The organism is Rhizobium sp. Root1204 (genome assembly GCF_001424965.1).
Lineage (GTDB): Bacteria > Pseudomonadota > Alphaproteobacteria > Rhizobiales > Rhizobiaceae > Pararhizobium.
In genome coordinates, this window is sequence record NZ_LMCZ01000040.1 from 170,603 (window position 1) to 227,791 (window position 57,189).

General features: G+C 59.5%; 53 protein-coding genes, 1 tRNA gene and 5 pseudogenes (2 of these 59 only partly in view). 32 read left to right on the forward strand and 27 right to left on the reverse strand.

Translation table 11 applies throughout. The features are described 5' to 3' along the window. The 3 genes from ASC96_RS25190 to guaD form a co-directional block, all read left to right on the forward strand. Positions 1-648 carry the 3' portion of a LysR substrate-binding domain-containing protein gene (locus ASC96_RS25190; protein WP_060505809.1) on the forward strand. It extends 261 nt beyond the left edge of the window, so the window shows 648 of its 909 coding nt (coding positions 262-909); its start codon lies beyond the left edge, outside the window; its stop codon occupies positions 646-648. Between the two features lie 80 nt (positions 649-728). Continuing rightward, entirely contained in the window at positions 729-1,967 is a 1,239-nt protein-coding gene (gene puuD / locus ASC96_RS25195) for a urate hydroxylase PuuD (protein ID WP_060505810.1), read from the forward strand. Beyond that, a complete protein-coding gene (gene guaD / locus ASC96_RS25200; protein WP_060505811.1) occupies positions 1,964-3,277 on the forward strand; it encodes a guanine deaminase in 1,314 nt (437 codons plus the stop codon). The genes puuD and guaD overlap by 4 nt, the downstream gene beginning before the upstream one ends. Here the strand turns inward: guaD and ASC96_RS25205 are convergent. From ASC96_RS25205 to ASC96_RS25230, 6 genes are all read right to left on the reverse strand, one after another. Further along, positions 3,274-3,492 (reverse strand): DUF6500 family protein, encoded by a 219-nt coding sequence (locus ASC96_RS25205; protein WP_060505812.1) that lies wholly within the window; start codon positions 3,490-3,492, stop codon positions 3,274-3,276. The two genes, guaD and ASC96_RS25205, sit on opposite strands and share 4 nt — an antisense overlap. A 75-nt stretch (positions 3,493-3,567) precedes the next feature. Then, positions 3,568-5,499 carry a beta-galactosidase gene (locus ASC96_RS25210; protein WP_060505813.1) on the reverse strand — a complete coding sequence of 644 codons (1,932 nt, stop codon included), beginning with the start codon at positions 5,497-5,499 and terminating at the stop codon, positions 3,568-3,570. Further along, on the reverse strand, positions 5,499-6,596 hold the full coding sequence (gene ugpC, locus ASC96_RS25215; protein WP_060505814.1) for a sn-glycerol-3-phosphate ABC transporter ATP-binding protein UgpC: 1,098 nt from the start codon (positions 6,594-6,596) through the stop codon (positions 5,499-5,501). Before ugpC ends, ASC96_RS25210 begins: the two co-directional genes overlap by 1 nt. Positions 6,597-6,647: 51 nt before the next feature. After that, positions 6,648-7,499: a carbohydrate ABC transporter permease gene (locus tag ASC96_RS25220; RefSeq protein WP_060505815.1), complete on the reverse strand. Its 852-nt coding sequence runs from the start codon at positions 7,497-7,499 to the stop codon at positions 6,648-6,650. Beyond that, positions 7,499-8,407: a sugar ABC transporter permease gene (locus ASC96_RS25225; RefSeq protein ID WP_060505816.1), complete on the reverse strand. Its 909-nt coding sequence runs from the start codon at positions 8,405-8,407 to the stop codon at positions 7,499-7,501. Before ASC96_RS25225 ends, ASC96_RS25220 begins: the two co-directional genes overlap by 1 nt. Before the next feature lie 178 nt (positions 8,408-8,585). Further along, positions 8,586-9,812, reverse strand: a complete 1,227-nt coding sequence (locus ASC96_RS25230) for an extracellular solute-binding protein (protein ID WP_060505817.1) — start codon at positions 9,810-9,812, stop codon at positions 8,586-8,588. 159 nt (positions 9,813-9,971) lie between these two features. On the opposite strand from ASC96_RS25230, the gene ASC96_RS25235 reads away from it, so the two are divergent. Next, complete coding sequence (locus ASC96_RS25235; protein WP_060505818.1) at positions 9,972-10,937, forward strand: helix-turn-helix domain-containing protein; 966 nt, start codon at positions 9,972-9,974, stop codon at positions 10,935-10,937. Between the two features lie 110 nt (positions 10,938-11,047). Continuing rightward, the gene (locus ASC96_RS25240) at positions 11,048-12,184 is read left to right on the forward strand and encodes an alpha-hydroxy acid oxidase (RefSeq protein ID WP_060505819.1); all 1,137 of its coding nucleotides are present in this window, start codon (positions 11,048-11,050) and stop codon (positions 12,182-12,184) included. Positions 12,185-12,186: 2 nt separating this feature from the next. Here the strand turns inward: ASC96_RS25240 and uraH are convergent, their stop codons facing one another. The 5 genes from uraH to ASC96_RS25265 form a co-directional block, all read right to left on the reverse strand. Then, a complete protein-coding gene (gene uraH, locus ASC96_RS25245; protein WP_060506064.1) occupies positions 12,187-12,543 on the reverse strand; it encodes a hydroxyisourate hydrolase in 357 nt (118 codons plus the stop codon). Positions 12,544-12,563: 20 nt separating this feature from the next. Further along, a complete protein-coding gene (locus tag ASC96_RS25250; protein ID WP_060506065.1) occupies positions 12,564-13,061 on the reverse strand; it encodes an ureidoglycolate lyase in 498 nt (165 codons plus the stop codon). 42 nt (positions 13,062-13,103) lie between these two features. Beyond that, entirely contained in the window at positions 13,104-13,607 is a 504-nt protein-coding gene (gene uraD, locus ASC96_RS25255) for a 2-oxo-4-hydroxy-4-carboxy-5-ureidoimidazoline decarboxylase (protein ID WP_060505820.1), read from the reverse strand. Continuing rightward, positions 13,607-14,536, reverse strand: coding sequence for an allantoinase PuuE (gene puuE / locus ASC96_RS25260; RefSeq protein ID WP_060505821.1), 930 nt, complete (start codon positions 14,534-14,536; stop codon positions 13,607-13,609). Before puuE ends, uraD begins: the two co-directional genes overlap by 1 nt. Positions 14,537-14,668: 132 nt before the next feature. Beyond that, positions 14,669-15,475, reverse strand: a complete 807-nt coding sequence (locus tag ASC96_RS25265; protein ID WP_060505822.1) for a DUF1045 domain-containing protein — start codon at positions 15,473-15,475, stop codon at positions 14,669-14,671. A 201-nt stretch (positions 15,476-15,676) separates the two neighbouring features. Here ASC96_RS25265 and ASC96_RS25270 point away from each other — a divergent pair, with 201 nt between their 5' ends. Continuing rightward, positions 15,677-16,066 (forward strand): PRC-barrel domain-containing protein, encoded by a 390-nt coding sequence (locus ASC96_RS25270; protein ID WP_060506066.1) that lies wholly within the window; start codon positions 15,677-15,679, stop codon positions 16,064-16,066. An 87-nt stretch (positions 16,067-16,153) separates the two neighbouring features. Here the strand turns inward: ASC96_RS25270 and ASC96_RS25275 are convergent, their stop codons facing one another. After that, positions 16,154-17,296 (reverse strand): FAD-dependent oxidoreductase, encoded by a 1,143-nt coding sequence (locus ASC96_RS25275; RefSeq protein WP_060505823.1) that lies wholly within the window; start codon positions 17,294-17,296, stop codon positions 16,154-16,156. Positions 17,297-17,334: 38 nt separating this feature from the next. On the opposite strand from ASC96_RS25275, the gene mnmD reads away from it, so the two are divergent. The 3 genes from mnmD (at position 17,335) to ASC96_RS25290 (ending at position 20,203) form a co-directional block, all read left to right on the forward strand. After that, positions 17,335-18,087: a tRNA (5-methylaminomethyl-2-thiouridine)(34)-methyltransferase MnmD gene (gene mnmD, locus ASC96_RS25280; RefSeq protein WP_060505824.1), complete on the forward strand. Its 753-nt coding sequence runs from the start codon at positions 17,335-17,337 to the stop codon at positions 18,085-18,087. A gap of 112 nt (positions 18,088-18,199) precedes the next feature. Further along, positions 18,200-19,786: a trimethylamine methyltransferase family protein gene (locus ASC96_RS25285; RefSeq protein WP_060505825.1), complete on the forward strand. Its 1,587-nt coding sequence runs from the start codon at positions 18,200-18,202 to the stop codon at positions 19,784-19,786. 114 nt (positions 19,787-19,900) lie between these two features. Then, on the forward strand, positions 19,901-20,203 hold the full coding sequence (locus tag ASC96_RS25290; RefSeq protein WP_060505826.1) for a hypothetical protein: 303 nt from the start codon (positions 19,901-19,903) through the stop codon (positions 20,201-20,203). A gap of 44 nt (positions 20,204-20,247) precedes the next feature. Here ASC96_RS25290 and ASC96_RS25295 read toward each other — a convergent pair whose 3' ends face one another. Further along, the gene (locus ASC96_RS25295) at positions 20,248-20,694 is read right to left on the reverse strand and encodes a host attachment protein (protein ID WP_060505827.1); all 447 of its coding nucleotides are present in this window, start codon (positions 20,692-20,694) and stop codon (positions 20,248-20,250) included. Between the two features lie 231 nt (positions 20,695-20,925). Here ASC96_RS25295 and ASC96_RS25300 point away from each other — a divergent pair, with 231 nt between their 5' ends. Next, the gene (locus tag ASC96_RS25300; protein WP_060505828.1) at positions 20,926-22,026 is read left to right on the forward strand and encodes a DNA alkylation repair protein; all 1,101 of its coding nucleotides are present in this window, start codon (positions 20,926-20,928) and stop codon (positions 22,024-22,026) included. Positions 22,027-22,325: 299 nt separating this feature from the next. Then, positions 22,326-23,882 (forward strand): DEAD/DEAH box helicase, encoded by a 1,557-nt coding sequence (locus tag ASC96_RS25305; protein WP_060505829.1) that lies wholly within the window; start codon positions 22,326-22,328, stop codon positions 23,880-23,882. A gap of 56 nt (positions 23,883-23,938) precedes the next feature. Here the strand turns inward: ASC96_RS25305 and ASC96_RS25310 are convergent, their stop codons facing one another. After that, positions 23,939-24,829 carry a DMT family transporter gene (locus ASC96_RS25310; RefSeq protein ID WP_060506067.1) on the reverse strand — a complete coding sequence of 297 codons (891 nt, stop codon included), beginning with the start codon at positions 24,827-24,829 and terminating at the stop codon, positions 23,939-23,941. Between the two features lie 357 nt (positions 24,830-25,186). Between ASC96_RS25310 and ASC96_RS25315 the strand changes: the two genes are divergently transcribed. Genes ASC96_RS25315 through ASC96_RS25325 form a run of 3 tightly spaced genes read left to right on the forward strand, consistent with a single transcriptional unit; the run spans position 25,187 to position 28,369 of the window. Continuing rightward, positions 25,187-26,581: a circularly permuted type 2 ATP-grasp protein gene (locus ASC96_RS25315; RefSeq protein ID WP_037099483.1), complete on the forward strand. Its 1,395-nt coding sequence runs from the start codon at positions 25,187-25,189 to the stop codon at positions 26,579-26,581. 6 nt (positions 26,582-26,587) lie between these two features. Then, positions 26,588-27,526 (forward strand): alpha-E domain-containing protein, encoded by a 939-nt coding sequence (locus ASC96_RS25320; RefSeq protein ID WP_060505830.1) that lies wholly within the window; start codon positions 26,588-26,590, stop codon positions 27,524-27,526. Between the two features lie 21 nt (positions 27,527-27,547). Then, the gene (locus tag ASC96_RS25325) at positions 27,548-28,369 is read left to right on the forward strand and encodes a transglutaminase family protein (protein WP_060505831.1); all 822 of its coding nucleotides are present in this window, start codon (positions 27,548-27,550) and stop codon (positions 28,367-28,369) included. Positions 28,370-28,436: 67 nt separating this feature from the next. Here the strand turns inward: ASC96_RS25325 and ASC96_RS25330 are convergent, their stop codons facing one another. After that, positions 28,437-29,129: a hypothetical protein gene (locus ASC96_RS25330; protein WP_060505832.1), complete on the reverse strand. Its 693-nt coding sequence runs from the start codon at positions 29,127-29,129 to the stop codon at positions 28,437-28,439. Between the two features lie 263 nt (positions 29,130-29,392). On the opposite strand from ASC96_RS25330, the gene ASC96_RS25335 reads away from it, so the two are divergent. Continuing rightward, the gene (locus ASC96_RS25335; RefSeq protein WP_060505833.1) at positions 29,393-30,271 is read left to right on the forward strand and encodes a DMT family transporter; all 879 of its coding nucleotides are present in this window, start codon (positions 29,393-29,395) and stop codon (positions 30,269-30,271) included. A 67-nt stretch (positions 30,272-30,338) separates the two neighbouring features. Here the strand turns inward: ASC96_RS25335 and araD are convergent, their stop codons facing one another. The 8 genes and pseudogenes from araD to chvE all read right to left on the reverse strand — a co-directional run bounded on the left by araD (position 30,339) and on the right by chvE (position 39,020). Beyond that, positions 30,339-32,078, reverse strand: coding sequence for an L-arabinonate dehydratase (gene araD / locus ASC96_RS25340; protein ID WP_060505834.1), 1,740 nt, complete (start codon positions 32,076-32,078; stop codon positions 30,339-30,341). A gap of 53 nt (positions 32,079-32,131) precedes the next feature. After that, the coding region (locus tag ASC96_RS25345) for an aldehyde dehydrogenase family protein (RefSeq protein ID WP_156397725.1) at positions 32,132-32,613 on the reverse strand (482 nt) is incomplete at its 5' end. 1 nt (position 32,614) lies between these two features. Next, positions 32,615-33,202 (reverse strand): annotated as a pseudogene (locus tag ASC96_RS34130) (aldehyde dehydrogenase family protein); the annotation flags it as partial. A 1-nt stretch (position 33,203) separates the two neighbouring features. Continuing rightward, positions 33,204-33,802 (reverse strand): annotated as a pseudogene (locus ASC96_RS34135) (aldehyde dehydrogenase family protein); the annotation flags it as partial. Between the two features lie 67 nt (positions 33,803-33,869). Continuing rightward, positions 33,870-34,862, reverse strand: a complete 993-nt coding sequence (gene araD1 / locus ASC96_RS25355; protein WP_060505835.1) for an AraD1 family protein — start codon at positions 34,860-34,862, stop codon at positions 33,870-33,872. Between the two features lie 228 nt (positions 34,863-35,090). After that, entirely contained in the window at positions 35,091-36,299 is a 1,209-nt protein-coding gene (gene mmsB, locus ASC96_RS25360) for a multiple monosaccharide ABC transporter permease (protein WP_060505836.1), read from the reverse strand. After that, complete coding sequence (mmsA, locus tag ASC96_RS25365; protein WP_060505837.1) at positions 36,299-37,834, reverse strand: multiple monosaccharide ABC transporter ATP-binding protein; 1,536 nt, start codon at positions 37,832-37,834, stop codon at positions 36,299-36,301. The genes mmsB and mmsA overlap by 1 nt, the downstream gene beginning before the upstream one ends. Positions 37,835-37,952: 118 nt before the next feature. Next, the gene (chvE, locus tag ASC96_RS25370) at positions 37,953-39,020 is read right to left on the reverse strand and encodes a multiple monosaccharide ABC transporter substrate-binding protein (RefSeq protein ID WP_060505838.1); all 1,068 of its coding nucleotides are present in this window, start codon (positions 39,018-39,020) and stop codon (positions 37,953-37,955) included. Positions 39,021-39,316: 296 nt separating this feature from the next. Here chvE and ASC96_RS25375 point away from each other — a divergent pair, with 296 nt between their 5' ends. Continuing rightward, positions 39,317-40,294: a LysR family transcriptional regulator gene (locus tag ASC96_RS25375; protein WP_060505839.1), complete on the forward strand. Its 978-nt coding sequence runs from the start codon at positions 39,317-39,319 to the stop codon at positions 40,292-40,294. 53 nt (positions 40,295-40,347) lie between these two features. After that, positions 40,348-40,815 carry a hypothetical protein gene (locus ASC96_RS25380; RefSeq protein WP_060505840.1) on the forward strand — a complete coding sequence of 156 codons (468 nt, stop codon included), beginning with the start codon at positions 40,348-40,350 and terminating at the stop codon, positions 40,813-40,815. Between the two features lie 3 nt (positions 40,816-40,818). Here the strand turns inward: ASC96_RS25380 and ASC96_RS25385 are convergent, their stop codons facing one another. Next, the gene (locus ASC96_RS25385; RefSeq protein WP_082512264.1) at positions 40,819-41,046 is read right to left on the reverse strand and encodes a hypothetical protein; all 228 of its coding nucleotides are present in this window, start codon (positions 41,044-41,046) and stop codon (positions 40,819-40,821) included. Positions 41,047-41,431: 385 nt separating this feature from the next. On the opposite strand from ASC96_RS25385, the gene iolG reads away from it, so the two are divergent. Then, positions 41,432-42,427 (forward strand): inositol 2-dehydrogenase, encoded by a 996-nt coding sequence (gene iolG, locus ASC96_RS25390; RefSeq protein WP_060506069.1) that lies wholly within the window; start codon positions 41,432-41,434, stop codon positions 42,425-42,427. A 48-nt stretch (positions 42,428-42,475) separates the two neighbouring features. Here the strand turns inward: iolG and ASC96_RS25395 are convergent, their stop codons facing one another. Next, positions 42,476-43,711 (reverse strand): ROK family protein, encoded by a 1,236-nt coding sequence (locus tag ASC96_RS25395; RefSeq protein WP_060505841.1) that lies wholly within the window; start codon positions 43,709-43,711, stop codon positions 42,476-42,478. Between the two features lie 230 nt (positions 43,712-43,941). Between ASC96_RS25395 and xylF the strand changes: the two genes are divergently transcribed. The 4 genes from xylF to ASC96_RS25415 all read left to right on the forward strand — a co-directional run bounded on the left by xylF (position 43,942) and on the right by ASC96_RS25415 (position 47,514). Further along, positions 43,942-44,982, forward strand: a complete 1,041-nt coding sequence (gene xylF, locus ASC96_RS25400) for a D-xylose ABC transporter substrate-binding protein (protein ID WP_060505842.1) — start codon at positions 43,942-43,944, stop codon at positions 44,980-44,982. Between the two features lie 115 nt (positions 44,983-45,097). Further along, positions 45,098-46,411 carry a sugar ABC transporter permease gene (locus ASC96_RS25405; protein WP_060505843.1) on the forward strand — a complete coding sequence of 438 codons (1,314 nt, stop codon included), beginning with the start codon at positions 45,098-45,100 and terminating at the stop codon, positions 46,409-46,411. 12 nt (positions 46,412-46,423) lie between these two features. Continuing rightward, positions 46,424-47,209, forward strand: coding sequence for an ATP-binding cassette domain-containing protein (locus tag ASC96_RS25410; RefSeq protein ID WP_037098954.1), 786 nt, complete (start codon positions 46,424-46,426; stop codon positions 47,207-47,209). Between the two features lie 228 nt (positions 47,210-47,437). Beyond that, positions 47,438-47,514 (forward strand) — tRNA-Arg (locus tag ASC96_RS25415). Between the two features lie 838 nt (positions 47,515-48,352). Here the strand turns inward: ASC96_RS25415 and ASC96_RS25420 are convergent. Continuing rightward, entirely contained in the window at positions 48,353-48,949 is a 597-nt protein-coding gene (locus ASC96_RS25420) for an amino acid transporter (RefSeq protein ID WP_082512275.1), read from the reverse strand. A gap of 185 nt (positions 48,950-49,134) precedes the next feature. Beyond that, positions 49,135-49,296 (reverse strand): annotated as a pseudogene (locus tag ASC96_RS34140) (LysR family transcriptional regulator); the annotation flags it as partial. 3 nt (positions 49,297-49,299) lie between these two features. Between ASC96_RS34140 and ASC96_RS25425 the strand changes: the two are divergent. The 10 genes and pseudogenes from ASC96_RS25425 to ASC96_RS25475 form a co-directional block, all read left to right on the forward strand. Beyond that, a pseudogene (locus ASC96_RS25425) lies at positions 49,300-49,956 on the forward strand (aldo/keto reductase); the annotation flags it as partial. 13 nt (positions 49,957-49,969) lie between these two features. Then, the gene (locus ASC96_RS25430; protein WP_244482312.1) at positions 49,970-50,851 is read left to right on the forward strand and encodes an FAD:protein FMN transferase; all 882 of its coding nucleotides are present in this window, start codon (positions 49,970-49,972) and stop codon (positions 50,849-50,851) included. Positions 50,852-50,864: 13 nt separating this feature from the next. Continuing rightward, the gene (locus ASC96_RS25435) at positions 50,865-51,248 is read left to right on the forward strand and encodes a hypothetical protein (protein WP_200954914.1); all 384 of its coding nucleotides are present in this window, start codon (positions 50,865-50,867) and stop codon (positions 51,246-51,248) included. Positions 51,249-51,284: 36 nt separating this feature from the next. After that, positions 51,285-52,133, forward strand: coding sequence for a hypothetical protein (locus ASC96_RS25440; RefSeq protein WP_060505846.1), 849 nt, complete (start codon positions 51,285-51,287; stop codon positions 52,131-52,133). Then, positions 52,126-52,911, forward strand: coding sequence for a hypothetical protein (locus tag ASC96_RS25445; protein WP_060511736.1), 786 nt, complete (start codon positions 52,126-52,128; stop codon positions 52,909-52,911). The genes ASC96_RS25440 and ASC96_RS25445 overlap by 8 nt, the downstream gene beginning before the upstream one ends. 999 nt (positions 52,912-53,910) lie before the next feature. After that, a complete protein-coding gene (locus ASC96_RS25450; RefSeq protein WP_060505848.1) occupies positions 53,911-54,768 on the forward strand; it encodes an AraC family transcriptional regulator in 858 nt (285 codons plus the stop codon). Positions 54,769-55,701: 933 nt separating this feature from the next. Then, a pseudogene (locus tag ASC96_RS32265) lies at positions 55,702-56,039 on the forward strand (transposase); the annotation flags it as partial. A gap of 68 nt (positions 56,040-56,107) precedes the next feature. After that, complete coding sequence (locus ASC96_RS25465) at positions 56,108-56,470, forward strand: metalloregulator ArsR/SmtB family transcription factor (RefSeq protein ID WP_060505851.1); 363 nt, start codon at positions 56,108-56,110, stop codon at positions 56,468-56,470. Next, a complete protein-coding gene (gene arsN2 / locus ASC96_RS25470; protein ID WP_060505852.1) occupies positions 56,458-56,898 on the forward strand; it encodes an arsenic resistance N-acetyltransferase ArsN2 in 441 nt (146 codons plus the stop codon). Before ASC96_RS25465 ends, arsN2 begins: the two co-directional genes overlap by 13 nt. 15 nt (positions 56,899-56,913) lie before the next feature. Then, positions 56,914-57,189, forward strand: the 5' portion of a protein-coding gene (locus ASC96_RS25475) for an arsenate reductase ArsC (RefSeq protein ID WP_060505853.1). 249 nt of this gene lie beyond the right edge of the window; the window shows 276 of its 525 coding nt (coding positions 1-276); the start codon lies at positions 56,914-56,916; its stop codon lies off the right edge, out of view.

Sequence of the window (57,189 nt, forward strand, 5' to 3'; positions counted from 1 at the left end):
GCGCGCGGTGATGTCAACAGCGCCCTGTTGATCAACTCGACGCCAACCTTTGCCTCGCAATGGCTCGCCCGCAACATCGGCAGCTTTCAGCTCGCCCATCCGAACATCGCCGTACGGCTGACCACCACCGACAAGGTGATCGACCTCATCGCGGAATCCACCGACCTTGCCATCCGCGCAGGAACCGGCGTCTGGCCGGGCCTCGACAGCCATCCCCTGATGCCCATCGAGTTCACACCGATGCTGAGCCCGGCGCTTGCCGAAACGGTCGGCGGCATCCAGGAGCCGCGTGACCTTCTGAAACTGCGGATCATCGATGCTGGCGATCCGTGGTGGCGGCTGTGGTTTGCTGCAGCAGGTGTTGACGATCCGGATCTGGAGGGACGGCCGACCAGCCGGCTTGGAGCCCAGAGTTTCGAAGCGCGCGCGGCGATCGCCGGCCAGGGTGTTGCCATCCTGACGCCGGATTTCTACCCGGACGACATCGCGCTCGGCAGGCTCTACCAGCCGTTCGAACTGGTCGGCAACGATGGCCACAACTACTGGGTCGTCTATCCGCATGCACGACGCAACACGCCGAAAATCCGCATGTTTCGCGACTGGATTCTCGGCGAACTCAACCCGCAAGCCAACAGCTTCACCAAATAGCGTCTGACGACCGCATCGCCCTCTTCCCCCGCCGGGCATTTTTGCGCAAGGTGCGCAGAGGAAGCATAAAGGGAACATCAATGTATGAATTTGCCATCGCCTGGGAATGGCTAGCTTTTGCCGTTCGCTGGCTGCATGTGATCACGGCAATCGCCTGGATCGGCTCGTCCTTCTACTTCATCGCGCTTGATCTCGGCCTGGTGAAGCGTGACCATCTGCCCGTTGGTGCTTATGGCGAGGAGTGGCAGGTGCATGGCGGTGGCTTCTATCATATCCAGAAATACCTGGTCGCGCCCGCCACCATGCCGGAGCACTTGACCTGGTTCAAATGGGAAAGCTATGCGACCTGGCTCTCCGGCTTCGCCATGCTCTGTCTGGTCTATTATGGCGGCGCCGATCTCTTCCTGATCGACCGCCATGTGCTGGATATCTCCGCGACCACGGCTATTGCGATCTCGATCGGTTCGCTCGCGATCGGCTGGATTTTCTACGATCTCCTGTGCAAATCGCCGCTCGGCAAGAACACCTGGACGCTGATGGGCATCCTCTATGTGGCGCTCGTCATCATGGCATGGGGATACACGCAGGTGTTCACCGGCCGCGCCGCTTTCCTGCATCTCGGCGCTTTCACCGCGACGATCATGTCGGCCAACGTCTTTTTCATCATCATGCCGAACCAGCGCGTCGTCGTCGCCGACCTGATTGCCGGCCGCACGCCCGATCCGAAATATGGCGTCATCGCCAAGCAGCGTTCGCTGCACAACAATTACCTGACCCTGCCCGTCGTCTTTTTCATGCTGTCGAACCACTATCCGCTGGCCTTTGCCACCGCCTATAATTGGGTAATCGCGGCTCTGGTCTTCCTGATGGGCGTCACCATCCGGCACTGGTTCAATACCACCCATGCCAGAAAGGGACGTCCGACCTGGACATGGATCGTCACGCTGATCATCTTCATCGTCATCATGTGGCTCTCGACAGTGCCAAAAGTGCTGACCGGCGAAGAGAAGGCCGAAGTCTCGCCCGCCTTCCAGCAATTCGCCGCCAATGCCCATTTCCCCGCCGTGAAGGACGCCATTTCGACGCGCTGTTCCATGTGCCACTCGGCCGAACCCGTCTATGAAGGCATCAATCGGGCACCGAAGGGCGTGATGCTCGAAAACGACGCTGAGATTGCCGCCCACGCCCGCGAAATCTATATCCAGGCCGGACGCAGCCATGCGATGCCGCCCGGCAATATCACCGACATGACCAATGACGAACGCAAGCTTGTGACCGCATGGTTTGAAAGCTCGGTTTCGGAAGGCAAGACAGAATGACCGCTACCCTCATCCGTGGACGCACCCTGAGTTTCACCCGCGCTCCTTCGAGCCTGGACGATAGCGCTTCCTATATCTACGAAGCCGATGGCGCTCTGCTAGTCGAGAACGGACTGATCCTTGCCAGCGGCGGCTATGACGCCGTCAAGACGCAGGCGCCCGGCGACGTCACCGAAATCGACCATTGCCCGCATCTGATCATGCCCGGCTTTATCGATACCCACCTGCACTTCCCGCAGATGCAGGTGATCGGCTCCTATGCCGCCAATCTATTGGAATGGCTGAACACCTATACGTTTCCCGAGGAATGCCGCTTCGTCGAGACGGCGCATGCTCAGCGTATTGCCGGAAAATTCTTTGATGAAATGGTCCGCCACGGCACGACGACCGCCGCTGCCTACTGCTCCGTGCACAAGGCTTCCGCCGATGCTTTCTTCGCCGAAGCGCTGAACCGTAACATGCGCATGATCGCGGGCAAGGTGATGATGGACCGCAACGCCCCGCAAGGTCTGCTCGACACGCCCGAAATGGGCTACGACGAAACTCGCGCCGTGATCGAACAATGGCACGGCAAGGGCCGCAACCACGTGGCCATCACGCCGCGTTTCGCCATCACCTCGACACCGGAACAGATGTCGGCCGCGGCAGCCCTAGTGCGCGAATTTCCCGACCTCCACGTCCAGACGCATCTCTCCGAAAACCGCGACGAGATCGATTTCACCTGCGCACTTTATCCGGAGGCCATCGACTATACCGATGTCTATGCCCGCTACGGCTTGCTAGGGCCGAAAACCCTGTTTGGTCACGCCATCCACCTGTCCGAGCGCGAAATGGATGCGATGAGCGAGACCGGCTCGATTGCGGTTCACTGCCCGACCTCGAACCTTTTCCTCGGCTCCGGCTTGTTTCCGCTGAGAAGGCTGATGAACCGGGAGAAGCCCGTGCGCGTCTCCTTCGCCACCGATATCGGCGGCGGTACCAGCTATTCAATGCTGCGCACCATGGACGAGGCCTACAAGATCCAGCAATTGCAGGGCGAGCGGCTGAACCCGCTGGAAAGCGCCTATTTCATGACGCTTGGCAATGCACGGGCGCTGTCGCTGGAAGACAAGATCGGAACGCTGGAGCCTGGAACGGATGCCGACTTCATCGTCCTCAACATGGCGGCAACACCGGCCATGGCGCTGAAGGCGGAGATGGTCAATTCGTTGTCCGACGAATTGTTCCTGCTGCAGACCATGGGTGACGACCGGGCAATCGTCGAGACCTATGTGGCGGGCCTTGCGGCCAAGGCGGATTTGGCCGCTTAGGCCATCTCCTCCACCATCGCCTTGATCTTCACGGCCTTTTCGAAATGGTCGAGCCTGTGCGTCCGGATCCACCATTCGGCCGCTTCCATCAGCAGCTCAGGATCATCATTGCGGTTTGCAAAGAACGCGTAGAAGGACAGCCCGACACCGGGTCCTTTTTCCGCGATCTTGCGATCGCAGACCTCGATGATTTTCTGTCTCAGGCTGGCTCTCATTCAAAAAATCCAATGCGAAAAACGATCTCCTTTTGTGGAGGAGATCGTTTTTTACGCAAGGGCAAAACGCCAGTTTTATTTCCGCCAGGCCGCTACCGTCTGCGGCTTCACGTCGATGTCGCCGAGAATGACGGTACCCGTGGCCGGGCTTGCCCAGGATTCGGTGCCGTAATTGAATGCAAACGTCATGCCGCCACGCTTGCGCAGACGGATGTGGTCGGGCAGCGCCACCGTTTCGAGGCCAGCTTTTGCCGCCAGTTGGGTGAGCGTCTGTTGTAGCAGAGACTGATCAGGCCAGCAGGCAAGATAGTGGTGCCGGCCCTTCACCGACAATGCCGGATCGCCGTTGGTGAAATGCGCAAGAACCTCGCCGTCGGTCTCGATATATTCCCGCCAGCGGATGGCAGCGCCCGAGACGGCCCCGGAGACGGCATCCTCAAGACCGGGACGCAGCGACGAGACCTGCGTAACGCGAATACCCGTCAGCGCGGCAAGCGGACCCGGCGGCAGATTGTCGGGGATGGAAAACTGGCGCGTGCGCGAGCCGGAGCGTGGACCGTAGAGAACGATGCCCTCCGCCGCGGCAAATGCCTGAAATGCTGCCTCCGAGACAATCATCAGCGATGGCACGAGGACCAGCTTGTAGCCGTCGAGCGCCGCACCCGGGGGAACGAAATCGACGTTGAGCCCGAGCTTGCGCACGGCCTCATACCAGCGGAAAGCAAGGTCGTGATACTGGAAGTCCCTGCCCTGCGGCTGAATGACGGTGCTCCAGTAGGTTTCGTAATCATAGACGATCGCGACCGGCGCTTGTTCCGTTGTCGGCAGTTCGCCCATCTCGATGATCTCGCGGCCGGTGACCTCCGCCTCGCGGCCGCCGGCCGACAGTTCGTCCGATCCCGGCAGATTGAGGCCCGCGTGCATCTGTTCCTGCGCAAACGGCGCCTGCCGCCAGCGGAAGTAGCTGACGACTTCGGCACCATGCGCCAACGCCTCCCAGGTCCAGAGCCGCACCATGCCCGGCTTCGGCACCGGGTTCCACGGCGCCCAGTTTACCGGACCCGGCTGCTGCTCCATCACCCAGAAACGGCCACGGCCGACGCCGCGATAAAGGTCGTGATGAAATGGTGCGATGTCGGGATGCGACGTCTCCGCCCAGCGGTTCTTTTCGTCCTGGCTGAACGGAAATTTTTCGACAAAGCCGATCGGATAACTATCCCAGGAGGCGATATCGAGGTTCTCGCCGACCTTCCAATGGTCGAAATCATTGACGAAGCCCATGAAGTTATGGGTGATCCAACGGCCCGGAGAATGCTTGCGGATGATCTCGCACTGCATCGTGTCATAGGCTGCCACCTGCCCCGACTGGAAACGCCAGAAATCGAGCCGCGCCGCCGGATTGGTCTCGGTGACCGTCAGGTTCGGCAGCACGACATCGTCGAAACTGTTGACCTCCATCGACCAGAAGACATTGCCCCAGGCTTCGTTGAGCTGGTCGGTCGACTGGTAACGCAGCCTCAGCCAGCGGCGAAATGCCTTCAGGTCTTCCTGCCCCCAGGATTGCGTCGTGTCGTGGCAGCCGTACTCGTTGTCGGTCTGCCAGCCATCGAGTGCCGGATGCTCGCCGTAGCGTTTGGCGATGATCTCGACGATGCGGGCGCTCTCGCGCCACCAGACTTCCGAGGAAAATGTATAATGCCGGCGCGAACCGAAGCCGCGGACATGACCCTGCTGGTCAACCGGGGCGATCTCCGGATATTCGTCCATCAGCCATTTCGGCGGAGTCGCCGTCGGCGTGCCGAGCACGACTTTCAGACCGGCGGCACCCAGCGTATCCATGGCCCGGTCGAGCCAGTCAAAATCGAACGTGCCGCGCTTTGGCTCCAGCCGCGACCACGCGAATTCGCCAATGCGAACGAAAGAGATACCAAGCTCGCGCATGCGGCGGGCATCCTTTGCCCACCATGCCTCTGGCCAATGTTCCGGATAATAGCAAACGCCCAGCATTACTTCGTCAGATCCCTATTGATGATGGCGACGCCCTCGGCGTCGAAGAGGTGGCAGGCTTTCGGCGGAATGCCGATGCGGAAATCCGTGCCCGGTTTGGCCGTGGCCAGCCCATCGGCCTTGACGGCGATATCGCTGCCATCGGCAAGGCTGACATAGAACATCGTCTCGGAGCCGAGATATTCGGCGAGCCTGAGCTTGGCTGACAGGATGGCGCCGTCCCTGGCATCAGCATCGATATGTTCGGGACGAATACCGAGCGTCACCGGCTGGCCTTCGCTCACCTTTGCATTACCGGCAGGCAACAGAATATCGATGGCACCCGGCAACGTCACCCGGATCTGGTCGCCTGCAGGCGCGGCTGTGGCCCGCAAAAAATTCATCTTCGGCGAGCCGATGAAGCCGGCAACAAAGAGATTCTTCGGTCTATGATACAGTTCGAGCGGCGAGCCGATCTGCTCGATCGATCCGGCACTCAAGACGACGATCTTGTCGGCCATGGTCATGGCCTCCACCTGATCGTGGGTGACGTAGATCATCGTCGCCTTCAGGTCCTGATGCAGCGTGCTGATCTCGGTGCGCATCTGCACGCGCAGTGCCGCGTCGAGGTTCGACAGCGGCTCGTCGAACAGGAAGACTTCCGGGTTGCGGACGATGGCGCGGCCAATGGCGACGCGCTGGCGCTGGCCGCCGGAAAGCTGCGAGGGCTTGCGGGTCAAAAGCGGTTCGAGCTGCAGCATCTTTGCCGCATGCTTGGTGCGTTTTTCGATTTCGCCCTTGTCGTGACCGGTCATGCGTAGGCCGAAACCGATATTGTCGGCAACAGTCATGTGCGGATAGAGCGCATAGGACTGGAAGACCATGGCAACGCCGCGCTCGGACGGGCCGACATGGGTCATGTCCTTGCCGCCGATCTTCAGGTCACCGGCGGAGATGTCTTCCAACCCGGCAATCATACGCAGCAGCGTGGACTTGCCGCAGCCGGACGGGCCGACGAAGACGCAGAACTCGCCATCGGCGATGGTGAGATCCACGCCCTTGATGACGCTGACGGCGCCGAACTGTTTCTTGACATTGTGGAGTGTGACATCAGCCATTGGCCTTGCCTCCCGAAGTACGTTGAAATGTGGAAAAGCAGGACATGGCGATCATCCCTTGGTCGCTCCGAGCGTCAGCCCGGCGATGAAGTGTTTCTGCATCAGGAAGAACATCAGCACCGGCGGCATGGCGGCGACGATCGAGCCGGCCGAGACCAGATGCCAGGCGGCGATCCATTGGCCGTTCAGCGAATAGAGCCCGGCCGTCACCGGCATGGCGTGCTGGCCCTGCACCAGGACCGTCGCCCAAAAATAGTCGTTCCAGATGAAAGTGAACACCAGCACCGAAAGGGCTGCGATGGCCGGTCGCATCAAGGGCAGGACGATATAGCGGAAGATCCGCCACTCGCTGACACCTTCGACACGGGCGGATTCGATCAGCGCGAATGGCAGCGACTTGATGAAGTTGCGCATGAACAGCGTGCAGAAGCCGGTCTGGAAGGCGATGTGGAAAAGCACCAGACCGGAAATGCTGTCGTAGAGCCCCGCTTTCAGCGTCATGTCGCGCACCGGCACCATGAGAATCTGAAATGGAATGAAGTTGCCCGCGACGAACAGGAAGAACAGGATCAGGTTGGCGCGGAACTTGTAGACCGCCAAAGCGAACCCAGAGAGGCAGGCAAGCCCGACCGCGCCGATCACCGTCGGGATCGTCACCTTGAAGGAATTGAGGATGTACCAGCCGATCGGCGAATCCCGGAAGACGGCGGTGTAGTTCTCGATACCGGCAAAGCGCGAGGGTATGCCGAAATAGTTGCCGGCGGCGAGATCGCCGGACGGACGAATCGAGGTGATGGCGACGCCGATCAGCGGCAAGAGCCAGACGATCAGCGCGACCGGCAGGATGATCGTATAGGCGTGGCGCACCCAGGGGGAAGCCTTCTGGACAGGCGTTGGAAACATCAGGCGTTCCTTTCCTGCATCAGCATGCGCACGATAAACATCGTGATGAAGACCATCATGATCATGAACAGAACGACCGCGATCGCCGCGCCGTAACCCATGCGGTAGCCGTATTCGGACAGCGCCTGCTCATACATGTAAAAGGACAACACGCGGCTCGATCCATAGGGGCCGCCATCGGTCATGATCGACACCAGGTCGAAGGAGCGCAGCGCCCCAATGACAGTGACGACGATGGCGATGAAGGTGGCGGGACCAAGTTGCGGCAGGACGATGTTCCAGAGCAGCGACCAGCCCTTGGCGCCGTCCATGCGGGCGGCTTCCACCTGCTCGGGATTGATGTTGTTGAGGCCCGTCAAATAGAGGATCATGCAATAGGCGATCTGTGGCCAGAGGCCAGCGGCGATGATGCCGAGCGTCACGTAACGCTCGTCGGCAAGGATGGCGATGCTTTCGCCGGTCACCGTCTTGATCAGCGCCGAAAGCAGTCCGAAATCCGGGGCATAGAACCAGGTGAAGATCAGGCCGACGACCACCTGGCTGATGACGAACGGAAAGAAGAACAGCGACTTATAGAGCCGGATGCCGGTGACCGTCTGGTTGAGAAACAACGCCACGGCAAGACCGGCCGGAACCGCCAGCAGATAAAGCACCAGCCAGAGGATGTTGTTCTTCAGCGAGGTGTAGAACGCCTCGTCATCGAGAAGCTCGACATAATTGGCAACGCCGATCCAGGTCTTTGCCCCAAGGCCATCCCAGTCGTAGAAACTGATCCAGATGGATTCAAAGATCGGGATGATCACATAGATCGAAAACATGATCATGCCGGGCGCCAGAAACAGCCAGGGCGCGAGGCGCTGCTGGTTGCGTTTCCAGTAACTCGTTGTCGCGGGAACGGTGCTGCTCATCGCGGCCCCTTTTGTTAAAAAAATTTGAGATTAATGAAGGCGCGGCATGCTCGGAGTACTCCCTCACCCTTGTGGGGAGGGGTGGGGCGGGGTTTTCTTCTGTTTAAGAAAAAGAACCCCTCCCCTTCGCTTCGCTCCGACCCTCCCCACAAGGGGGAGGGTTATTCCGAGACCGCCGCTACTTGTAAATCCGCCCGCGTGCCTTTTCGAGGCGTGCAAGGATCGCATCGACACTGTCAGGCTTGACCATGAACTGCTGGAAACCTTCCATACCGGCCTTGGCCATTTCAGCCGGTGCATCACGATCGTAGAACTGGGCCAAGGCGTAGGCGTTGGCCAGCATCTCGAAGCCTGCCTTGAGGAACGGATCGTTCGACTTGGCCGACTGGTTGTTGACCGGAAGCTGGCCGAGAACCTCGTTCATCTTGGTCTGAGCCTCCGGCGTTGCCAGATAGGCGAGGAACTTGCGGGCATCTTCCTTGTTCTTCGCACCCGACGGGATGTGGAAGGATTCGGTCGGTGCATCCTCGGCCATCGGGATGCCGGCGGTGATTTCCGGGAACTGCAGGAAGCCGATCTGGTCTTCCTTCAGCCCGCCATCGACCATCGCAGCAACGGCGAAATTGCCCATCAGATACATCGGCGCCTTGCCCTGGACGAATTGCGGGATGGCATCCTGCCAGTCGATCGCGGCGTGGTTTTCAATGAAATAGCCGGGCTTGACCAGTTCGCCCCACTTTTCGAACACGGCCTTCACCTTCGGATCGGTGTAGGGAACCTTGCCCGCCGTCAGGTCCATGTGGAATTCGTAGCCATTGACGCGCAGGTCGAGATAGTCGAACCAGCCGCCCGTCGGCCAAAGGGCCTTGGTGCCGATTGCAAACGGCGTCATGCCGGCTGCCTTGATCTTTTCGCAAGCGGCTATCAGTTCGGCCCAGGTCTTTGGCGGAGTGATACCCTGCTCGGCGAAGATGTCTTTGCGGTAGTAGATGCCCCACTGATAGTAGGAATAGGGAATGCCCCATTTCTTGCCGTCGATTTCCATTGACTTCACAGCCGATTTCAGCTGGTCGTCCAGCTTGTTTTCGGTCCACAGATCAGTGACATCCTCGAACAGGCCGGCCTTGACGAAGGGGGCCATGCGGTTGCCGGAATACCAGGACACCACGTCGGGCGCGTCCGCCGTCAGGAAGTTGCGGATCGCCGACTTGTAGCCTTCATGGTCGAAATTGTTCCACTTGACCGTGACGTCCGGATGGGCAGCCTTGAACCCTTCGATCAAGGTTTCCATTGCCTTTTTCGGCGCCGGATCGGTCTGGTCGGAATTGACGACGAGTTCGCCTGCGAACGCGGTCGAGACGGTCAGTGCATAGCCGAGCGCGAGCGCGGCTTTAAAAGAATTCATGATATCCTCCCAAGGATCAGCGTGTGGTGCCGTTGCGTCCCGCAGGTCGTCTTGTTCCTCTCTCCCGCATGAACGCCTTGACCTTGCGGCCGAAACCCGCAATCTACTTCCGACATTTCGGCATAGACTTCCGGTTTCCTAACATCAGCAGGATATGAAATGACCCGCCGTCCGAAACTCGTGAACAGGCTCGGAGCGACACCGGTTCATCCGGAACGCGATCCGGCCCATCCGCTGGTGGTGTTTGGCGATCACCGTTTCTGCGCCGGCGACAACATCAATGTGCGGCGCATGGCAGGCCCGCACATGCACAGTCAGATCGAGCTCAATTTCGTGCTGGAAGGCGAGATGACCTACTGGTTCGACGGGCGCGAGCTCAGCGTTTCGGAAGGACGGCTCTGCCTGTTCTGGGGGATGATCCCGCATCAGGTGACGGATATCAAAGACCCGACGCGGTTCATCTGCCTCTATGTGCCGATGTCGGTCTTTCTGGCGCTTCCAAGCCTCAGCCGTTTTCGCGATGCCGTCTTTCGCGGCGCAATGATCGAAGCGCTCGATATCAGGCCCTATGACCGCGACGTCTTCATGCGCTGGCGCGAGGAACTGCTCTCCGGTGACGCGGAGTTGGAGCAGATCGTACGCGAGGAACTCGGCGCGCGCGTGCGCCGTCTCGACCGCGAGGGCTGGCGCGATCTGCGCGAACAGGGCTCGGCCATCGCCTCGTTCGAACATCACGACGCCGACCGGATGTTCCATGTCGAGCGGATGATGCGCTTCATTACCGAACATGCGCTGGAAAACATATCGGCCGAGGATGTCGGAAGGGATGTCGGCCTTCACCCAAATTATGCAATGGGCATCTTCAAGCGCACCGTTGGCGTGACCATCAATCAATCGATCGTCCGCCACCGCCTCGACACGGCGCAATCGCTGCTGATTTCCACCGACCTGCCGATCACCTCGATTGCCTTCGAGGCGGGTTTCGGCTCCCTCTCCCGTTTCTACGAAGCCTTCCATGACCGGTTCGGCACCAAGCCCGGCACATTTCGGCGCCGGCTTGCCAAGCCGCCCAAGGCGCGTGAGGTACATGCGACGGTGAACGGGCAAATTGCTGGCGGCGATTGAGCATCGAGAAAGAGGTAAAATATTTTTACCTCTTCTCGATTCGGCTCTTAACAAGCATTCGCGAAACATGGTATGGCCGGGCAACATCTGTTGAGCTGGAAACCCGCGCCATGGCCAAAATCCTCGAAATCAGTGACCTCAAGGCACTCGCCAAGCGCCGCGTGCCAAAAATGTTCTTTGACTATGCCGACAGCGGCGCATGGACCGAAGGCACGTACCGGGCCAACGAAGAGGATTTCCGCAAGATGAAGCTGCGCCAGCGCGTGCTGGTCGATATGACCAACCGCTCGCTCGAAAGCACGATGATCGGCCAGAAGGTCTCGATGCCGGTGGCCCTGTCTCCGACCGGCCTGACCGGCATGCAGCACGCCGATGGCGAAATGCTGGCGGCGAAGGCGGCCGAGGAATTTGGCGTTCCCTTCACGCTCTCCACGATGAGCATCTGCTCGATCGAGGACGTTGCCTCGGTGACGACAAAGCCTTTCTGGTTTCAGCTCTACGTCATGCGCGACCGGGAATTCGTCAAGAACCTGATCGACCGCGCCAAGGCCGCCAAATGCTCGGCACTGGTCCTGACGCTCGACCTGCAGATTCTCGGCCAGCGTCACAAGGACCTGCGCAACGGCCTGTCAGCCCCGCCGAAATTCACCCCAAAACATATCTGGCAGATGGCGACCCGGCCGCTATGGTGCATGCAGATGCTGGGGACCAAGCGCCGCAGCTTCGGCAACATCGTCGGCCACGCCAAGAACGTCTCCGATCTCTCCTCCCTCTCTTCCTGGACCGCCGAACAGTTCGATCCGCAGCTGTCCTGGGAAAATGTCGAGGAAATCAAGAAAATGTGGGGCGGCCCGCTGATCCTGAAGGGCATTCTCGATGTCGAGGACGCCAAGATGGCGGCGCGCACCGGCGCTGACGCGATCATCGTTTCCAATCACGGCGGCCGCCAGTTGGATGGCGCACCGTCATCGATCAGCATGCTGCCGAAAATCGTCGATGCCGTCGGCCACCAGATCGAGGTCCATGTCGATGGCGGCATCCGTTCCGGCCAGGATGTACTGAAGGCTATCGCCTTGGGCGCAAAGGGCACCTATATCGGCCGCCCGTTCCTCTATGGCCTCGGCGCCGGCGGCAAGGCCGGTGTCACCACCACGCTCGATATCATCCGCAAGGAACTCGACATCACCATGGCGCTCTGCGGCAAGCGTGATATCCGTGATATCAACCGGGACGTGATTGCCGAATAGGCTCAGCTACCCCGGTATGTCGAATAGCTGAACGGCGAAAGCAGCAGCGGCACATGGTAGTGGCTGGCCGCATCGGCAATGCCGAAGCGCAGCGGAATGAGATCGAGGAAGGCTGGCTCTGCCAAGACAGCACCAGTCCCACGCAGATAGTCACCCGCGTGGAACAGCAACTCATAAGTACCGGCCACAAAGGCGTCGCCCTCAAGCACCGGGCCATCGACCCGGCCGTCACTGTTGGTTTCGACAGTGCGCAGCAGACGGCGACCGTCACCCTCGATCAGGAAGAGGTCGATCTTCAAGCCTCTGGCCGGTTTACCGAGCGCGGTATCGAGGACATGGGTGGTCAGGCGGCCGGACATGCTCATGGGAACCTCGTGCGTCAGAAGGGATTGGCGATGACGAAGGGCTCGTCGTAGAAAACCTCTTCGAGATTGTTACCCGGACCATCACGATCGACAACCAGGAAATCGCTGACCGCGCCGACAGCCATCAGCGGATGATGCCAGACATTGCGGCCATAGTTGACGCCTTGCGCGCCGGTGGCCAGAAAGACCCGCGGTAATCCAGGCTTTCCACCATCATCCGGCGCCACGACCGCAAGCCACGAACCGCCACTGATCGGCGAGAAGCTTTGGGAGCCCAGCGGATGGCGCTCCATCATCATCACACTGTAGGGAAAGCTGCGCGGCTGGCCGCGAAAGATATTGATGATGACGCGGGCATCGTCACCGGCCACATCGGCACGTCCAAGCGCATGAAACCGCTCGGTCGATCCACCGTTGATAAGCCGCATCGTTTCCGGATCAGCCTCAATAACAGTGCCAAAAGGCGCGAATGCCGCTTGGGTCAGCGGCTCGATCGTCAGAATATGTGGCATCAGATCGTCAATGCCGCCGTGAAATGGCATGGCGGGTTCGTCTTAGGCATTGTCTTCTCCCGGAAGCAGTGAACGCAAACGCAAAAGCGCGATCTTCTCGACCTGCGCAGATGCCGTTTCAAATTCCTCTTCCTGGCTATTGTCAATCCGCCTTTCGAAGGCAGACAGAATATCGTCCTTGTTCAGCCCCTTGACGGCGATGATGAAAGGAAAGCCGAATTTCTCCGTATAGGCGGTATTCAACCCGGTAAACCGCGCATGTTCGGAGGCACTAAGGCGATCAAGCCCTGCCCCAGCCTGCTCCGCCTTGGAATCCTCGGTCAGCCCACCGGCAATGGCGAGTTTACCAGCAAGATCCGGATGAGCGCGGAGAACCGCCAGCCGCTCGGCATGCGAGGCCGCACGGAACGGCGCAACCAGCGCCTCATGCACATCGTCAGACGTCAGCGAAATATCCGGTACCGTGTCGAAAGCACGCTCGGCGACCCAAGGAGAATGCTCGAATACGCCGCCAAACCGCGCGACAAACTCGTCCCGCGCCAGCATCACAGGCCACCTTCCGGCTTGTGATGCTCATGCCAGTGCCGGGCGATGTCGATGCGCTTCGGCGTCCAGACCTTTTCGTGGCTTAGAACGTAATCGACGAACCGGGCAAGCGCCGCGGCCCGACCTGGCCGGCCGACGAGACGGCAGTGCAGACCGACATTCATCATCTTCGGGCTGCCTTCCTTACCTTCCGCATAGAGCACGTCGAACGTGTCCTTCAGATAGGCAAAGAACTGGTCGCCGGAATTGAAGCCCTGCGGCGTCGCAAACCGCATGTCGTTAGCATCGAGCGTATACGGAATGATCAGATGCGGCTTGTCCTTGGTCAGGCCCGGCACCCAATAGGGTAGTTCGTCGGCATAGCTGTCAGAGGAATAGACGAAGCCGCCCTCTTCGATCACCAGCTTCAATGTATTGTCTGAAGGCTTGCCCTGATACATGCCAAGCGGGTGCGATCCCGTCAGTTCGGTGTGAAGGCGCACGGCCTCGCGGATATGCTTGCGTTCCTCGTCTTCGGAAAAATCCTTGTACTCCAGCCAGCGATAGCCGTGGCTGGCGATTTCCCAACCCGCTTCCTTCATGGCGGCAACCGCCTCCGGATTGCGCGCCATGGCCAGCGTCACGCCGTAAACGGTGACATCGACATTGCGGCTGGTAAACATCCGCCACAGCCGCCAGAAACCGGCACGCGCGCCATACTCGTAGATCGATTCCATATTGAGGTTGCGCTGGCCGGCCCAGGGCTGTGCGCCGACGATTTCCGACAGCAGCGATTCGGATGCCTTGTCGCTGTCAAGAATGCAGCTCTCGCCCCCCTCTTCATAGTTGACCACGAATTGCACGGCGATGCGCGCATCGCCCGGCCAGCGAACTTGCGGAGGATTGCGGCCATAGCCGACGAGATCGCGTGGATAGGATTGGTCTGTCATGAAATCACCCTTCGAATTTGCCGGAACGGTATCATCCGGGACCGGAAAATCGAAGTCAAAATGGTGACCGGTAACGCTCTGTCCAAAGCTTGCAGAGGCTGGAGCTTTAACAGTCAGAACGGCATCTGCGGCTCAGCAGCTCGCCTGCAGCAAGCGGGCAGCCACAGCCGCCCTTGATTCGGAAATGCGCGGCACAGTGATCAATGCCGAGGCACTGGCTTTTGCGCAAGCAGCAGCGGGCCGGTGCGCCGAAAGCTTGCCGAGCGGATGCTGCGAATGGACCCGCAACGGCGCGCCGGGTTCCTGCTCGACGAACAGGGCAAGGCTGGAAATTTTCAACGGATCAGCGATCACCGGCTCGAAGAAATCGCGCAAGGCGGTTTCGAAGCGGGCGTTGAGTTTGGAATTTACCGGCCCCGTCAACATCATATGAAAACGGAATTCATCCATCACATAGGGATAGCCCCAGCGGTGGAGATTGGAGAACTGCGGGGCCGTCAACCGGTCCGGATCCCGCCGCTCGATCTCGATATCGCTCAAGGGTGCGCGAAATTCATCGAAGACCTGAACCACGGAAGCTGCGAGATGGTTCATCTGCTCGCAGGGGACCGAGGGTGCGAGCCCGAAAAACTCGCCGAGCCGTGCGATTTCCATTCGCGGAATCTCAAACGGCGTCATGGTGCTGGCAAAATGCATCAGCGCCTTCAAGAGTGCCGATTCGCTGGTATCGTCATGCAGGCGGAAGGGGGCCTTGATCGTCCCGTGAAATCCGTAGCGGCGCGGCACGGCGGTGTGAAACGCCAGCTCCTGCCGGCTGAAACCGGCGATAGAGGGCGCCTCGGGCGCTTCGCCGGAATAGACGTTGCGGCCAAGCCAGCTTGCCGCGGCGACCGACAGGGGATCGTACATCGACGGCGTAAAATAGATGGCGTACCGCATCGGCCCCGCTCCGTTGAAACTTGTTCTGGAGCCGGGGTTAAGTGATTTGCATGACACAATGACGAATGGCGGCGGCCAATACAAACTTACGATCTATCCCTGCAAAAATGAATGGCTGCCCGGAAATACCGGTTTCTGAACGGAACCAACTGGCATTTGCTTCGTTTTCCAAGCGATACCATTCAAAAACGGAGACTGATCATGACTTACCAGGAAAGCATGAACCGGGATGCCAGCATCAAGGAAACGCACGACCTGATCGCCAGCGACAAGGTCGAAGGTACCCGCGTGTATGGCCAGGACGGAAAGCACATCGGCTCGATCGAGCGGGTCATCCTGGAAAAGCGCAGTGGCCGTGTCTCCTATGCCGTGCTCGGTTTCGGTGGCTTCCTCGGTATCGGTGAAGACCACTATCCGCTTCCGTGGCAGAAGCTTAGCTACGACGAGAGCCTTGGTGGCTATCGTACTGATATCACCCGCGAACAGGTGGAAAGTGCGCCGAAATATCACGGGAATGACGAGTACGACTGGAACAAGGAAAACGGCCGCCGCGTCTACGATTATTACGGCGTGCCGCCATATTGGATGTAATTCAGCCTGAACCGCCAGCGAAAAGCCTTGCTCACCCGAGCAGGGCTTTTTTGCATGAACGGCACGCCACTTATGACGACGTCAGCTTTATGAGCCGCGGAGCAGCGAAAAATGGCTGGCACAGCGGAACGTCTCCGGCAACGCTCCATCCGCCCGCCCGGTGATTTCGCCGATAACACTGGCCGCAAGACGATGCGCCAGTCCGAAGCTGATCTTGAAGCCGCCGGTCAGGGTATAAAGGCGGGAATGATCCGGATGGCGGCCGACCATCGGATCGCGGCCGATGGCCTTTGGCCGCAAGCCCGCCCAGCGCTCGACCACAGGCGCATCGGCAAGCGACGGAACAACCGCCCGAGCCCGGGAAAGGAGATCGTCCAGCAGATGGTCGTTTGACAACGGATCGGCAAATTTGTCTTCGCTGGTGCTGCCAATGGCAACAAGGCCGTTGTCATGCGGCACGATGTAGAGACCATCCATAAAAATGACAGGTAAGGCGGGATCGATATCGGCTTTCAACACCGCCGCCTGCCCCTTGACGGCCGCGCCGCTGGATGCCGCCATCGGGGTTTCTTCCAGGGCATCCAGCTGCCGGAAGGCGTCGACTCCGCTGGCAAGAATGCACGCACCGAAAGAAATGGAGTGTCCGTCCGAAAACGTCGCCTTGCCGACAGCCGGGTCAAGACCGGCAAGCGCCCGCCCCTCCTCAATCTGCACGTGGCGAGACTGCAGAAGCGCCGCGCTCAAAACCCTCAGAAGCAAGCGCGGATCGATACGTGCGGCCAGCGTATCGAACACGACACCGCTAGCCATGGCTTCGGTTTCTGGCCAGCCAGCCGCCGCCGGGTTGTCTCGAACATGCCAAAAGAACTGCCGGTCCTTCTGCTTCCAATTCACGAGCGCGTCTTGCTCATGGCGAAGAGCGATGGTGCGCAAATGTGGTTTTGGCAGCGGGATCAGCCGGCCCGAGCGGCGATAACCGGCCGATAGCCCAGTTTGCGCCTCAAGGTCGACAACTTCTTCTTCAAGCGAGAGCAGTGCATCAAACTGGAACTGCTTCTTGGCATTCCAGCGATCCGGCATATGCGGCATCAGCGCGCCGAGCACGCCGCCGCTGGCACCGGCGCCGATCCTGTCACGCTCGACGAGAACCGTTTTCAACCCAGCCTGATCGGCCATGACGGCAGCCCAGAGCCCCATGATGCCGCCGCCGACGATCAACAGATCCGTCATCGATTGACCTTCCTGCATGCGGAGATTATCGGTTCGGCATGTCCACCAAGAACCCTGAAATTGCAATCGTGCCAGAGGCCGATATTCCCGACCGGCAAACGCTTGAATGGCACGCGGGCGATATGCCCTATTCGCAGGAATTTGGCGATCACTTTTATTGCCGCGAAGACGGGCGGCTGGAATGCGGCCATGTCTTTCTTGCGGGCAACGGCCTGCCCGGACGCTGGCGCGGCCCCGGCACATTCCGGATCGGCGAACTCGGCTTCGGCACCGGGCTCAATTGTTGCGAGACATGGCGGCAGTGGAAAACGGCCGCTGCCGAAGGGACAAATCTGCATTTCGTCTCGTTCGAGCGGTTTCCGATGCAGGCGGGCGACATCGGCCGGGCGCTGTCACATTGGCCTGAGATCGATGCGGAGCGGCAAGCGCTCTGTGCCGCATGGCCGGACGCACCAAACGGCCGTATCGATCTCGATCTTGCCACCGATGTGCGGCTGACCGTCGTCTGCGGCCCGGCGTTCGACACGATCCCTGGGTTCCCTGCCCCATTCGACGCCTGGTATCTCGACGGTTTCGCGCCCCGGCGCAATCCGGATATGTGGTCGCAAGAGCTGATGCGCGTTGTCCAGGAAAAGACTGTCGAGGAAGGCACGTTCGCGACCTATGCCGCCGCCGGTTTTGTCCGCCGTAATCTGCAAGCGGCCGGTTTTATCGTCGAGCGCAGGCCGGGCTTTGGCAGCAAACGGGAAATGCTTTGCGGCGTGAAATCGACATCCGGCGTCGCGGAATAGCCAACCCTCCAAAACCGCCTACTCTTTCCAGGAAGTTTGCTGTCGCAAATGGTAGCGCCTTTCGAGCACCGGATATGCAACATGACGCTCGGTCCAATCCGATGGAAGAATCATGAGCGAGAACCTATTTCCGCAGACCACCCCGAGCGACCCAGAAGCTCCGGTGGAACGCCGGCGCCGAACCGGCGGCCGCGGCGCGGATCGCTCGCGCAGGGGCGGCGGCAGCTCGAAATATCTCAACCTCGTCAACACGATGGCAAAATCCGTCGTGCTGTCGGAAGACGCGCTTGAGGCCATTCACGACGCTTCGCTGACAATCCTTGAAGAAATCGGCATGGATGTGATCCTGCCGGAAGCCCGCGACCGGATGAAGGCGGCAGGTGCAGATGTCACACCCGGCACTGATCGAGTACGTTTCGATCGCGGCCTGATCATGGACATGATGGCGTCGGTACCATCAGGCTTCACCATGCACGCCCGGAACCCGGCGCGAAACGTCCAGATTGGCGGCAACAATCTTGTCTTTGCTCAGATCGCCTCGGCCCCCTTCGTCGCCGACCGCGAAGGCGGACGGCGCGCCGGCAACCAGGAAGACTTCCGCAAGCTCGTCAAGCTCGCTCAGTCCTACGATATTATCCACACAACCGGTGGCTATCCGGTCGAGCCGATCGATATCCACGCCTCTGTGCGCCATCTCGATTGCCTCTCCGACATGGTGAAGCTGACCGACAAGGTGTTTCACTGCTATTCGCTTGGCCAGCAGCGCAATATCGATGCGCTTGAGATAGCCCGGATCGGGCGTGGCATTTCCGCCGAGCAGATGGAAAGCGAACCATCGCTGTTCACCATCATCAACACCTCCTCGCCGCTGCGGCTCGACGGGCCGATGCTGCAAGGCATCATCGAAATGTCGTCTCGCAATCAGGTCGTCGTCGTCACACCGTTCACGCTCGCCGGTGCCATGGCGCCAGTGACGATCGCAGGCGCCATGGTCCAGCAAAATGCCGAGGCGCTGGCGGGTATCGCGTTTACCCAGATGGTCCGGCGCGGCGCTCCGGTGATGTATGGCGGCTTCACCTCGAATGTGGACATGAAAACCGGAGCACCCGCTTTTGGCACGCCGGAATACATGAAGGCCGTGATTGCCGGCGGACAGCTCGCCCGCCGCTACAAGGTGCCCTACCGCACCTCCAATACCAATGCCTCCAATACACTGGATGCGCAGGCCGCCTATGAATCGGTGCTGTCATTGTGGGCGCTGACGCAAGGCGGTGGCAATTTCATCATGCATTCGGCCGGCTGGAGCGAGGGCGGCCTGACCGCATCCTTCGAAAAATTCATTCTCGATGTCGACATGCTGCAGATGGTGGCAGAGTTTCTCACCCCCCTTGATGTCAGCGAGGATGCGCTCGGTCTCGATGCCGTGCGCGACGTCGGCCCCGGCGGTCACTATTTCGGCACCGCCCATACACTTGCCCGCTATGAGACGGCGTTCTATTCGCCGATCCTGTCGGACTGGCGCAATTTCGAGACCTGGACCGAGGCCGGACGGCCGACGACCTATGATCACGCCAACCGCGTCTTCAAGGAAAAACTCAACGAATACGAGAAGCCGCCACTCGATCCGGCCATCGAGGAAGAGCTTGACGCGTTTGTTGCCCGCCGCAAGGCAGAGGGCGGCGTTGCGACTGATTTCTAACGGAAATTTAATGAAAATCTAAGGCAACAAAGCCACATTCCGGCGCATTAATATCCTTGTTCGAGCAAGACATGACCGGTCGGCGGCCATCGCCCGGACATAGGGAACAAGACCATGCTTTCGTTGAGAACAGCAATTTCCACCGGTCTGATTGCCTTGACAATTGCGGGCGCCACAATTGCCACCGCCTCTGAGGCCACTGCGCATGATCGCTTCTGGCCGGGACTGGCCACCGGCATTGTCGGGGGTGCCATCATCGGCGGAGCGCTCAGCCAACCCCGCTATTATGCGCCTCCGGCCTATTATGCCCCTGCCTATCGCCCATATTATGTGTACGGCGGCTATTACCCTCGTTGCCACATTGTCTGGCATCAGGATCGTTGGGGTGATCAGTACAGAACCCGTGTGTGCTACTAAAAAGCCGAAGGGGCAGGCATCGCTGCCTGCCCTTGTCGTTGCGATCAGTTTGACATTGCAGCGCGCACCGACGAGATCAGCTTTTTCGTTGGTAGATTGCTGTAGTCCTTGCTGATCTCCGCCGTGGTCTTTGCCCGTGTCGCGGTGGAAAGCATGCCCCGCAGGTCCCCCAGCGTCTGTGGCGCTGCACAGACGACCAGACGATCGAATGCACCTTCCTGTTCGTAGCTGTCGATCCTGCTGGCAACGTCGGCGGTGAATTTCTGCTGTTCCTCGCGGACCGGATCGCTGGAGTACTCCATCGCCGAACGGCCATGTCCGACCGACGAATGACTACGTCCAGGCTTGTCCGCCATGATGTCCTGGACACGCTTGGTGTCCATCTGAAAAATCTCCTGCTCGGGGTTCTGGGGTTCGTCTTTGAGGAAATTCACGCCCTTCAAAAGACGGGCCTGATTTCCATCGGCAGCAAGAATCCAAGTGGTGGTCATTGTTCACTCCTCGAGCGTGGTATCCCGGCATTCACATGGCACAGCACCGGCGGCACCGCGACTGAAGACCGGCCGCGCCTCCCGGATGGCGAGGCGCGCAATGGAATCAACGCATTGGAAAAAAGGATAGTTCCGCAGAAAATCCGATGATCGATCCTACTGCCAAAAACCGTCCTACGCTCCCGGCAGAACAGCCATTATGGTTGATAGGAATCACAGGACGGACACGGCATGGCTGAACCACTGAAAAACCTTCTGCATCCGGCGCTCGTCGAAACGATGGCCACGCACATTGCCGCGAACGCCACTGGTTTCGACAGGGTACGCTTTGTCGATATCGCCTGCCGGAATATGGAGCAGCTGGAATTGATGCAGCGCGCCCTGCAGATACGTGACGCGCTTGAGGAAACCCTGCCCGATGATTTCGAAACAGCCGCTGCAATCCTGTCGGCGAGCCTGCCGCAATCGGGCCGCTCAGGTATCACAGGCTGGGCGCTGCTGCCCGTCAGCCAGTTCGTAGCGCAAAACGGCCTTGGCCATTTCGATCTGTCCCTGGCGTTGCTGAAACAGCTGACCCCGCATTTTACCGCCGAGTTCGGCATCCGGCCGTTTATTCTCGCGGAGCAGGAACGCGCCCTGGCAACAATCAGCACATGGACCACCGACAGCAACTATCATGTTCGGCGGCTGGCAAGCGAGGGTACCCGGCCCCGCCTGCCCTGGGCGATTCGTCTACCGGCGCTGATGCGTGATCCGCAACCGATCCTGCCAATCCTCTCCACGCTGCTGGATGATCCCGAGGATTACGTGCGCCGCTCCGTTGCCAACAGCCTGAACGACATCGCCAAGGATCATCCTGATTTGGTCGCATCCTTCGTCGGTGAGCATATCGAAACGGCCTCCCCCGAGCGGCGGCAGCTTTTGCGGCATGCCTCGCGCACGCTCTTGAAGAAGGGACATGCGGCCGCATTGTCGAATTTCGGCTTTGCGCCGCTTTCCGGCATCGGCGCGGCCATGGAGATAGAGACCCCGCAGGTGGTCTTCGGCAATGCCCTCGCCTTCAAGCTCGCCATCGCCAATGAGGGGCCGGCACCGCAACAGGTGATGATCGACTATGCCGTCCATCATCGCAAAGCCAATGGCAGCCTTGCCCCAAAAGTCTTCAAGTGGAAAAGCCTCGTGCTCGCTCCCGGCGAAACTGTCATCATGACACGCCAGCATGCGATTCGCGCCATCACCACGCGGCAATATTATCCCGGTAGCCACCGCGTGGAAATTCTCGTCAACGGCACGGTGCTCGCTGGCGGGGATTTCCAGCTGGCCATGCCGTGATCCGCCGGTCTCTTCGCAGCTGCAAAAACTATCCCTTGACTTTTCGCGGCAAAACAACGACATGAGGCCCAGCGTCACCTTCCGGCCGCCGCGTGAGCGAGCCCTGCGGGATCTCAACGATCCGTAACGAAGGATAAGCGCAACACAGAATGTCCTGCCAAACGCGGCAGTATGCAGCGCAGACAGCAGAATCAACCCACAAGTTCCCAAATCACGCGGGGTTCTTGACGCGAAGCGAAACCGGAACCGCATGGTGCAGTTCCGGCAAATCTCGTTTTGCGCCCCGAAAAGGTACTACATTGACCACTTTCAAAGACCTTGGCCTCTCCGAGCACGTGCTTTCGACCCTCGCCTCCCTCGGGTTCGAAACGCCGACACCGATTCAGGCCGAATCCATTCCGCTTGTCATGGAAGGCCATGACCTGATCGGTCTTGCCCAGACCGGCACCGGCAAGACGGCCGCATTCGGCCTGCCGATGATCGAAAAGATGATGGCCGACGGCAAGCGTCCCGATCCGCGCAACATCCGCGCGCTCGTGCTCGCCCCGACCCGCGAACTGGTGAACCAGATCGCCGCCAACCTGAAGGACTTCGTCAAGAAGACCCCGATCAAGATCGGTCTGGTCGTTGGCGGCGCCTCGATCAACAAGCAGTCCGAACAGCTCGCCCGCGGCGTCGACATCCTTGTCGCGACCCCTGGCCGCCTTCTCGATCTGGTTGCCCGCAAGGCCGTGACGCTGACACAGGCACGCTACCTCGTGCTTGACGAAGCCGACCAGATGCTCGACCTCGGCTTCATCCACGACCTGCGCAAGATTTCCAAGCTGGTGCCGAAGAACCGCCAGACGCTCTTGTTTTCGGCCACCATGCCGAAGGCCATTGCCGATCTCGCGGCCGAATATCTGAGCACGCCGAAGCGCGTCGAAGTTTCGCCTCCGGGCAAGGCTGCCGACAAGGTCGAGCAGTATGTGCACTTCGTTCAGGGCGCCAGCCAGAAGACCGAAATCCTCAAGAAGACCCTGACCGAAAATCCCGATGGCCGCGCCATGGTCTTTTCGCGCACCAAACATGGCGCCGAAAAGCTGATGAAGCATCTGGAACATGTCGGCTTCTCCGTTGCCTCCATTCACGGCAACAAGAGCCAGGGCCAGCGCGAGCGCGCCTTGAAGGCCTTCCGTGATGGCGACACCCGCGTTCTCGTTGCAACCGACGTTGCGGCCCGCGGCATCGACATTCCGGGCGTCACCCACGTCTACAACTATGACCTGCCGGAAGTGCCGGATGCCTACGTTCACCGGATCGGCCGTACGGCCCGCGCCGGCCGCGACGGTATCGCCATCGCCTTCTGCTCGCCGGATGAAATCCGCCTGCTGCGCGATATCGAACGCCTGATGAAGATCGATATTGCTGTCGCCAGCGGTGAAGTTCCGGCCGACCGCGCCCGCCCGAAGGGTGCCCGCGGTGGCAACGGTGCCCGCAACGCCGCACGTCCGGCCGGCAACGGCCACAACGAACGCCGTCCGCGCCCGCAGGGTGGCAGCGACAACGTTCATCGCGCTGAGCGCACGGCTCCAAGCCCGTTTGCCGGTGACGATCTCTTGGCTGGCGACAACGCCTCGCCGAAAAAGCCGCACCGCAAGGGCCAGGGTCCGGCCGCACAGGCAGCCCATGAAAATGCTCTTGCCAAGCGTCCGGGCGGCAACCGCAATGGACGCCCCGGCCACAAGCAGGGCGAATGGCGCAACCGCAACCATGGCGGCGGCAATGCCGCCGGTGGCCAGAGCCGCGAAGGCGGCGCCGGCTCCCAGGGACAGCGCAAGCGTACCAACGCTGCCCCGCGCCGCGACGAGGCATAAGCTTTTCGCGATAGTGAATTGAAATGAAGAACGGCGGGCTGGACCCGCCGTTTTTTTTATGCCGGAACCGCTGCCGGCTTGCGGTTGGTGAGATAAACACCGGCCACCGCAATGACCGTCCCGATGATCATCGGCAATGTCAGCGCTTCATCAAACAGCAACCAGGCTTGTAACGCTGCGAGCGGTGGGACCAGATAGATCAGCGAAGCGGCTTTCGAGACCTGACCACGCCGGATAAGATAGAGCAGCAAGGCGATTGCCCCCATCGACAGGCCAAGCACCGCCCAGGCAAGAGCGGCAAACAGCTGCACGCTCCAGATGACCCGCATGTCCTCCAACAGAAACGCGGCAGGCACCGTGACGATCAGCGCCCCGACATATTGCAGCGCCGCGGTCGAGCGGATGTCTCCCGACTGAAGATGGCGTTTCTGGTAGATCGTGCCGTAGGTCACAGCCGCCATGCCGATGACATTGACGATGACAGGGAACAGATGGATCGGTGTCATGCCGGTATCGATCGCCAGAACCTTGGGAATGACGGCCAGCGCAATCCCGAGGAAGCCGAGTGTCAAACCGAGCCTCTGCTGACCAGACAGATTTTCGCCAATCAGGACCGGCGCCACCGCCGCCGTCATCAACGGCTGCAGGCCGGCAATGATGCCGGAAATCGCGGCCGGCACGCCCTGCCCGATCGCCCACCAGACAGCCCCCAGGTAAAGCCCGTGCAGGAAGATGCCGGAGACGACTGCGTGTCCGGCTGCCGCCCATGTCTTCGGCCACTTGGCTCCGGTGACTAGACAGAAGCCGACGAACAGCAGCGTGGCGAGGATGTAACGCATCACCAAGAATGTCAGCGGATCGGCATAGATGTCGGCATATTTCGCCATCACCCATCCCGTCGACCAGAGCAGTACGAATATGGCGGGTGCCAAGCGGTCGAGGGTCATGCGAACTCCAGAGGCAATCTTTGCGTCGCCGACTGCGATAGGGCCGCTTCCTGTGATGGTCAAAGCAATATTCCTGATGTTTATCTTCAGCAGCGGCAGGATCGCGATCTTTTGGCCGCACAAAAATCAGGCACTCGACAAGCATCCGGCTTCCATCTCGAGACCAGAATGGAATGGCTTGGCAACGTTTATGCAAAAACATGATGAAACTGGTGGCAGGCCGATGCAGGCGCCCCGTCATTAGCCTAAAAAAGCAGCGATCCCCCGCCTGAATTTCTTTTGAGCATGCTTCTTGCATTGCCCCTGTTGTTGGTCTCAAATGACAAAAAAGGGGACACACCGTTGGCATTTGACGAAATGATGAATGCGGACAACAGCCCGCGCCAGCCTTACTCGACTTACAATGATTGGTACGCCGCCCAGGACAAGGCCCGCCTGATCGCCAAATCGCGGGAGGCGGAAAACATATTCCGCAAGACGGGCATCACCTTCGCGGTCTACGGGCACGCAGACAGTTCCGAAAAGCTCATCCCCTTCGATCTGATCCCGCGTATCATTTCCGGCCGTGAATGGCGAAAGCTCGCTCAGGGCATCGAGCAGCGGGTCATCGCCCTCAACGCCTTTCTCGATGACATCTACCACAAGCAGGAAATCATCAAGGCGGGCCGCGTACCGCGCGAACTGATCGAGCGCAACGTCGCCTTCCTGCCGCAGATGATCGGCTTCCGCCCGCCGGGCGGCGTTTATACCCATATCGTCGGCACGGATATCGTTCGCACCGGCGAAGACCAGTTCTATGTGCTGGAAGACAATGCCCGCACCCCCTCCGGTGTCAGCTACATGCTGGAAAACCGCGAGACGATGATGCAGATGTTCCCGGAACTCTTCCATCAGAACCGCGTCCGCCCCGTCGAGAACTATCCTTATCTGCTGCGCCACTCGCTGGCGTCGCTTGCCCCTCCCGGCTGCGAGGGCAAGCCGCGTGTCGCCGTCCTCACCCCCGGCATCTACAACTCGGCCTATTATGAACATGCCTTCCTTGCCGACATGATGGGTGTCGAACTGGTCGAGGGCTCGGACCTGCGTGTCATCGACGGCAAGGTGAAGATGCGCACCACACGCGGCTACGAGGCGATCGACGTGCTCTACCGCCGCGTCGACGACGACTATCTCGATCCGCTAACCTTCAAGCCAGAATCGGCGCTCGGCATCCCCGGCATCATGGATGTCTACCGCGCCGGCAATATCACCATCGCCAATGCGCCGGGCACCGGCATCTGCGACGACAAGGCGATCTATTCCTACATGCCCGAGATCGTCGAGTTCTATACCGGCCGCAAGGCGCTGCTCGAGAACGTTCCGACCTGGCGCTGCTCGGAGGCCGACAGCCTGAAATACGTGCTGGAAAACCTCGCCGATCTTGTCGTCAAGGAGGTCCACGGCTCCGGCGGTTATGGGATGCTGGTCGGGCCAACCGCATCGAAGAAGGAGCGCACGCTGTTTGCCGAAAAGCTCAAGGCGCGGCCAGCCAACTACATCGCCCAGCCGACACTTTCACTTTCGACAGTGCCGATCCTCGTCAATAAGGGCATCGCTCCACGCCATGTGGATCTCCGCCCTTACGTCCTCGTTTCCGACAAGGTGCAGATCATTCCGGGCGGGCTCACCCGCGTGGCTTTGAAGGCCGGATCGCTGGTGGTGAATTCCAGCCAGGGCGGCGGCACCAAGGATACCTGGGTTCTGGAGGACTGACACCACATGCTTGGAAGAACCGCAAACGGCCTCTACTGGATGTTCCGCTATATCGAACGGGCCGAAAACAGCGCCCGGCTGATCGACGCCGGCCTGCGCATGTCGCTGACCCGCTCGGAGGCGACCGAAGACGATTGGGACGGCGTGCTGCAAAGCTCCGGTGTCCGCGACATCTACGACGAACTCTATCCAAACCTGACCAGCGCCGACGCCATCGATTTCCTGCTGCGCGACAAGGCCAATCCGTCGAGCGTCATGTCTTGTATCGACACCGGCCGCAACAATGCCCGTATGGTGCGCACCGCGCTGACGCGGGAGACCTGGGAAGCCACCAACGAATGCTGGCTCAACCTCAAATCCACCCTCGCCCGGCGTATCAAGCCGGCCGACCTTCCCGAAGTCATCGACGGCATCAAGCGCATGACCGGCCTCATTCGCGGCGCGTTCCACGGAACGATGCTGCGCAACGAGATTTTCAACTTCTCCCGCATCGGTACCTTCATCGAACGGGCCGACAACACAGCCCGCATTCTCGATGTGAAATACTACGTCCTGCTTCCGGCGGTGTCGCAGGTCGGCTCGTCGATCGATAACGTGCAATGGGAATCGATCCTGCGCTCGGTTTCGGCGCACCGCTCCTATGGCTGGGTCTATGAGGCGGAATACAAGCCATCCAACATCGCCGACTTCCTCATCCTCAATGGCCGCATGCCCCGTTCGCTTGCCTATTGTTATGACAAGATCGTCAGCAATCTCGGCTATCTGGCACGTGAATATGGGGAAGCCCACGCGGCCCATGCGACAGCGGAGGAAACGCTGTCGTCGCTGCGCAACCATTCGATCAAGGACGTGATGGATCAAGGCCTGCACGAGTATATCGAGAATTTCATCAGCCATAACAACCGCCTCGGAGAGGAAATCTCCAACGGCTACCGGTTCAACTGAGATTCGGATGGGGAGCAATCAATGCGTCTGAAAATCAGTCACACCACCGAATATACCTATGCCGAGCCCGTACAGTATTCCCTGCAACGCTTGCGCCTGACACCGTTGTCGCAGCCCGGCCAGAGCGTGATCAGCTGGGAAACATCCGTCGAGGGCGCCAAGATGGAGGTCGGCTATGACGACCATTTCGGCAACCGCGTCAATCTCGTCAGTGTCAACGGCGACCAGACCTTCATCCGCGTTGTCGCTTCCGGCGAAGTGGAGACCGAGGACAAGGCCGGCGTCTACGGCGCGCATCAGGCCTATGCCCCACTCTGGCTCTATCTGCGCGAAACGCCATTGACGAAGATGGCAAAACCGATCCGCAACCTTGCCAAGGCCATGGATGGCGATACCGATCTTGCCAGAATGCACGCCCTGATGGGAAAGATCCACGAGCTTGTCGAATACCGGCAGGGCGAAACCGGAACGGAGACCACAGCGGAACAGGCTCTGTTGCAAAAGAGCGGCGTCTGTCAGGATCACGCCCATATTATGATCGCCGCTGCCCGCACGCTGGGTCTGCCGGCCCGCTATGTGTCGGGGTATCTGATGATGCAAGACCAGCCTGAACAGACGGCAAGCCATGCCTGGGCCGAAGTGCACCTCAACGGCCTCGGCTGGGTCGGCTTCGACGCCGCCAACAAGATGTGCCCCGACGACCGCTACGTTCGCATCGCTTGCGGCCTGGATTATCGCGACGCAGCACCGATTTCCGGCCTGGTGCATGGTTCGTCGAGCGAAGCGTTGAAGGTTTCCGTGACGGTGGAGCAGCAGGGCCAGAGCCAGACGCAAAGCCAGTAAAGGGTGATATCGATCGCCGCGGAAAATCCCGCCATTCCAGCTGGCGGGATTTTGCTTTTTGCTATTGTCAGCGCGAAGCGCTTGCCTGCAGCAGTCGGCAGAGACTGACTAGACTGGCATCATAATCTGACGAGCCGGCAATATCCCGGCAGCGGCGGATGAGACGATGCTGTTCGCCTGCCGGCAAACTGTTGAACGCCGTCATAGGTGGCGTTGCAGGCTTAACGTCCGGATTGCTGCTGCCATCGCCACCACCGGGATTGGGCTTCACCGGCGTCTTGCCACCGCCATCGCCGCCGTTGTTGCCAACACCAATACCGACATCGATACCCCGCCCGCCGCCTATTCCTACATCGACATCTGCATTGAGGCCGCGCGATCCGCCAAGCCCGACGCCAGCATTGGCATTGACACCCTTGCTTCCGCCTGCGCTTGCACTGATATCCGCTGTCAGACCTCGGCTGCCACCGACGCTGGCATCGACGTCGGCGTTGATCCCTGACCGTCCTCCGACAGAGGCATTGGCATCGGCGTTCACACCCTTGGCACCTCCCACTGAAGCATTGACGTCGGCATTGACGCCATTACGCCCGCCCAGTGATGCTCCAACGTCAGCGTTGATGCCATTTTCACCGCCGATCGATACACTCACACCGAGACCGCGACCGTTGCCGTGACTGTCCTCAGCCTCAACAGGCGGCACAAATACAACCGTTGCAGCGAGAAAGCCGAGAGACAGGCTTATGATAGCAATTTTCATAACGTTCTCCTTCCCGAATACCGGATCAGCCCGGCGATGGAGAAGCAACCAGCTCAGGCACGCCTTCGTTCCGACCGCATTCCGGCTTCTGAAAAGCCGCGTGAATGGAAAGTAATCACAGGCGATAATACCTTAGAGAAGTGCATTGAAATGATGCATTTGCAGCCGGACGGGAAATTTTACTGGCAAGAGACCACGATTTATCTGGGGATTTATACGGCTCTGTGGCATGCCCCGCAAACATTCATAGCCAGGCAACATTCATGTATGTCTCCGAAATCCTCGCACTCGCCGCAGCAACCTGCATTGCCATGAGCGGCATGCTCATTGGTGAGCTGAAAGGGCGCGTAAATGTCTTCCGGCTGGCCCGGTGGCAGATGGTTGCGTCATTCCTGATGACAGGTACGGCGTCGCTTGCCGTTGGCGGCTGGCACTCGCTGGAGCCATGGCAGATCGGATACCTCGCACTATCCAGCGGCTTTGGCATTGTCATTGCGACCACGACCTATTTCGCAGCGATCTACATTGCCGGCGCGCGAACAACCGCCCTGTTGTTTTCGCTTGCGTCTCCTTTCGCACTTCTGCTCGGCTATGCCGTGCTTGGCGAAACGGTCAGCCTGCAGCAGAGCGCCGGCGTTCTTCTCGTGCTTTTGGGCATCACACTGGCGATCGGCCTACCGTTAGGATCGAAGGCGGCATTATCGGCTGGAACGCCATGGCTAGGCATCGGCCTCGGGGTCATTACGGCGATAGGTCAGGCTCTCGGAAGCCTATGCGCCCGTCCTGCGATGGCAGCAGGTGTCGAACCGTTTACCGCCATGATGGTCCGCGCCGGCTTTGCGGCACTGGTCTTTCTCCTCGCCAGCCTGCTGCCGATCGCACAGCTGAGAGACCGTTCGCCGATGACAGCCAAAACACAAGTCACGGCTCTTGGATCTGCCTTCTTCGGCACGGGTCTCGGCATGTCATTGCTGATGGCGGCGCTTGCAAATGGCAATGTCGGTATTGTCTCGACGCTGTCCTCGATGACACCCGTCGTGATCCTGCCTATGGTATGGGCCAGAACCGGGGTCGCACCACCGAAAGCTGCGTGGGTCGGCGCTGTCATCGCAGTATGCGGTACTGCTTTGATCAGCCTGTAATCTGGCGCGGGCAAACAAAAAAGGCGAGGTTTGCACCCCGCCTTTTTTATTGATTGCTGCCCAGCGGTTAGTGGCTGTCCTTGCCAACAGCACTACCACGACATCCCTTGAGGAAGTCGAGGTCGGCGCCGGTATCGGCCCCTTCGACATGCTGCTGATGCAGGAAAGCATAGCCCGATGTCGGTAGCTCGTGCTGCGGTTTCCATGCAGAAAGACGCTGGGCCAGTTCCGCATCGGAAATGTCGAGATGCAGGCGGCGGTTGGGAACGTCGAGCTCGATCATGTCGCCATTCTTGACCACGGCGAGCGGCCCGCCAACAGCGGCTTCCGGCGACGTGTGCAGCACGACCGTGCCATAGGCGGTGCCGGACATGCGGGCATCGGAGATGCGCACCATGTCGGTGATGCCCTTCTTCAGCACCTTTGGCGGAAGACCCATGTTGCCGACTTCGGCCATGCCGGGATAGCCCTTCGGTCCACAGTTCTTCATGACCATGATGCAGGTCTCGTCGATGTCGAGATTGTCATCGTTGATCTTGGCCTTGTAGTCGTCGATGTCCTCGAACACGACAGCGCGGCCACGGTGCGTCAACAGATGCGGCGAAGCGGCGGACGGCTTCAACACCGCGCCCTTTGGAGCGAGATTGCCACGCACCACGACGATACCGCCGGATTGCGTCAGCGCCTTCTCGGCCGGCAGGATGACGTCTTCGTTCCAGTTGACGACATCCTTGACTTCGTCCCACATGGTTTCGCCCGAAACGGTCAGCGCATCCTTGTGCAGCAGGCCCGCCTCACCGAGGCGCTTGATGACGACAGGCAGACCACCGGCATAGAAGAATTCTTCCATCAGGTATTTGCCCGATGGCATCAGGTTGACGATGGTCGGCACGTCGCGGCCGCAACGGTCCCAGTCGTCCAGCGTCAGGTCGATGCCGACGCGGCCAGCCATGGCAAGCAGATGAATGACGGCATTGGTCGAGCCGCCGATCGCCGCATTGGTGCGGATGGCGTTTTCAAAAGCCTGCTTGGTCATGATATCTGATGGTTTCAGGTCGTCCTTGACCATCTGCACGATGCGCCGGCCGGTGAGTTGCGCCATCACCTTGCGGCGGCTGTCGACGCCCGGGATCGCGGCGTTGCCGGACAGCGCCATGCCGAGTGCTTCGGCCATGGAGGCCATCGTGGACGCGGTGCCCATGGTGTTGCAGGTGCCTGACGAGCGGCTCATCGAGGCTTCCGCCTCAAGGAATTCGTCCTGCGTCATCTCGCCGGCCTTGACCATTTCGGAGAACTTCCACAGATGCGTGCCGGAACCGACACGCTCACCGCGGAAATAGCCGTTCAGCATCGGGCCGCCTGTGACGACGATCGAAGGCAAATCGACGGAGGCAGCTGCCATGATCAGCGACGGGGTGGTCTTGTCGCAACCGACCAGAAGCACGCAACCATCCATCGGTTGGCCGCGGATCGTCTCTTCGATCGCCAGAGCCGCAAGGTTCCGGTACATCATCGCGGTTGGTCGGAAGGTGTTTTCCGAAGCCGAGAATACCGGTACTTCCATCGGGAAGCCACCCGCCTCCCAGATACCGGCCTTCACCTTTTCGGCCAGCTCACGCAGATGGCCGTTGCACGGCGTCATGTCCGACCAGGTATTGAGGATGCCGATCACCGGGCGTCCGTCGAACAGGTCGTGCGGATATCCCTGGTTCTTCATCCAGCCGCGATGGTAGATGACGTCGCGGCTCGTGCCGCCATACCAATGCTGCGAACGCAGCTGCCGCGGCCATTGTGCTTTCTTGAACATTACCCTTGTCCTTTGACATGCCGGATCGACACAGCCGATCCGGCGAAAATGCGTTATGCCAGCGTGTAGGCCGTCTTCACCACAGTGAAGAACTCGGCTGCATACTTGCCCTGCTCGCGTGAGCCGAAGGAGGAGGCCTTGCGGCCGCCGAACGGCACGTGGAAATCGACACCGGCCGTCGGCAGGTTGACCATCACCATGCCGGCTTCCGAATTGCGCTTGAAATGGGTGGCATGCTTGAGGCTCGTCGTGGCGATACCCGCCGACAGGCCAAACGGCGTGTCGTTGGCGACCGACAAGGCTTCCTCGTAATCCTTGACACGGATGACCGAGGCGACAGGGCCGAAGATTTCCTCGCGGCTGATGCGCATCTGGTTGGTGGCTTCGGTAAACAGCGTCGGCTGCAGATAGAAGCCCGGATTTTCCCGTTCGATCGTCTCGCCGCCGAAGGCGAGCTTGGCGCCTTCCTTTTTGCCGATGGCGATATAGTCGGTATCAGATTCGCCCGCCTGAAGGGCAGCCGGTCTTTGAGATGNGGCTGCAGATAGAAGCCCGGATTTTCCCGTTCGATCGTCTCGCCGCCGAAGGCGAGCTTGGCGCCTTCCTTTTTGCCGATGGCGATATAGTCGGTATCGGTGGCAAGCTGGCGCTCATCGACCACCGGTCCGATATGGGTGCCAGCCTTCAGCGCATCATCGACCACCAGCGTCTTCAGCTTTTCGGTAAGCGCCGCAACGAACCTGTCATGAATGCCTTCAGTGACGATCAGGCGTGAGGAGGCGGTGCAACGCTGGCCGGTCGAGAAGAAGCCGGAATTGGCAGCAGCCTCGACGGCGACCGTCAGGTCGGCATCGTCAAGCACGACCATCGGGTTCTTGCCGCCCATTTCCAGCTGGAACTTGCGGTTATGCTCGATCGAGGCGGCAGCCACCCGCTTGCCGGTTCCGGTCGAACCGGTAAAGGTGATGCCGGCAAGATCCGGGCTGTCGAGCATCGCCTGACCAACGACAGAACCCTTGCCCATCACCAGGTTGAGCACGCCCTTCGGCAGACCGGCGCGATGAAGAATATCGACAATCGCCCAGGAGCAGCCCGGCACCAGTTCGGCCGGCTTGAAGACGATGNACCAGGTTGAGCACGCCCTTCGGCAGACCGGCGCGATGAAGAATATCGACAATCGCCCAGGAGCAGCCCGGCACCAGTTCGGCCGGCTTGAAGACGATGGTGTTGCCGTGGCAGAGCGCCGGGGCGATCTTCCAGGCCGGAATAGCGATCGGGAAATTCCACGGCGTGATGATGCCGATGACGCCGATCGGCTCGCGGGTGATCTCGACGCCGATGTTCGGACGAACCGATGGCAGAACCTCACCGGCCAGGCGCAGCGCCTCACCAGCAAAGAAATCGAAGATCTGTGCCGAACGGATGGTTTCGCCGATCGCTTCGGGAAGCGTCTTGCCCTCTTCGCGAGCGAGCAGGTTGCCAAGCTCTTCCTTGCGGGCGAGGATTTCGTCGGCCGTCTTCTTCAGGATCGCGTGACGTTCAAGGATGCCCGAGCGCGACCAGGCCGGAAATGCGGCCTTGGCAGCGGCGATCGCGGTCTTGGCATCGTCGGCGCTGGCGGTGGCATAGAGGCCGACAATCTCGTTGGTGTTCGACGGGTTGATGTTCTCGACGCCATTGCTGCCGACCCATTCGCCAGCGATCAGGTTGTGATGAAGTGTCATGGGCTCGAAGCCTCCTTTGGTTCAGCGAGCGCCCTGGGATAGACGCCCGCAGTCAAATGCACGGAAATCAGAGCTGGCCGATCGTGACCTCGTCTTCGCCAGCAATCGCCAGCGTGTTGCGCAGCGGCAGGCCGAACTCGGACGCCTCGATTTCGAAGATATCGCCTGCCTCGGTCTTGATGCCATCACCGAAGGATAGCGTCGCAGTCCCGAACATATGGACATGCACATCGCCCGGCGCACGGAAGATACCGTACTTGAAGTGGTGATATTCGAGGTTGGCAAACGTATGGGACATGTTGGCTTCGCCGGACAGGAACGGCTTTTCCCAGAACACGGCGCCATCGCGGATGATGCGCGAGGTCCCACGGATATCGCTCGGCGCTTCGCCCACCCGGATTTCCGGACCGAAGCTTGCAGGCCGCAACTTCGAATGAGCAAGATAGAGATAGTTGACGCGCTCGGTCACGTGATCGGAGAATTCGTTGGCGACCGCAAAACCGATGCGGAATGGCGCGCCCTTGTCGGAGATCACATAGATGCCTGCCATTTCCGGCTCTTCGCCGCCATCCTGCGCAAACGATGGCGAAACGAGGTCGCCGCCAGGGGCCACGGTCTGCGAGCCATTGCCCTTGTAGAACCATTCGGGCTGAACGCCCTTTTCGCCCGGCTTCGGCTTGCCGCCTTCCAGGCCCATCTTGAACATTCTCATCGTGTCGGTGGCGCCCTCTTCCACCTTGGACACAGCCGCGTGCATCGCATCGCGCGTCGAGGCAGAGCCAAGATGGGTAAGGCCCGTGCCGGTCAGGTGCAGGTGGGCATCGTCCGGATGCGTGATCGGCGGCAGGAAATTGCCCTTGGCATAAGCGTCCTGAAGATCGACTTCGTCGCCAAGTCCATGTGCCTCGACGACAGCCTTCAGGCTCTTGCCGGAATTGGCCGCTTCCATCGCCAGTCCGTAGACACTGGATGCGTTCTTGACCGCACGCGCGGCCTGCCCCGCGTCGCGAACGGCGACCGTGATCGAGCCATCATTGTTCTTCACCTGGGAAATCAGCACAGCACTATCCTTTTCTCGATCCGGGCTGTCTTTTCAGCGTCAAGCCGCGAGCTTTCGGCAACAACAACCCATTGGGAGACATGGCATATGCTCCCGTTGGTGGCGGCAACGCCGCCGTTCTCGTTATGATGCGTGGGCCGGAGCATCTCGCCAAATGTCAGCACGAAACGCGCCCCGGCACCAGTTTGCGCCGGACAAGGCCCGGCGCGCAGGACAGACCGGACCCGGTCAGCCCTTGTTCTTGTTGTAGACGTCGAAGAACACGGCAGCGAGAAGCACAAGGCCCTTGACCAGTTGCTGGTAATCGATGCCGAGGCCCATGATCGACATGCCGTTGTTCATGACGCCCATGATCAGAGCACCAATGACAGCGCCGGTGATCTTGCCAACGCCGCCCGAAGCGGACGCACCACCGATGAAGCAGGCCGCGATGACGTCGAGTTCGAAGCCGACACCGGCCTTCGGCGTTGCCGAATTCAGGCGGGCCGCGATGATCATGCCGGCAAGAGCGGCAAGCACGCCCATATTGACGAAGGTGTAGAAGGTCAGGCGCTCGGTATTGATACCGGAGAGCTTTGCGGCCTTCTCATTACCGCCCATCGCATAAATGCGGCGGCCGATCGTCGAACGTGTGGTGACGAACGTGTAGAGCGCGATCAGCAGAGCCATGACGACCAGAACGTTTGGGAAACCCTTGTAGGTCGAGAGCTGGTAGCCAAGGAAAATTGCGACAGCAGCAATGATGAACATCTGGCCGGCAAAGAACGCGAAAGGCTCGTTTTCCGTGCCGTGTTTCTCATTGGTGCGGCGGTCGCGAAGACCGTAGTAGATGGCCAGGGCTACCAGGGCAACGACGACGACAAGCGAGAAGAAATTGACGATCGTGTCCGGCGCCGGATTGAGGAAATACAGGAAATCAGGAACGAAGCCGGTCGACAGCGACTGGAAGTCCTTCGGGAACGGACCAATCGGGCGGTTCTGGAGAATGAGATAGGTCAGGCCGCGGAACACGAGCATACCGGCCAGCGTCACGATGAAGGCCGGAATTTTCTGGTAGGCGACCCAATACCCTTGAGCGGCACCGACGAGACCACCCAAGATCAGGCAGAGCGGCACCACGATCGAGTAATGGATTCCCCATTTCACCAGCATAATTGCCGACAGGCCGCCGGTGAACGCCACGATCGATCCGACGGACAGATCGATATGTCCGGCAACGATAATCAGAAGCATGCCCAGCGCCATGATGACGATGAAGGAGTTCTGCAGGATCAGGTTGGTCAGGTTGACCGGACGGAAGAGGACGCCATCCGTCAGATACTGGAAGAACAGCATGATAACCACGAGCGCGACGAGCAGGCCGTATTCGCGGATATTGTTCTTGAGATATTCCCCGATGGAGGGTGTGGTTTTCGGAGCGCTGGTTTCGGCGACCATTAGTGTTTCTCCCCGGAGCGCATGATGGCGCGCATAATGGATTCCTGGCTTGCTTCTGCTTTCGAAAGCTCGGCGACGATGCGTCCTTCGTTCATCACGTAGATGCGGTCGCAGGTTCCGAGAAGTTCGGGCATTTCCGATGAGATCATCAGGATACCCTTCCCTTCTGCGGCAAGCTGATTGATGATGGTATAGATTTCATACTTCGCCCCGACATCGATGCCGCGTGTCGGCTCGTCGAGGATCAGCACTTCAGGCGTGGTAAACAACCACTTGGATAGAACGACCTTCTGCTGGTTGCCACCCGACAGATTGACGGTCTCCTGATAGATCGAATGGGAGCGGATGCGCAGTTTCGTCCGGTAGTCGGTCGCGACCTTGCGCTCCATGTGATCGTCGATCACGCCGCTGCTTGCGACAGCGCCCAGATTGGCGAGCGTCGTGTTGTGCATGATGTTGTTGTTGAGCACCAGGCCGAGCTGTTTGCGGTCTTCGGTAACATAGGCAAGGCCGGCTTCGATGGCACGCGGGATGGTGCTGACATCAACAAGCTTGCCATGCATATGCACTTCGCCGGTGATCTTGTGACCCCAGGACTTTCCGAAAATGCTCATCGCGGTTTCGGTACGGCCGGCTCCCATGAGGCCGGCAATGCCGACGACTTCGCCGGCGCGGACATTGAAATTGATATCATGCAGGAACTGGCGGTCGCGGTGCTGCTGATGGAAGACATTCCAGTTTTTCACTTCCATCAACGTTTCGCCGATCTTCGGCTCGCGCGGCGGGTAGCGGTCTTCCATGTCGCGGCCGACCATGCCCTTGATGATGCGGTCTTCGCTGATATCTTCGTTGTGACAGTTCAGTGTTTCCACCGTGCCGCCATCGCGCAGGATGGTGATCTTGTCGGCGACCTTCTTGATCTCGTTCAGCTTGTGCGAAATGATGATCGAGGTCATGCCCTGCTTGCGGAATTCCATCAGCAGCTTCAAGAGCGCATCGGAATCCGTTTCATTGAGCGACGCTGTTGGCTCGTCGAGGATCAGCAGCCGGACCTTCTTGGAAAGTGCCTTGGCGATTTCGACGAGCTGCTGCTTGCCGACGCCGATATCGGTGATCCGGGCCGACGGTGGCTCCTTGAGACCAACCTTTTCAAGAAGGCCTTGCGTGCGGGCAAATGTCTGCTTCCAGTCGATGACGCCGTTGGTGGCGATTTCGTTGCCAAGGAAGATGTTTTCGGCAATCGACAGAAGCGGCACAAGCGCCAGCTCCTGGTGAATGATGATGATGCCGAGATGCTCGCTGTCCGAGATGGTCGAGAAGTTGCGAACTTCGCGATCGTAGTGGATTTCGCCGTCATAGGTTCCAGCGGGATAGACACCGCTCAAAACCTTCATCAGCGTTGATTTGCCGGCTCCGTTTTCGCCGACCAGCGCGTGAATTTCACCCTCGTGAACCTTCAGATTGACATTGTCCAGGGCCTTGACGCCCGGAAACGTCTTGGTGATGCCCCGCATTTCGAGAATGATGTTGTCCATGTTCAGGTAATCCTGCGGCAGTCCGTGAATGATGAGGCCAGACGCAATGACAATACAAGTCTCTCATCAAGATAAAAGGGCCCGCAGGTGATGCGGGCCCGGAATGGAGAAGACGGGATCAGTTGTTGATCTGGTCTTCCGTGTAGTAACCAGCGCCAACCAGCACGTCCTTGACGTTCGACTTGTCAACAGCAACCGGCTTCAGGAGGTAGGACGGGATGACCTTGACGCCATTGTCATAGGTCTTCGTGTCGTTGATTTCCGGCTCCTTGCCGCCAATGATGGCGTCCGTCATCGAGACGGCAACCTTGGCAAGCTCGCGGGTATCCTTGAAGATCGAGGAATACTGCTCGCCAGCGAGGATCGACTTGACCGAAGGAAGCTCAGCGTCCTGACCGGTAACGATCGGCATCGGCATGTCGCCGGAACCGTAGCCAACGCCCTTCAGAGCCGAGATGATGCCGATGGAGAGACCATCGTAAGGCGACAGAACGCCGTCAACCTTGGCATCGGTGTAGGTCGAGGAAAGCAGGTTTTCCATGCGGGCCTGTGCAACAGCACCGTCCCAACGCAGCGTGCCGACCTTTTCCATGCCTGTCTGGCCGGACTTGACGACGATCTTCTTGGCGTCGATCAGCGGCTGCAGAACCGACATTGCGCCATCGTAGAAGAAGAAGGCGTTGTTATCGTCCGGCGAACCGCCGAACAGTTCAACGTTCTTCGGCTCGGTCGCGCCGTCGAGCTTGAGACCCTGAACCAGCGTGGTTGCCTGCAGAACGCCGACCTGGAAGTTGTCGAACGTTGCGTAGTAGTCGACATTGCCGGAATCGCGGATCAGACGGTCATAAGCGATGACCTTGACGCCGGCTTCATGAGCCTTTGCCAGGATGTCGGAGAGCGTCGTGCCGTCGATGGCGCCGATGATGAGAACCTTGGCACCCTTGGTGACCATGTTCTCGATCTGGGCCAGCTGGTTCGGGATGTCGTCGTCAGCAAACTGCAGGTCCGGGGTATAGCCGGCTTCCTTGAACAGCTTTTCCATGGTCTCGCCGTCCGAAATCCAGCGGGTCGAGGTCTTGGTCGGCATCGAGATACCGACAGTGCCCTTGTCTTGGGCGATCGCCGGAACGACGAACGACGCCACGCTGAGCGCTGCGGCGGCGAGAAGCGAAGTAACTAATCTCATGTATCTCTCCCTGAGTGTTGATCCAGGCGGCGATCAGCCGGCCTTGATATGTGCAGCGCGTCGCGTAGCCGAGAGATCAGAAAATCTCTTGGCGGAGGTTTAAGGGGTGAAAGAAAGCCCTCCCAGGCCTTACACGCTCCCGAGCACGCTGGCGCACATGGCTGCAAACTGGAATCAAACATCATAACTGTCAAATGCAATATATGTGTATCCATATAGCAATTTTGGTATAATGTGGCGGAACAGTGTGATTTTTTGCATATGCGAAGGCATTTTTCTCGGAAGGTGGGTAAAATATGGACGATTCAGCGCCGCACTCATCCACAGCTGTCGATTATTCGGAGCGCGGAATTTTTCGCTTAGGCTTAAAAATGAGTCATCTTCAGCTGATTTTGGCCATTGAGGAGCACGGGCAGATCAGTGCAGCGGCCGATTCCCTGAGCATTTCACAGCCAGCCGCATCGCGCATGCTGGGTGAGATCGAGACCATTCTCAAGGCGCCGCTCTACGCCCGCGTCGCCCGCGGCGTCGAGCTGACACAGTATGGCCGGGCGCTGGCGCGGCGTGCCCGCACGATCTTCCTGGAACTGCGGGAAACGACCCGCGAGATCAACGAACTGAAAACGGGCAGCGGCGGCTCGGTGTCGCTCGGTTCTGTCACCGGCCCGGCCCTCAATCTCGCCGTTCCCGCTATCCGCCAGGTTTCGACCGCCTATCCCGGTATCGAAATCAACATCCAGATCGAAAACAGCAATGTGCTCGTGCGCGAACTGTTGGCCGCGCGGCACGACTTCGTCATCGGCCGGATACCGGACGACATGGATCCGCGGCAGTTCAATCTGATCGAACTCGGCGAGGAAGACGTCTGCCTGATTGTCCGTGCGGGTCATCCGCTGCTCGACAAGAGCATCATCAGCTCGTCTGATCTACCCGGTTACGACTGGGTTTTCCAGCCGTCCGGAACGCTACTGCGGCGCGCCGTTGAAGACAGCTTCCTGTCGGCCGGCACGCCCCTGCCCTCAACCATCATCAACACCTCATCGACGATCCTCACGGTCTCCATCGTCCGCCACACCAATGCCGTCGCTCCCGTCGCCCGTGACGTGGCAACGCTGATCGCCGGGAGCGGCAGCCAGGCAGGCGAAATTCGCGTCCTGCCCACCGATTTCGACATCAAGATCAGGCCGTACAGCCTGATCACCGCTCGCGGTCGCGCCCTGCCGCCAAGCGCCAAGCTTCTTTATGATCTGATCCTCAAGCAAAGTTCCGCCTGATCAGGCCCGCAAAACCTTGCCATGCTCTAAGGCGGCAAAACGGGAAGACGCGCATGTTCGGAATGTCGGTGTTCCAGTCCGTTCTGGAACGGCTGAAAACGGAAGAAGACGCGGAAGGGCCTGCTGAGGACGAGCAGCCAGCGCATACCAGTATCCGCGGCCTCAACGGCGGCTTCGTCGGCAATCTTGCCGCATCCGGGATGGCAGATAGCGGCGCAGTTCAGCGCGCCTATTTCGACACGGCCAGCGACGAGATGCTGGCGCCTGCCAAACCGGTACCCAAGCCCGTCATGCCGGACCATCTGGGCCGGATCCGCCCGGAGCAGATCGCCGCCGACCTGGCGCTGACCGAGATGGAAACGCCGCAGACACTCACCGACAAGCGCCGGCGCTTTGCAGCCGAAAATCATCCTGACCGGCACCACCCGGACTTTCGCTCCAACGCGACGATCCGGATGAAGATCGCCAACATGCTGATCGACGAGGCGCAACGGCGGTTACGGTTGATGCAGCGGCGGTGATGATCAGGCCGGGTCGTCGGTCTTGGCCTCTTCGGCAACCTCGGCCTTCGGCTTGAAAAAGATGATCAACACGCAGGCCGTATAGGCAGATACAGCAAGAAAGATCATCCCCCAGGTATTCGCACCGTTCCAGAACTCGACAGCCGTCCAGACACAGCAGAGCGCCACGATCAACAGCCGGACCCAAAGCGGCTTGTAGAACGGGTGATCCGGATCGATGAACTTCATCATGCAAACTGTCCTTGGAAATTTTCCGGCCTTGAAGGCCTTACATCACAACGTCACAGCTTTATGGCCAAAAGGACATTTGCCGCAAGGGGCCGGACGGTTTAACAGCTTGACGGCGACGGCGTAAATGGAATAAAAATTCCGAAAATAATGTTCGTTACGTTTTCATTCTGATTTTCGCTCGTGCCGGAGGAGATATACGGTATGCGCGCCGGAGTGGAAAAGAACAGGGAGAGAGATTGCCCCTGCCCGCAATACAGGGCCGGCCGACGCCTGAAACAACCTTGAAAGCATCAGCGCGGACCTGTCTTCCGCAACGCCTGTCCGGAGTGAGCGTCATCACCCCGTCCCTTCGCGGCGCTTTGCCGCTCGTCAAAAAGAGATGAACATGACCGTCAGATTTGGTCTTCTCGGTGCCGGCCGTATCGGCAAGGTCCACGCTAAAGCCGTCAGCGGCAATCCGGACGCCGTCCTGATCGCTGTTGCCGATGCCTTTCCCGAGGCCGCCAACGCGATCGCCAAGCAGTATGGCTGCGCGGTCCGCACGATCGAGGAAATCGAAAAATCGGCGGATATCGATGCCGTCGTCATCTGCACCCCGACAGACACCCATGCCGACCTGATCGAGCGTTTCGCCCGTGCCGGCAAGGCGATCTTCTGCGAAAAGCCGATCGATCTTGACGTCGGCCGGGTGCGTGAATGCATGAAAGTTGTCGAAGAGACCAAGGGCAAGCTGATGGTCGGCTTCAACCGCCGCTTCGATCCGCACTTCATGGCCGTGCGCAAGGCGATCGACGACGGCAAGATCGGCGACGTCGAAATGGTGACGATCATTTCGCGTGATCCCGGCGCCCCGCCGGTCGATTACATCAAGCGTTCCGGCGGCATCTTCCGCGACATGACCATCCATGATTTCGACATGGCCCGCTTCCTGCTCGGCGAAGAGCCGGTCGCCGTCACCGCCCATGCGGCCGTGCTCGTCGATCCGGAAATCGGCAAGGCCGGCGATTATGACAGCGTTTCGGTCATTCTTGAAACCGCATCCGGCAAGCAGGCGATCATCTCCAACTCGCGCCGCGCCACCTATGGCTACGACCAGCGCATCGAAGTGCACGGCTCGAAGGGCGTCGTCTCTGCCGAAAATCAGCGCGCCGTCTCGATCGAGATCGCCAACGGCGACGGCTATACCCGCCCGCCGCTGCATGATTTCTTCATGACGCGCTACACCGAAGCCTATGCCAACGAAATCGCCGGCTTCATCTCGGCGATCGAAAAGGGCACGAAGATCACGCCTTCCGGTGCTGACGGTCTCGCAGCTTTGGCCTTGGCCGACGCTGCCGTCAAGTCGGTCACGGAAAAGCGTCAGATCCGCGTCGGCGCCTGATCGATAAACCGAAGTCAGAAAGGCCGGGTTCGCCCGGCCATTCTTGTATCAAGACTGCTCTATCGACGACGGCAGCGGCCTGAAGGCGGCGATATCGTGATCCATGTCGGTCAAGGCCCGATCCAGATGCCCATCGAAAACCAGCCGCTGCTCATCGAAGATCACCGAAATTTCCGGTTTGCCCTGCAGCCGAACCTCATGCGACTGCTCAAGCCCCTCGTCGATGCCACGCTGCAGAAGATCGAAGTAACGCGTTCCCGGCCCGGTGATGTGGATCGGCATGCGGTCGTAGAGGCTGAGCAGCCGGGACAGACCATTGCCGAGCGCAATGCCGGCCTGCCGGAAAGCATAACCCGCCATGCGGTTTCCCTGGCGCGCGCTTGCGGCGATTTTGTCCATTTCCGCCAGAGGCACGAACTTGGCCGGGATCGTATCGGGCGGCACTTCAAAGGCTGTACGCAAAATCCCATAGAACCCCGCCGACGCCTCGATGCAGCCGAAGGAGCCGCAACGGCACAGGCAGCCATTGGTGGCATGCAGCATATGGCCGAAATTGGGTGCCGTCACCTCCAGCTCGCCAAACCTATCCTTGCGGGCAACGCCAAGCCCGATGCTGTGGCCAAGCGACAAGGCGGCAAGCACGCGAAAAGACCCGGCCTCGCTCGCATCCGCCTTCATTCCCAAGGCCTGCGCCACCAGAAGCGTCTCGTTGTTCAGGGTGACCTTGGCGCGCCAGTCCGGCTGCAGCAACGATACGAAATCGATCTGCTCGCCACCAAAGACCGGCGACCACAACAGCCGCTTGCCATCCGCATCGACCGTGCCCTTGCTGCTGATCGAGACGGCAAGGATCTGCGCCTTGTCCAGTTGCGACCGGTGAATAAGGCGGGCCAGCGCATCGAGGAACCCCTCGGCAAAAGATTGCGTGCCCACGGCCTTGTGATTGCGCAGCTCCTCGAAACGGTCGATCAGCCGCCCGGAATAATCGACCAGCGAATATTGCACGACATCCGAGGAGATTCGCACGGCAATCAGAAAGCCGCTGTCGCGGCGCTGCGCAAACAGCACCCGCGGCCGGCCGCGTCCCGAAGGCGCCTGCTGTTCCGCCTTCTCAATGACCCCTGCCCGCTCCAGTTCGGCGGTGATCGCAGAAACGGTTGCAGAGGCCAGCCCCGTATGTTCGGATATGTCGGTATGGGAGAGCGGCCCCAGACGCCGCAGCGTTGCAAGCACGAGCGCGCTGTTTTGCTGACGCACCAGTTCGGTGCTCGATTTACTCAGCATTGCGCATCCCTGTTGCTCACGAATCCCACAAACACATGCTCCTCCCAAAGCATCTGCCCGATGTCAAACGGCCTTGTTCAAAGCATTGTTGACAGCCCCGAAAAACTCTGACATCTATTTTCTCGACTGTCGAGAAAAAACTCTTTTGGAGCTGGCGACAGGCAAATTTGCTGGCCGGGGGCCGTGCGGGAGGTTCGCGCGGACGGCCAGCGGTCACTTGGGAGGACTTCATGAAATCAGTTTTGACACTGATGGCAGGCGCTGCCATCATCGTATCTCTGCACACTGCAGCCATGGCCAAGGATCTGGTCGTTGGCGTTTCCTGGTCGAACTTCCAGGAAGAACGCTGGAAGACCGACGAAGCCGCCATCAAGGCAGCCCTCGAAGCCTCCGGCGACAAGTACATTTCCGCTGACGCCCAGGCATCCGCCGCCAAGCAATTGACCGACATCGAGTCGCTAATCGCACAGGGCGCCAACGCCATCATCGTTCTGGCGCAGGATTCGGAAGCCATCGGCCCGGCCATCGAAAAGGCCGCCGCTGAAGGTATTCCGGTCGTCGGCTACGACCGCCTGATCGAAAATCCGGCTGCCTACTACATCACCTTCGACAACAAGGAAGTCGGCCGCATGCAGGCTGCCGAAGTGTTCAAGGTCAAGCCGGAAGGCAACTACGTTTTCATCAAGGGCGCATCAACGGACCCGAACGCTGACTTCCTGTTCTCCGGGCAGTTGGAAGTGCTGAAGGCCGCCATGGACGCCGGCAAGATCAAGAATGTCGGCGAAGCCTATACGGACGGCTGGAAGCCGGAAGTTGCGCAGAAGAACATGGAGCAGTTCCTGACCGCCAACGACAACAAGGTTGACGGTGTCGTCTCCTCGAACGACGGCATGGCCGGCGGCGTTGTCGCAGCGCTCGAAGCCCAGGGCCTGGCAGGTTCTGTTCCGGTTTCAGGCCAGGACGGCGACAAGGCCGCCTTGAACCGCGTCGCACTTGGCACCCAGACCGTATCCGTCTGGAAAGATAGCCGCGAACTCGGCAAGAAGGCCGGCGAAATCGCTGTGGCGCTTGCCAGCGGCACCGCCATGGATGCGATCCCCGGCACTGTCAAGTTTGCCGGCGGACCGAAGGGCGTCGAAATGCAGTCGTTCTTCATCGCACCGCAGCCGATCACCAAGGACAATCTGAACGTCGTCATCGACGCCGGCTGGATTTCCAAGGAAGAAACCTGCCAGGGCGTCAAGGCCGGAACCGTTGCAGTCTGCAACTGATCCGATCCTGAACATGGGCAGATAAAGTCCCGTTACCAGCGCCGCAGCGATCACGTTGCGGCGCTTCTCCGATGTACGGTACTTTAGACAAGAATAAAGGGGGAGTAATCAGGAAATGGCAAACACCACCATTGCCACGCCTTCCAGCAGCGTGCGCCAGACACAGGGGAACGCCTTGCAGCGCTTCCTGCAGGCGACCGAGATCGACACCCGGCTTCTGGGAATGATCGCAGCGCTGATGTGCATCTGGCTCGGCTTTCAATTTTTTACCGACGGGCTTTTCCTGACGCCACGCAACCTGTGGAACCTGACGGTCCAGGCTGCATCGGTCTCGGTCATGGCAACCGGCATGGTGCTCGTCATCGTCACCCGCAATATCGACCTGTCGGTCGGCTCGATCCTCGGCTTCGTCGGCATGATCATGGCGATCACCCAAGCCAAGATCCTGCCGCCGCTGATTGGTTTCGACCACCCGGCCACCTGGATCATAGCGTTGACAGTCGGCATCGCGCTTGGAACTGCCATCGGCGCCTTCCAGGGCATCATCATCGCCTTTCTCAACGTTCCCGCTTTCATCGTCACGCTGGGCGGCCTGCTGATCTGGCGGGCTGCGGCCTTCCTCGTCATCTCCGGCGCCACCGTTGCGCCGATGGATTCGACCTTCCGCCTGATGGGCGGCGGCGCGGAGGGGTCGATCGGTGCCACGGCCAGCTGGGTCGTCGGCGTCATCGCCTGCGTCATCATCGTCGCCTCGATCATCAACTCGCGCAAGCAGCGCAAGCGCTTCGGCTTTCCGTTGCGGCCGATGTGGGCGGAGTATTTCCTCTCCACGGTCGGTTGCGTCATGGTGCTGGCCGCCGTCTGGGTGCTGAACAGCTATTACATGCCGGTCAATCTCGCCAAGAAATATGCCGAGGCCAACAACATCCCCTGGCCTGAAGGCGGCTTGCAGATCCCGCTCGGTATCGCCATCCCGGTGCTGATGGCCGTCGGCATCGCCATCGCCATGAGCTTTCTTACCACCCGCACCCGCTTTGGCCGCTATGTCTTTGCGATCGGCGGCAACCCTGAAGCAGCCGAACTCGCGGGCATCAAGACCCGCTGGGTGACGGTGCGCATCTTCGCGCTGATGGGCGCACTCTGCGCCATCGCAGCCGCCATTTCGACGGCCCGCCTGAACGCAGCAACCAATGCGCAAGGCACGCTCGACGAACTCTATACGATCGCTGCTGCAGTCATCGGCGGTACGTCGCTTGCCGGCGGCATGGGCACGATCTCAGGCGCAGTTCTCGGTGCGATCGTCATGCAATCCCTGCAGTCCGGCATGGTGTTGTTGCGCATCGATACGCCACTGCAAAGCATCGTCATCGGCATCGTGCTGGTCATGGCCGTCTGGCTGGATACCGTTTATCGCGGCCGGGCCAAGTAAAGGAGTACGACAATGACGGAACAACGCACTCCGCTGGTGGAAATGAAGAACATTTCCATCTCTTTCGGCGGCATCCACGCCGTCGACAACGCCTCGGTCGATCTCTATCCGGGCGAAGTCGTGGCTCTGCTCGGCCATAACGGCGCCGGCAAGTCGACCCTGATCAAGATTCTGTCAGGCGCCTACAAGCGTGACGCCGGCGAAATCCTGATCAATGGCGATCCGGTGCAGATCAACAATCCCCGTGACGCCAAGGGTTACGGCATCGAGACGATCTACCAGACGCTCGCAGTCGCCGATAATGTCGATGCGGCCGCCAACCTCTATCTCGGCCGTGAGCTGCGCACCCCCTGGGGCACGCTCGACGATGTCGCGATGGAAGCCAAGGCCCGTGAAGTGATGGGGCGGCTCAACCCGAACTTCCGCCGCTTCAAGGAACCGGTGAAGGCACTGTCCGGCGGCCAACGCCAATCGGTGGCGATCGCCCGCGCCATCCTGTTCGACGCCCGCATCCTGATCATGGACGAGCCGACCGCGGCACTCGGGCCGCAGGAAACGGCGCAGGTTGGCGAACTGATCAAGCAGCTGAAGCGCGAAGGCATCGGGATCTTCCTGATCAGCCACGATATCCACGACGTCTTCGATCTCGCCGACCGCGTTTCGGTGATGAAGAACGGCCAGGTGGTCGGTCATGCCCGCACCGAGGATGTCACCAAGGACGAAGTGTTGGGGATGATCATCCTCGGCAAGGTCCCACCGAAGGCCATCCCCGGCCCCGGTGCGATGCAGACGGCCTAGGCAATTCTGTGCCTGAAAGAACAATGCCGCGCCTCCAAAGCGCGGCATTTTTTCGCCCGTCCCTTGCCCGTTGTTCCCTTCCCTCCGCTCTGGCAGCGATTGCGAGCCGTACCATTTTCAATGAACAGGATTTTCCTGCCGCCGGGACGCTTTCACCATTGATGCGCGGCACGACCTAGGCTATGAACCGGTCACAGCTTGCTTCGACGGCCTCAAACCGTCGCGGATGCACCCGTAGCTCAGCTGGATAGAGTGTTGGATTCCGATTCCAAAGGTCACAGGTTCGAATCCTGTCGGGTGCGCCATTTTTTCTACGTCGCCACATAAGTGCGGACTGGCTACCATATAACGCGGACTGTGAACGCATAAACGCGGATTAGTCTGACAGATTCCGCCTCCAGAGGCGTTTCTTACGGCGAGATCGCTTCATCCCTGTTCCCTTCCGGCGTCGTCGTCACTGCAGCCTTGCACCATGTCTATCGTTGAGGGGGCGATGCCGGCGCTTGTCGGGTGATCAGTGTTCGGTTAGATTTTTGGTATTTCGTCGCCCATCCGCAGCGCCTCATGCTGCTCGACACATGTTTCAGGTCATTGTAATTGTTGACATTGGTGGCCGACGGTCGCGAAATGACCGAAAGTGGGCTTCGTCGCGCACTTCTCAAGATCACAGTTAATTTTTGGTAGCACGTCTTTCCTGCCCAAAACGCCGACCACCTTGTTCAGAATAGCCTCCAATTAATACTTAGGGCCGATGAGACCGTGATGAAAATTCAAGTCTAATAGAGATTATCGGCAGCTCAAAACAATAGAAATATAGCGGCACAAATAATGCGCAACATATACTTTGAATTGTTGACAATCGCCATGGATTCATCGTCGAATCCTATAAATGTTGACAATAATGCGGCTAGCGAAGGCCTGAATGATTCTTGCGGATTTGGCTTTGTGAATCCTTGCTGGCTGCACGCTGGCTCTGAAGAGACGTTGGGGATCGGGTAGTGGGAGTTACACGCCCTCACTTTCAAAGTGTCGATATGCAGATTCCTGACTTATCCCGAGCACATTCCCAAAAGCCCAAGGTTTCAATCCGCGCCAGCCAGCTAGATTGTCGCTTTGCGCCAGAAGCAGTCATCCTGCCTTTCTTCAAAGCCGTGTGATCCATTCATGTCCCGGATACATTGCCTCAAGCCAACATCGTAAATCGGCTTTTTCCTGATCGTGAAGCTTCGGCAAGGCAGCATGCAGGTCTTCCTCATCCTTCGCTCGAACGTGTTTTGCCTTAAACAACAGGGCAAGAGCAGGAGCGAGATAAGGAATTCCGGTCGGTGTTTCTCGAACCGCAGTCGATCTGGGCAGACGGAATGATGGATCGCGCTTGTAAGTCCAATTTTCTCGGGTGCCATGTTCGATCATCATGTCCACGCGCCAGCAAAGGTTCGCCATGTCGGCTCCCCATAATTGGGTGGTCTCTGGCCGAGGCCTCGTTTCAGGAGCAAGATAGGCAAAATTGCCGTTGCGGACCTCGAAGAAATCCAGCTCGGATAACTCGTCGCGAAAAATATCGACATCGTCCGAAAGTATGCAGAACTCCAAGTCCTCGTGATCGCGGGTCTGGTAACCGTGCCACAGGTCTAGTGCCCAGCCACCGACAATATACCAGGACGGGTGCTGGTAGCGGAAACGCTCAGAAAGCAGTTCCGGTGTCCAAGCATCCCGCGCATCATCTGGAATATGTTGCATCCTCACCACCTGCATTCGCTTGATTCGACCGTCGCATTCCTCAGTGAGCGATATCAGCCCTTCGCCCTGCGGAGGAAGATACCGTCGATGCATCTGGCCTTTCGATAGCACATACCGCCAATGACCTCTTCGGGCCGGAGGCCGTCATGACGCAGACGCGCCAACTGGGGACGTGAATTACGCCGCTATTTTTCGACATAGGCCGCCAGTTCTTCGGCAGATCCGGAGGGAAATGCTTCCCTGAGATAGTCGAGGAAAGCAGACACCCGCGCGCTGAGAAGGCGGCGTGAAGGATAGAGCGCCCATAGCGCCGTTTCCGGCCCTTCGACATCTCCCCAGCGAACCAGCCTAAGCGCCTAAAGACCGACCGCATCGACCTCTTCTACCAGCACCGCGTCGATCCGGCCGTTCCGATCGAAGATGTCGCGGGTGCGGTGAAGGGCCTGATCGCGGAAGGCAAGGTCGAGCATTTCGGTATGTCTGAAGCGGGTGTCGCAACGATTCGAAAGGCGCATACTGTCCAGCCGGTCACCGCGCTTCAAAGCGAGTATTCATTGTTCACGCGAGATCCGGAAGCGGAACTGCTTCCCGTTCTCGAAGAACTGGGGATCGGTTTCGTGCCGTTCACGCCACTCGGCGCGGGATTACTGACAGGTAAGATCGACGCGAGCACGAAATTCGATGCAACAGATTTCCGAAATCTCGTCCCGCGCTTCGACGCTGATGCTCGCGAGGCCAATCTCGCACTGGTGGCGGCGATCACGTCGATTGCCGTTGGGAACCGCACTACTCCCGCTCAGGTCGCGCTGGCCTGGTTGCTGGCGCAGAAACCCTGGATCGTGCCGATCCCCGGTACGACGAAGCAGCACCGTCTCGAAGAGAACATTGGAAGCGTCAATCTCGAAATGACCTCGGCCGACTTGGCAGAGATCGAAACCGTTCTTGCGAAATTCGAGGTTGTTGGCGAGCGACTTCCCGAAGCCGTCCTGAAAATGACGGGCCTCTGATATGGATGGCGTGTTGACCTGCCATTTCGAGTTCGATGCCATAGGCACGTCTTGGGAGATCGACACGCCTGCTCCGCTCTCTCAAGAGGTCAGGTCGCGGATACTCGACCTGATCGAGCGCTTCGACAGCGTCTATTCCCGATTCCGTGATGACTCCATCGTTTCGCGGATCGCAAATGCTCCCGAAGGTGGGACGTTCACCTTTCCGTCCGGGGCGATCCCGATGTTCGATCTCTACGATCGGCTTCACGACGCGACGGGCGGAGCGGTCGATCCGCTCGTCGGATGTGATCTCGAGCGTCTGGGATACGACGCTGGCTACTCGCTCCTTCCGGATGAAGACTCTCTTGCTTCCATGACGACCAAGCGTCCGAGCTGGTCTCGGGACCTCGTGCGGAATGAACGAACCGTGAGCACCCGCAAGCCGCTCGTGATCGATCTCGGTGCAGTCGGAAAAGGCAGGCTCGTCGATCTTGTCACCGACATTCTGACGGAAGAGGGCGTCGTTGAGTTCGTGATCGATGGCAGCGGGGACATGTGCCACCGTGGAGACGGTACCCTCACCGTCGGCCTCGAGCATCCCCATGATCCGGACATGGTGATCGGGATCGCTAACCTGAAGGATTCGTCCATCTGCGCCTCGGCGTCCAATCGCCGCCGATGGGGTCATGGTCTTCACCACGTCCTGGACGGGCGGACCGGGCGACCGACTATGAACGTCATCGCCACATGGGCGATTGCCGCCGACGCGGCAACGGCCGACGGGCTCGCGACCGCTCTCTTCTTCGATCCGCCGTCCCGGTTGATGTCGACCTTCGATTTCTCGTTCGTCCGCATGTTCGCCGACGGCCGCGCCGAAATCTCGGACAATTTCAATGGCGAAGTCTTCACTTGAGAAAGGAACAGCAATGCGAAGCCAGACACGGAAAATGCTTCTGACCACGGCACTCACGCTCGTGCTTGCCGGGGCGGCGGAGGCTGAAGGCGCGCGCAAGACGCCGTATGCCGACGGTGTCTATACCGCGACGGGCGAATACGGCGGGCAGCCGTCGCATATCACGGTCAGAGCAACCCTGAAGGACGGCATCATCACCACCGTCACCGTAACCCCGCATGCCTATGTCCCGCGCTCCCTGGAACTCCAGCGCGCCTTCGCGGCGGCCGTGCCCAAGGTCGTCGTCGGCAAGAGGATCGATGAGGTCCGGGTCCGAAAGCTTGCTGGCTCCAGCGGCACGCCCAAAGGCTTCAATGATGCCATCCGCCAGATCAGGCAGCAGGCAGCACGTGGATAAGCAGGACAAAGCCATGCCAGGCGAGAGGAGATTTCATTGTTAAACAGCATCAAGTCGGTTCTGCTCGCGTCGCTGCTGGTCCTGTCTGACATGTCGGTAGGCAGATCGGAAAGCAGGAACCTGTCTCCGACGAACACGATCGGCGACATCCTGCGACATCCGGCATTCTCAGGATACGCGCCTCGGGTCCTACCGTGGGACGATCGGCGATACGACGAGGACATGACACTCAACGGCTTGCAAAAACTGCTGCCCTATCACAGCGCCGTGGACGTGCAGACGGTTCTGGGCGGCCTCAACCGCATTATCGACGATGTCGCAGGCGGCCACCAAGTGTTCTACGACATCTATTCCGACGAGGAGAAGAGGGCCGACCCAACCAAGCAGAACACGGGTCTCTTCTTTTTCCGGGGAAAGCCAGGAGCACCGTTCGCCATCGTCTCCCCCGGCGGCGGCTTTGCCTATGTCGGATCCGTCCACGAGGGCTTCAGGGACGCGAGGACAGCGCACTACCGCGATCTTGGTGCGAGATACCTCCTTCTTTCTGAAACCACTCTTCGGCTGCCAGTCCTCAAAGACCTGAAACGGATGTGGATGCACAGGCAGGTCGAGGGGGAACATCCTCAGATGGCGGAGCTTCGGCAATGCCTCCGCAGAGCGACCTACCCGGCCACGATCGAGAGCCTCGTCCGCTCGATGCCGATCAACGGGATCTTCACCCATAGCCGCACCGAGGGCAGATCATCGGCCCGCCACGTCACCGAATGCAATCCCGTGTTCTCCGCCGTGATGCAGATGGCCATCCGAGGTGAACTCGATGTCGATCTCGCCAACAGCCTTTCGCCCTCCACCATCGTAACCAGAAGGAATGCCGCTCATGCGTGACGATATCATCTGGCAGAAGATTAAGACCTACCACGAACTGGATCTGCCACCTGATCGCGAGAACGCGCCGACGATCCAGGCGTGGGAGCTGAAGGATCGCCAGCAATTCTTCATCCTGAATCCGCGCCGAACGAAGTACGGCATCTTCTCATTCGGCGGGACCCTGCAAGCGGCAAAGGATTCCAATCCGCAGTCGGAATTCACTCATCTCGGCACCAATGACAGGATCTACCTCTCGGATTGGCAGATCAGCGAACTCGCCCGCGCCAAGCGTATCCGCCCAGTCATTGGGCCGACCGACGGGGCGAGGAATGTCCCCGGCTCGTCATTTGCCTTGAAGCCGAACCAGCGAAAAAAGGCGGTGACGAAGCTGGCCTATGCGGACGGGTTCGAGACCTTCATGCGCGAGAACGATCTTCGGTCGATGACCGATGAGCAGAAGGCGCAGGTCATCAAGAAGGTGGCCGCGGAAATCGGCGACGACAAACCACCCGGGCGATCTGGGTGGTACAAGATCATCAGGATCGCCCGCACCGGAAATCAATACGACAGGCTTGTCAGTTTTGCGGACAACGATGCGGCGAAGGGCAACCGTCGCCTCCGTTACGGGCCGACGACGAATGATGCGATCATCGATGCCGCCCAAGCGGCGGTTGCGGCGCGCGGCGACTGGAAGACAATCCGTGCTCTGCTCGAAAAATGGTCAAAGCTTGGTGGGCGCTATTACCACAGCGGCCTTCCGCGCGTTCAACGACGGGTCCTCTCACATCCTCATTGAACATCTTCGACATGTCGTCGCGACCCGGCTGGCACCCGACGACTCCCACAATTATTTCGGTTATCGCCATGCTGCATGATCAATTCCGTCTCCAGCGCATCTTCTCGAGATGGCGCGTGCGTCCGTGCTTCGGTGAAGGCGCACGCTCCTATTTCACCCGGCTCGTGATGGATGGGGAGGAACTCACTCCGCGCGACTTCGCACTCCGCAGCGACATGTACCGCGGCGGTGACCCGATCCGGCAGATCCTGAAAGCGGTGACGGATCTGCCGATCGCCGAGGAGGAGAAAGCATCTCTCGTTCGGTGGACACCGATCCCCGCAACCAGGTCGAAAAACACGACCGCCCCACCGCGGGCATCCCGTCGAAGCCTTCGATACTGCCCGGAATGTGTGAAGGAAGCGCCATATCACCGGAGTTGGTGGGATGTCCGGAGCCTGACGCGTTGCCTTTTCCACGGAAACTCGCTGCGTCTCGGTGAAGGCGATAGCTCATATCCATTCTATGGCCACCTGAAGGGCGGGCTGGGAGTCGGGCGCGGCTCTTGCCCCAACGACGGCTCCTACGATTGCTACCAGCTTCAGCGGATGGGGATTGTGGAGCCGCTGGTTCCGCGCCCCCTCCTCGACGGCATCCCGTTCGATGTCGTCGTCCACTTCGTCGAACGCATCGGTCGGTTACTGTCACAGTCGAAGGTAGTCGCCACGCCTCGCATCTCTCGGACATCCCAGGAGACGGGTTTCGAGGCACTCGGAAAGGATGTCGATCACCTCGAAAGCCGTTTTGCCGACTGGCTGGCTGCGAACAACTCTCTGGAAGAACTAAAAACAGGAAACCTGGCCAACTATGGTTGGGGTGAACATATCGGACAGTTCCTTCACGCAATAAGGGATACCGAACTGTTCCAGAATGTTAGCCTCGCCCAGATCCGCGCATGCGCCCGGCATGGAATGCTGTCGCGACGTCTGCTTACCGCCGGTCCCTCTGGGAGGTCTCGACATGACGGAAAACGGAGCCTACGGCGAGACGCTGCGGCGTACGTTCAAGACCGACACGGCACCCTCGTTTGTCGCTCGGACATTGAAGAACGCCAAAGTGGCGGTGACGGAAATCCGCTGCGACAAAGAGGACACAGGTCTCACTGAGCCGATCCCCGTCGAAGATGCGTTCCTGGTGACGATACAGCTCCGCGACGTACACTCCCATGGGCTGTTTATCGACGGCCGCCGGGTACAGACTGATTTCCTTCCTGCCGGAACAGCGAACATCTACGACCTGCGCTCCTCGCCTGTCGCCGACAGCATAAGCACGTTTCATCACCTGAGCTTCTACCTGCCGCGCGAGGCTCTTCTGGAAGTTGCAGAACGAGAAGGCCTGCCAGACGTAGACAGTTTCGATCAACATCCGGGACTGGGCGTGAAGGATGTCATCCTCCACAATCTGGCGCGGGCGATCCTTCCGTGTTTCCGGGCTCCGCGGGATTCGAACCGTCTGCTGGTGGACCACGTCAGCATTGCAGCCACGGCTCATGCGATCAAGACTTATGCTGGATGCAGGATCGGGACAACAACGATACAACGTCTGTCACGTGGTCAGGAAGCTCGAACGAAGGATCGCATCGCGGAGCATCTCGACGGCGACCTGTCCCTTTCCGAACTATCGACGGAGGTCAGCATGTCGCCGCTTGATCTAGCTGCATCCTTCGAACTGAGTGCGGGAATGACCATTCACCAATGGCGGGCCAACCTTCGAGCAGAGCGTATACGACGTCTGATCGTGCGGGGATACGATCTGCGGACGATCGACCGAATGTTGGCAGGTTGGGAATCTCATCGCCTCAGCAACGATCACGAGTAGGCCATGCCAGCAGGCTCTCCGATGTCGTCTCGATCTCTTATAAAGCGAAACTTCGGGAGGGACGGATGGATGGATGAACGCGCCATTGAAAGAAGCGTAGCATCTCGCGCGCCCGGCACCGGACGATGCAGGGAATCGAGATGGACGAGAATCCTGGACCCACACCTCGGTAGCTCTTGCTCCGCCTCTATTCTGGATCTTTTCGAGGCTGAATCCTGTCATTCAACGCCTCCATCACTTCCCGCCCTGATAGCTCAGACCGTTCCATCAGGCTCGCCGCCAAGTGTTCGCAAGCGCTCCGATTCCGCTCAAGGAGCTCTTTCGCACGGTTGAGCTGGTGCTGGAGGATAGTGTTCCCGTTTGCCATGAAGGCATTAATGAATGGTGGCGTTGCGAAGATCGATGACGTTGATCATTGATTTCAGCCTTCGAAGCAAAAAGACGCTTTCTTCCAGGTTCACGTCTTCCGACCTCCTGGAGGCACCAGCTTCAAGTGCAGGGAGCAGGATCGCAATTTTCAATCCTATCAGATACTTCAGAACGACATCCTGAGGCGTGATAGTCCCTCTAATATCACACTCTCCGTGCAAGCAGAGGCCCGACCAGACATCAGCCGATCAACACTCTCGACGAACCGGACGAGATGGGATTCCTTGCTCGGACCGACCATGCTCACGTATATCTTTCGTAGTGACTGTTCGGAGAGAGAATTCTTTGCGAAATGCGCATAGTGCTCTCGCTCGTGGCTTTGGATCCCGTCACTTCGCTGTGATCCGTCGTTCCTGATGTTGTCTGATGGCATGAAACACTCTCCCTGACATAGATGATGAATCCTATCTGCATCGACTTCAATCGGTACGGCTGGGATACGTTACCACTGGAACGTTACTGCCAATAAGATCGGCATCGAGCGCATCCAGAACTTCCTGCCCCCGCCAGGCGCAGATCATGAGCCGCCAGGGCGTTGATCTCGACCGCTCAACACTCGCCGACTGGTCGGTCGGGCTGCTTTCGAACTGCGCCCAGTCTTCGACGCCTTGCTTGCCGACTTGAAGCGGTCGACGAAGCTGTTCATGGACGAGACCCGTGCGCCGGTGCTTGATCCTGGTTACCGTAAAACCAAGACCGGATACTTCTGGGCGCTGGCCCGTGATGACCGACCGTGGGACGGAGGTGCGCCGCCGGAGGTAGCCTTCACCTATGCGCCCGGTCGCGGCGGGCTACATGCCGAGCGGATATTGCAAGGATTTACAGGCATCCTTCAGGTGGATGCATCACATCGATCGCCCTGATGGCCGTTGATGCTTGACAGCGATTATATATCCGTTATTCTGGATACATGGAATCGAAAAACGCAATCGCGGCGCTGGCCGCCCTGGCGCAGACAACGAGGCTTGAAACCTTCCGTCTGCTTGTCAAAGCCGAACCGGACGGCATTCCGGCGGGCGAACTGGCGCGCAGGATGGACATCCCGCAGAACACCATGTCCGCCCACCTCGCGACATTGGCGCGGGCTGGCATCGTCAAGAGTGAAAGGCAGAGCCGCTCCATTATCTACCGGGCGGATCTCGAAGGTTTCCGCGAGCTTACGCTGTTTCTGCTCAAGGACTGCTGCGGCGGGAATGCGGAACTATGCGCTCCTCTGATTGCCGATCTCACATCCTGCTACCTGCCGGGGAGCTCGCAACCATGCGTGAATTGAAGCTAGAACCCGTTCTGGTTTCCGATGACCTTCGAGTGGCCCTGACATCGGCTGGACTGCTGGTCGACGATCTGGACGGTTCGGATCGCAGCTATTTCGCTTTGGTCGCCGCTGATCGTCGCGTGGTCGGCTACTCCGGGGTCGAGACGTGCGATGACGAGGCCGTTCTTCTTCGCTCGGTAGTGGTTCTTCCCGAGTACCGATCGAAAGGATACGGGCGGCATCTGGTTGAGTTGACCCTCGCCAAGACATCCCCCTCGGCCGAGGTCTACCTCGCCACGACGACCGCGGCATCCTTCTTCGAGCCCATTGGCTTCGCCTCCGTCCAACGCGACCAGGTGCCGCCGGCGATCCTTTCAACCCGCCAGCTCTCGGGACTCTGCCCCGCCTCTGCGACGATCATGAAACTGGAACGGCCTCCGACCTAACCACGGAACACGACCATGACCGACAAAACCTACAACGTGCTCTTCCTGTGCACGGGCAATTCCGCACGCTCAATCCTCGCCGAATCCATTCTGAATAAGGTGGGCGGCGGACGCTTCAAGGCGTTCTCCGCGGGCAGCCAGCCCAAGGGGGAAGTGAACCCGCACGCGCTGAAGGAGCTGGACGCTCTGGGCTATCCGTCGATGGGCTTCGCTTCGAAGAGCTGGGACGTGTTCGCCACGCCCGACGCTCCCGAAATGGACTTCATCTTCACCGTCTGCGATAGCGCCGCA

Bases quoted from the DNA above. Each gene is read 5' to 3' on its own strand.
- puuD (WP_060505810.1), top strand. From the start codon at position 729: ATGTATGAATTTGCCATCGCCTGGGAATGGCTAGCTTTTGCCGTTCGC.
- guaD (WP_060505811.1), top strand. From the start codon at position 1,964: ATGACCGCTACCCTCATCCGTGGACGCACCCTGAGTTTCACCCGCGCT.
- ASC96_RS25205 (WP_060505812.1), bottom strand. From the start codon at position 3,492: ATGAGAGCCAGCCTGAGACAGAAAATCATCGAGGTCTGCGATCGCAAG.
- ASC96_RS25210 (WP_060505813.1), bottom strand. From the start codon at position 5,499: ATGCTGGGCGTTTGCTATTATCCGGAACATTGGCCAGAGGCATGGTGG.
- ugpC (WP_060505814.1), bottom strand. From the start codon at position 6,596: ATGGCTGATGTCACACTCCACAATGTCAAGAAACAGTTCGGCGCCGTC.
- ASC96_RS25220 (WP_060505815.1), bottom strand. From the start codon at position 7,499: ATGTTTCCAACGCCTGTCCAGAAGGCTTCCCCCTGGGTGCGCCACGCC.
- ASC96_RS25225 (WP_060505816.1), bottom strand. From the start codon at position 8,407: ATGAGCAGCACCGTTCCCGCGACAACGAGTTACTGGAAACGCAACCAG.
- ASC96_RS25230 (WP_060505817.1), bottom strand. From the start codon at position 9,812: ATGAATTCTTTTAAAGCCGCGCTCGCGCTCGGCTATGCACTGACCGTC.
- ASC96_RS25235 (WP_060505818.1), top strand. From the start codon at position 9,972: ATGACCCGCCGTCCGAAACTCGTGAACAGGCTCGGAGCGACACCGGTT.
- ASC96_RS25240 (WP_060505819.1), top strand. From the start codon at position 11,048: ATGGCCAAAATCCTCGAAATCAGTGACCTCAAGGCACTCGCCAAGCGC.
- uraH (WP_060506064.1), bottom strand. From the start codon at position 12,543: ATGTCCGGCCGCCTGACCACCCATGTCCTCGATACCGCGCTCGGTAAA.
- ASC96_RS25250 (WP_060506065.1), bottom strand. From the start codon at position 13,061: ATGCCACATATTCTGACGATCGAGCCGCTGACCCAAGCGGCATTCGCG.
- uraD (WP_060505820.1), bottom strand. From the start codon at position 13,607: ATGCTGGCGCGGGACGAGTTTGTCGCGCGGTTTGGCGGCGTATTCGAG.
- puuE (WP_060505821.1), bottom strand. From the start codon at position 14,536: ATGACAGACCAATCCTATCCACGCGATCTCGTCGGCTATGGCCGCAAT.
- ASC96_RS25265 (WP_060505822.1), bottom strand. From the start codon at position 15,475: ATGCGGTACGCCATCTATTTTACGCCGTCGATGTACGATCCCCTGTCG.
- ASC96_RS25270 (WP_060506066.1), top strand. From the start codon at position 15,677: ATGACTTACCAGGAAAGCATGAACCGGGATGCCAGCATCAAGGAAACG.
- ASC96_RS25275 (WP_060505823.1), bottom strand. From the start codon at position 17,296: ATGACGGATCTGTTGATCGTCGGCGGCGGCATCATGGGGCTCTGGGCT.
- mnmD (WP_060505824.1), top strand. From the start codon at position 17,335: ATGTCCACCAAGAACCCTGAAATTGCAATCGTGCCAGAGGCCGATATT.
- ASC96_RS25285 (WP_060505825.1), top strand. From the start codon at position 18,200: ATGAGCGAGAACCTATTTCCGCAGACCACCCCGAGCGACCCAGAAGCT.
- ASC96_RS25290 (WP_060505826.1), top strand. From the start codon at position 19,901: ATGCTTTCGTTGAGAACAGCAATTTCCACCGGTCTGATTGCCTTGACA.
- ASC96_RS25295 (WP_060505827.1), bottom strand. From the start codon at position 20,694: ATGACCACCACTTGGATTCTTGCTGCCGATGGAAATCAGGCCCGTCTT.
- ASC96_RS25300 (WP_060505828.1), top strand. From the start codon at position 20,926: ATGGCTGAACCACTGAAAAACCTTCTGCATCCGGCGCTCGTCGAAACG.
- ASC96_RS25310 (WP_060506067.1), bottom strand. From the start codon at position 24,829: ATGACCCTCGACCGCTTGGCACCCGCCATATTCGTACTGCTCTGGTCG.
- ASC96_RS25315 (WP_037099483.1), top strand. From the start codon at position 25,187: ATGATGAATGCGGACAACAGCCCGCGCCAGCCTTACTCGACTTACAAT.
- ASC96_RS25320 (WP_060505830.1), top strand. From the start codon at position 26,588: ATGCTTGGAAGAACCGCAAACGGCCTCTACTGGATGTTCCGCTATATC.
- ASC96_RS25325 (WP_060505831.1), top strand. From the start codon at position 27,548: ATGCGTCTGAAAATCAGTCACACCACCGAATATACCTATGCCGAGCCC.
- ASC96_RS25330 (WP_060505832.1), bottom strand. From the start codon at position 29,129: ATGAAAATTGCTATCATAAGCCTGTCTCTCGGCTTTCTCGCTGCAACG.
- ASC96_RS25335 (WP_060505833.1), top strand. From the start codon at position 29,393: ATGTATGTCTCCGAAATCCTCGCACTCGCCGCAGCAACCTGCATTGCC.
- araD (WP_060505834.1), bottom strand. From the start codon at position 32,078: ATGTTCAAGAAAGCACAATGGCCGCGGCAGCTGCGTTCGCAGCATTGG.
- mmsB (WP_060505836.1), bottom strand. From the start codon at position 36,299: ATGGTCGCCGAAACCAGCGCTCCGAAAACCACACCCTCCATCGGGGAA.
- mmsA (WP_060505837.1), bottom strand. From the start codon at position 37,834: ATGGACAACATCATTCTCGAAATGCGGGGCATCACCAAGACGTTTCCG.
- chvE (WP_060505838.1), bottom strand. From the start codon at position 39,020: ATGAGATTAGTTACTTCGCTTCTCGCCGCCGCAGCGCTCAGCGTGGCG.
- ASC96_RS25375 (WP_060505839.1), top strand. From the start codon at position 39,317: ATGGACGATTCAGCGCCGCACTCATCCACAGCTGTCGATTATTCGGAG.
- ASC96_RS25380 (WP_060505840.1), top strand. From the start codon at position 40,348: ATGTTCGGAATGTCGGTGTTCCAGTCCGTTCTGGAACGGCTGAAAACG.
- ASC96_RS25385 (WP_082512264.1), bottom strand. From the start codon at position 41,046: ATGATGAAGTTCATCGATCCGGATCACCCGTTCTACAAGCCGCTTTGG.
- iolG (WP_060506069.1), top strand. From the start codon at position 41,432: ATGACCGTCAGATTTGGTCTTCTCGGTGCCGGCCGTATCGGCAAGGTC.
- ASC96_RS25395 (WP_060505841.1), bottom strand. From the start codon at position 43,711: ATGCTGAGTAAATCGAGCACCGAACTGGTGCGTCAGCAAAACAGCGCG.
- xylF (WP_060505842.1), top strand. From the start codon at position 43,942: ATGAAATCAGTTTTGACACTGATGGCAGGCGCTGCCATCATCGTATCT.
- ASC96_RS25405 (WP_060505843.1), top strand. From the start codon at position 45,098: ATGGCAAACACCACCATTGCCACGCCTTCCAGCAGCGTGCGCCAGACA.
- ASC96_RS25410 (WP_037098954.1), top strand. From the start codon at position 46,424: ATGACGGAACAACGCACTCCGCTGGTGGAAATGAAGAACATTTCCATC.
- ASC96_RS25420 (WP_082512275.1), bottom strand. From the start codon at position 48,949: ATGCAACATATTCCAGATGATGCGCGGGATGCTTGGACACCGGAACTG.
- ASC96_RS25435 (WP_200954914.1), top strand. From the start codon at position 50,865: ATGCGAAGCCAGACACGGAAAATGCTTCTGACCACGGCACTCACGCTC.
- ASC96_RS25445 (WP_060511736.1), top strand. From the start codon at position 52,126: ATGCGTGACGATATCATCTGGCAGAAGATTAAGACCTACCACGAACTG.
- ASC96_RS25450 (WP_060505848.1), top strand. From the start codon at position 53,911: ATGACGGAAAACGGAGCCTACGGCGAGACGCTGCGGCGTACGTTCAAG.
- ASC96_RS25465 (WP_060505851.1), top strand. From the start codon at position 56,108: ATGGAATCGAAAAACGCAATCGCGGCGCTGGCCGCCCTGGCGCAGACA.
- arsN2 (WP_060505852.1), top strand. From the start codon at position 56,458: ATGCGTGAATTGAAGCTAGAACCCGTTCTGGTTTCCGATGACCTTCGA.